At 29.1% G+C, this 57671-nt stretch carries 51 protein-coding genes and 1 pseudogene (2 of these 52 only partly in view); 40 read left to right on the forward strand and 12 right to left on the reverse strand.

Annotation, left to right across the window (positions count from 1 at the left end):
- Together EBB51_RS06900 and EBB51_RS06905 are read left to right on the forward strand one after the other, a co-directional pair.
- A protein-coding gene (locus EBB51_RS06900; RefSeq protein WP_123053785.1) for a sigma 54-interacting transcriptional regulator crosses the window boundary here: on the forward strand, positions 1 to 1270 show its 3' portion. The gene continues 503 nt to the left of window position 1, outside the view; the window shows 1270 of its 1773 coding nt (coding positions 504-1773); the start codon falls outside the window, past its left edge; it ends in the stop codon at positions 1268 to 1270.
- A 168-nt stretch (positions 1271 to 1438) separates the two neighbouring features.
- Positions 1439 to 2713: an L-serine ammonia-lyase, iron-sulfur-dependent, subunit alpha gene (locus EBB51_RS06905; RefSeq protein ID WP_123053786.1), complete on the forward strand. Its 1275-nt coding sequence runs from the start codon at positions 1439 to 1441 to the stop codon at positions 2711 to 2713.
- A 118-nt stretch (positions 2714 to 2831) separates the two neighbouring features.
- Here the strand turns inward: EBB51_RS06905 and EBB51_RS06910 are convergent, their stop codons facing one another.
- Positions 2832 to 3539 (reverse strand): TerC family protein, encoded by a 708-nt coding sequence (locus EBB51_RS06910; RefSeq protein WP_123053787.1) that lies wholly within the window; start codon positions 3537 to 3539, stop codon positions 2832 to 2834.
- 330 nt (positions 3540 to 3869) lie between these two features.
- Here EBB51_RS06910 and EBB51_RS06915 point away from each other — a divergent pair, with 330 nt between their 5' ends.
- The 11 genes from EBB51_RS06915 to EBB51_RS06965 all read left to right on the forward strand — a co-directional run bounded on the left by EBB51_RS06915 (position 3870) and on the right by EBB51_RS06965 (position 17774).
- On the forward strand, positions 3870 to 5762 hold the full coding sequence (locus EBB51_RS06915; protein ID WP_190285239.1) for an LTA synthase family protein: 1893 nt from the start codon (positions 3870 to 3872) through the stop codon (positions 5760 to 5762).
- A 34-nt stretch (positions 5763 to 5796) separates the two neighbouring features.
- Complete coding sequence (locus EBB51_RS06920; RefSeq protein WP_123053789.1) at positions 5797 to 6744, forward strand: AEC family transporter; 948 nt, start codon at positions 5797 to 5799, stop codon at positions 6742 to 6744.
- Between the two features lie 97 nt (positions 6745 to 6841).
- Positions 6842 to 7987, forward strand: a complete 1146-nt coding sequence (locus tag EBB51_RS06925; RefSeq protein WP_123053790.1) for an iron-containing alcohol dehydrogenase — start codon at positions 6842 to 6844, stop codon at positions 7985 to 7987.
- A gap of 93 nt (positions 7988 to 8080) precedes the next feature.
- Complete coding sequence (gene cysS, locus EBB51_RS06930) at positions 8081 to 9499, forward strand: cysteine--tRNA ligase (protein WP_123053791.1); 1419 nt, start codon at positions 8081 to 8083, stop codon at positions 9497 to 9499.
- A 264-nt stretch (positions 9500 to 9763) separates the two neighbouring features.
- A complete protein-coding gene (locus tag EBB51_RS06935) occupies positions 9764 to 11029 on the forward strand; it encodes an FAD-dependent oxidoreductase (RefSeq protein WP_123053792.1) in 1266 nt (421 codons plus the stop codon).
- 31 nt (positions 11030 to 11060) lie between these two features.
- Positions 11061 to 12299: an NAD-dependent dihydropyrimidine dehydrogenase subunit PreA gene (gene preA, locus EBB51_RS06940; RefSeq protein WP_123053793.1), complete on the forward strand. Its 1239-nt coding sequence runs from the start codon at positions 11061 to 11063 to the stop codon at positions 12297 to 12299.
- 25 nt (positions 12300 to 12324) lie between these two features.
- Positions 12325 to 12822 (forward strand): DUF1097 domain-containing protein, encoded by a 498-nt coding sequence (locus EBB51_RS06945; RefSeq protein WP_123053794.1) that lies wholly within the window; start codon positions 12325 to 12327, stop codon positions 12820 to 12822.
- Positions 12823 to 12886: 64 nt separating this feature from the next.
- Positions 12887 to 14272 carry a dihydropyrimidinase gene (gene hydA, locus EBB51_RS06950; RefSeq protein ID WP_123053795.1) on the forward strand — a complete coding sequence of 462 codons (1386 nt, stop codon included), beginning with the start codon at positions 12887 to 12889 and terminating at the stop codon, positions 14270 to 14272.
- A gap of 50 nt (positions 14273 to 14322) precedes the next feature.
- Positions 14323 to 15555 carry a Zn-dependent hydrolase gene (locus EBB51_RS06955; RefSeq protein ID WP_123053796.1) on the forward strand — a complete coding sequence of 411 codons (1233 nt, stop codon included), beginning with the start codon at positions 14323 to 14325 and terminating at the stop codon, positions 15553 to 15555.
- 87 nt (positions 15556 to 15642) lie between these two features.
- Positions 15643 to 16518, forward strand: coding sequence for a potassium channel family protein (locus tag EBB51_RS06960; RefSeq protein ID WP_123053797.1), 876 nt, complete (start codon positions 15643 to 15645; stop codon positions 16516 to 16518).
- 74 nt (positions 16519 to 16592) lie between these two features.
- Positions 16593 to 17774, forward strand: coding sequence for an alanine--tRNA ligase-related protein (locus tag EBB51_RS06965; RefSeq protein WP_123053798.1), 1182 nt, complete (start codon positions 16593 to 16595; stop codon positions 17772 to 17774).
- 46 nt (positions 17775 to 17820) lie between these two features.
- Here EBB51_RS06965 and EBB51_RS06970 read toward each other — a convergent pair whose 3' ends face one another.
- Entirely contained in the window at positions 17821 to 18579 is a 759-nt protein-coding gene (locus EBB51_RS06970; RefSeq protein WP_123055005.1) for a tRNA threonylcarbamoyladenosine dehydratase, read from the reverse strand.
- Between the two features lie 259 nt (positions 18580 to 18838).
- Between EBB51_RS06970 and EBB51_RS06975 the strand changes: the two genes are divergently transcribed.
- Positions 18839 to 19663, forward strand: coding sequence for a carbon-nitrogen hydrolase family protein (locus tag EBB51_RS06975; RefSeq protein ID WP_123053799.1), 825 nt, complete (start codon positions 18839 to 18841; stop codon positions 19661 to 19663).
- A 63-nt stretch (positions 19664 to 19726) separates the two neighbouring features.
- Here EBB51_RS06975 and yedF read toward each other — a convergent pair whose 3' ends face one another.
- Entirely contained in the window at positions 19727 to 20305 is a 579-nt protein-coding gene (yedF, locus tag EBB51_RS06980; RefSeq protein ID WP_123053800.1) for a sulfurtransferase-like selenium metabolism protein YedF, read from the reverse strand.
- A gap of 300 nt (positions 20306 to 20605) precedes the next feature.
- Here yedF and EBB51_RS06985 point away from each other — a divergent pair, with 300 nt between their 5' ends.
- From EBB51_RS06985 to EBB51_RS07040, 12 genes are all read left to right on the forward strand, one after another.
- Positions 20606 to 22006 carry a glycosyltransferase family 2 protein gene (locus EBB51_RS06985; RefSeq protein ID WP_123053801.1) on the forward strand — a complete coding sequence of 467 codons (1401 nt, stop codon included), beginning with the start codon at positions 20606 to 20608 and terminating at the stop codon, positions 22004 to 22006.
- 186 nt (positions 22007 to 22192) lie between these two features.
- Complete coding sequence (locus EBB51_RS06990; protein WP_123053802.1) at positions 22193 to 22903, forward strand: pseudouridine synthase; 711 nt, start codon at positions 22193 to 22195, stop codon at positions 22901 to 22903.
- 34 nt (positions 22904 to 22937) lie between these two features.
- Positions 22938 to 23510, forward strand: a complete 573-nt coding sequence (locus EBB51_RS06995; RefSeq protein ID WP_123053803.1) for a class I SAM-dependent methyltransferase — start codon at positions 22938 to 22940, stop codon at positions 23508 to 23510.
- Positions 23495 to 23659 carry a YpmA family protein gene (locus EBB51_RS07000; RefSeq protein WP_123053804.1) on the forward strand — a complete coding sequence of 55 codons (165 nt, stop codon included), beginning with the start codon at positions 23495 to 23497 and terminating at the stop codon, positions 23657 to 23659. Before EBB51_RS06995 ends, EBB51_RS07000 begins: the two co-directional genes overlap by 16 nt.
- A gap of 100 nt (positions 23660 to 23759) precedes the next feature.
- Positions 23760 to 24635, forward strand: coding sequence for a MurR/RpiR family transcriptional regulator (locus tag EBB51_RS07005; RefSeq protein WP_123053805.1), 876 nt, complete (start codon positions 23760 to 23762; stop codon positions 24633 to 24635).
- A 193-nt stretch (positions 24636 to 24828) separates the two neighbouring features.
- Complete coding sequence (gdhA, locus tag EBB51_RS07010; RefSeq protein ID WP_123053806.1) at positions 24829 to 26187, forward strand: NADP-specific glutamate dehydrogenase; 1359 nt, start codon at positions 24829 to 24831, stop codon at positions 26185 to 26187.
- A 199-nt stretch (positions 26188 to 26386) separates the two neighbouring features.
- Positions 26387 to 27613 (forward strand): NAD(P)/FAD-dependent oxidoreductase, encoded by a 1227-nt coding sequence (locus EBB51_RS07015; protein WP_123053807.1) that lies wholly within the window; start codon positions 26387 to 26389, stop codon positions 27611 to 27613.
- A 177-nt stretch (positions 27614 to 27790) separates the two neighbouring features.
- Positions 27791 to 28453, forward strand: a complete 663-nt coding sequence (gene cmk / locus EBB51_RS07020; protein ID WP_123053808.1) for a (d)CMP kinase — start codon at positions 27791 to 27793, stop codon at positions 28451 to 28453.
- Positions 28454 to 28465: 12 nt separating this feature from the next.
- Complete coding sequence (locus EBB51_RS07025; protein ID WP_123053809.1) at positions 28466 to 30382, forward strand: bifunctional 4-hydroxy-3-methylbut-2-enyl diphosphate reductase/30S ribosomal protein S1; 1917 nt, start codon at positions 28466 to 28468, stop codon at positions 30380 to 30382.
- Positions 30383 to 30615: 233 nt separating this feature from the next.
- Positions 30616 to 30996, forward strand: coding sequence for an adenosylmethionine decarboxylase (gene speD, locus EBB51_RS07030; protein WP_123053810.1), 381 nt, complete (start codon positions 30616 to 30618; stop codon positions 30994 to 30996).
- Between the two features lie 98 nt (positions 30997 to 31094).
- On the forward strand, positions 31095 to 32141 hold the full coding sequence (locus EBB51_RS07035) for a CotS family spore coat protein (RefSeq protein ID WP_123053811.1): 1047 nt from the start codon (positions 31095 to 31097) through the stop codon (positions 32139 to 32141).
- 77 nt (positions 32142 to 32218) lie between these two features.
- On the forward strand, positions 32219 to 33097 hold the full coding sequence (locus tag EBB51_RS07040; RefSeq protein WP_243103812.1) for a GNAT family N-acetyltransferase: 879 nt from the start codon (positions 32219 to 32221) through the stop codon (positions 33095 to 33097).
- 33 nt (positions 33098 to 33130) lie between these two features.
- On the opposite strand, the gene EBB51_RS07045 is transcribed toward EBB51_RS07040, so the two are convergent.
- From EBB51_RS07045 to EBB51_RS07050, 3 genes are all read right to left on the reverse strand, one after another.
- Positions 33131 to 34327, reverse strand: coding sequence for a pyridoxal phosphate-dependent aminotransferase (locus EBB51_RS07045; protein ID WP_123053812.1), 1197 nt, complete (start codon positions 34325 to 34327; stop codon positions 33131 to 33133).
- A 100-nt stretch (positions 34328 to 34427) separates the two neighbouring features.
- Positions 34428 to 34583 (reverse strand): hypothetical protein, encoded by a 156-nt coding sequence (locus EBB51_RS13660; protein WP_190285240.1) that lies wholly within the window; start codon positions 34581 to 34583, stop codon positions 34428 to 34430.
- A gap of 69 nt (positions 34584 to 34652) precedes the next feature.
- Positions 34653 to 35837, reverse strand: a complete 1185-nt coding sequence (locus tag EBB51_RS07050; protein WP_123053813.1) for a PLP-dependent aminotransferase family protein — start codon at positions 35835 to 35837, stop codon at positions 34653 to 34655.
- 309 nt (positions 35838 to 36146) lie between these two features.
- Between EBB51_RS07050 and miaB the strand changes: the two genes are divergently transcribed.
- The 6 genes from miaB to EBB51_RS07080 all read left to right on the forward strand — a co-directional run bounded on the left by miaB (position 36147) and on the right by EBB51_RS07080 (position 44729).
- Positions 36147 to 37475, forward strand: coding sequence for a tRNA (N6-isopentenyl adenosine(37)-C2)-methylthiotransferase MiaB (gene miaB, locus EBB51_RS07055; protein ID WP_123053814.1), 1329 nt, complete (start codon positions 36147 to 36149; stop codon positions 37473 to 37475).
- Positions 37476 to 37515: 40 nt separating this feature from the next.
- Positions 37516 to 40161, forward strand: coding sequence for a DNA mismatch repair protein MutS (mutS, locus tag EBB51_RS07060; protein ID WP_123053815.1), 2646 nt, complete (start codon positions 37516 to 37518; stop codon positions 40159 to 40161).
- A gap of 27 nt (positions 40162 to 40188) precedes the next feature.
- The gene (gene mutL / locus EBB51_RS07065; protein ID WP_123053816.1) at positions 40189 to 42072 is read left to right on the forward strand and encodes a DNA mismatch repair endonuclease MutL; all 1884 of its coding nucleotides are present in this window, start codon (positions 40189 to 40191) and stop codon (positions 42070 to 42072) included.
- A 14-nt stretch (positions 42073 to 42086) separates the two neighbouring features.
- Positions 42087 to 43025, forward strand: a complete 939-nt coding sequence (gene miaA, locus EBB51_RS07070; protein WP_123053817.1) for a tRNA (adenosine(37)-N6)-dimethylallyltransferase MiaA — start codon at positions 42087 to 42089, stop codon at positions 43023 to 43025.
- A 63-nt stretch (positions 43026 to 43088) separates the two neighbouring features.
- Positions 43089 to 43325, forward strand: coding sequence for an RNA chaperone Hfq (gene hfq / locus EBB51_RS07075; protein ID WP_123053818.1), 237 nt, complete (start codon positions 43089 to 43091; stop codon positions 43323 to 43325).
- Between the two features lie 120 nt (positions 43326 to 43445).
- Positions 43446 to 44729 (forward strand): methionine gamma-lyase family protein, encoded by a 1284-nt coding sequence (locus tag EBB51_RS07080; protein ID WP_123053819.1) that lies wholly within the window; start codon positions 43446 to 43448, stop codon positions 44727 to 44729.
- A gap of 7 nt (positions 44730 to 44736) precedes the next feature.
- Here EBB51_RS07080 and lexA read toward each other — a convergent pair whose 3' ends face one another.
- Positions 44737 to 45348: a transcriptional repressor LexA gene (gene lexA, locus EBB51_RS07085; protein ID WP_123053820.1), complete on the reverse strand. Its 612-nt coding sequence runs from the start codon at positions 45346 to 45348 to the stop codon at positions 44737 to 44739.
- A gap of 181 nt (positions 45349 to 45529) precedes the next feature.
- Positions 45530 to 47032, reverse strand: a pseudogene (locus EBB51_RS07090) (Tn3 family transposase); the annotation flags it as partial.
- A 113-nt stretch (positions 47033 to 47145) separates the two neighbouring features.
- On the opposite strand from EBB51_RS07090, the gene EBB51_RS07095 reads away from it, so the two are divergent.
- The 3 genes from EBB51_RS07095 (at position 47146) to EBB51_RS07105 (ending at position 49797) form a co-directional block, all read left to right on the forward strand.
- Positions 47146 to 48063, forward strand: a complete 918-nt coding sequence (locus EBB51_RS07095; protein WP_123053821.1) for a 2-dehydropantoate 2-reductase N-terminal domain-containing protein — start codon at positions 47146 to 47148, stop codon at positions 48061 to 48063.
- 13 nt (positions 48064 to 48076) lie between these two features.
- On the forward strand, positions 48077 to 48661 hold the full coding sequence (locus EBB51_RS07100; RefSeq protein ID WP_190285241.1) for a TetR/AcrR family transcriptional regulator: 585 nt from the start codon (positions 48077 to 48079) through the stop codon (positions 48659 to 48661).
- Between the two features lie 647 nt (positions 48662 to 49308).
- Entirely contained in the window at positions 49309 to 49797 is a 489-nt protein-coding gene (locus EBB51_RS07105; RefSeq protein WP_123053823.1) for a hypothetical protein, read from the forward strand.
- A 32-nt stretch (positions 49798 to 49829) separates the two neighbouring features.
- Here the strand turns inward: EBB51_RS07105 and EBB51_RS07110 are convergent, their stop codons facing one another.
- Both EBB51_RS07110 and EBB51_RS07115 read right to left on the reverse strand, forming a co-directional pair.
- Complete coding sequence (locus EBB51_RS07110; RefSeq protein ID WP_123053824.1) at positions 49830 to 50810, reverse strand: tyrosine recombinase XerC; 981 nt, start codon at positions 50808 to 50810, stop codon at positions 49830 to 49832.
- Between the two features lie 294 nt (positions 50811 to 51104).
- Positions 51105 to 51443 carry a divalent cation tolerance protein CutA gene (locus tag EBB51_RS07115; RefSeq protein ID WP_123053825.1) on the reverse strand — a complete coding sequence of 113 codons (339 nt, stop codon included), beginning with the start codon at positions 51441 to 51443 and terminating at the stop codon, positions 51105 to 51107.
- A 184-nt stretch (positions 51444 to 51627) separates the two neighbouring features.
- Between EBB51_RS07115 and EBB51_RS07120 the strand changes: the two genes are divergently transcribed.
- From EBB51_RS07120 to EBB51_RS07135, 4 genes are all read left to right on the forward strand, one after another.
- Positions 51628 to 52524, forward strand: a complete 897-nt coding sequence (locus EBB51_RS07120) for an acyl-CoA dehydratase activase-related protein (RefSeq protein ID WP_123053826.1) — start codon at positions 51628 to 51630, stop codon at positions 52522 to 52524.
- The gene (locus EBB51_RS07125; RefSeq protein ID WP_123053827.1) at positions 52521 to 53621 is read left to right on the forward strand and encodes a 2-hydroxyglutaryl-CoA dehydratase; all 1101 of its coding nucleotides are present in this window, start codon (positions 52521 to 52523) and stop codon (positions 53619 to 53621) included. The genes EBB51_RS07120 and EBB51_RS07125 overlap by 4 nt, the downstream gene beginning before the upstream one ends.
- Positions 53602 to 54561, forward strand: a complete 960-nt coding sequence (locus EBB51_RS07130; protein ID WP_123053828.1) for an acyl-CoA dehydratase activase — start codon at positions 53602 to 53604, stop codon at positions 54559 to 54561. Before EBB51_RS07125 ends, EBB51_RS07130 begins: the two co-directional genes overlap by 20 nt.
- A 101-nt stretch (positions 54562 to 54662) precedes the next feature.
- Positions 54663 to 55493 (forward strand): methyl-accepting chemotaxis protein, encoded by an 831-nt coding sequence (locus EBB51_RS07135; protein WP_123053829.1) that lies wholly within the window; start codon positions 54663 to 54665, stop codon positions 55491 to 55493.
- Between the two features lie 79 nt (positions 55494 to 55572).
- Here the strand turns inward: EBB51_RS07135 and EBB51_RS07140 are convergent, their stop codons facing one another.
- Complete coding sequence (locus EBB51_RS07140) at positions 55573 to 55986, reverse strand: thioesterase family protein (RefSeq protein ID WP_123053830.1); 414 nt, start codon at positions 55984 to 55986, stop codon at positions 55573 to 55575.
- A 199-nt stretch (positions 55987 to 56185) separates the two neighbouring features.
- Between EBB51_RS07140 and EBB51_RS07145 the strand changes: the two genes are divergently transcribed.
- On the forward strand, positions 56186 to 57028 hold the full coding sequence (locus EBB51_RS07145; protein WP_123053831.1) for a PHP domain-containing protein: 843 nt from the start codon (positions 56186 to 56188) through the stop codon (positions 57026 to 57028).
- 77 nt (positions 57029 to 57105) lie between these two features.
- Here the strand turns inward: EBB51_RS07145 and EBB51_RS07150 are convergent, their stop codons facing one another.
- Positions 57106 to 57671, reverse strand: the final stretch of a protein-coding gene (locus tag EBB51_RS07150) for an aminopeptidase (RefSeq protein ID WP_123053832.1). The gene runs 835 nt beyond the window's last position; only the last 566 of its 1401 coding nucleotides appear in the window; the start codon falls outside the window, past its right edge; it ends in the stop codon at positions 57106 to 57108.

The raw sequence follows: 57671 nt of genomic DNA on the forward strand, positions 1-57671 counted from the left end.
AATAGATAATAAAAATAAAATATTAAATCTAAATAAGTATATAAGAGAAAAGTTTAAATTAAAAAATGGTGAGATAATAGGTAAAAATATAAATTTAATTCTTCCAAGTAAGTTTATAAATAAGTTTAAAAGAAATGATTATCTATTAGAGGAAGAACAAATAACAATACAAAAGGGTAATATAAGATATGATTTTTTACTTTCAATAAAACCTATAAAAGTAAACAACAAAATTTCAGGTGGAGTTATAACTTTTAAAGACTTTAATAAATTGCAAAGATCTGTACTCAAAATAAATGAAAAACATTCTATTTTCACTTTTGAAGATATAATAGGAGATAGCCCAGTCTTTTCCAAGGTTAAAGAAGAGTCAAAGCAAATAGCAAAACAAGATGTACCAGTTTTGCTGTTGGGTGAAAGTGGTACTGGCAAAGAACTTTTTGCACGGGCAATTCATTTTGAAAGTTATAGAAAAAGTGAAGTTTTCATGCCTATAAATTGCGGTGCAATTCCAGAAAGCTTAGTTGAAAGTGAACTCTTTGGATATGAGAAAGGTGCTTTTACAGGAGCAAGCAGTAATGGAAAGATAGGTAAATTTGAGTTAGCTAAAGATGGAACTATTTTTTTAGATGAAATAGGAGATTTACCCCTTCATATGCAAGTAAAGCTCTTGAGAGTACTTGAAGAAAAAGAAATAATGAGAGTAGGAGGAGTTAATACAATAAAAGTAAATCCTAGAATAATAGCTGCTACAAATAAAAATTTGTATAAAATGGTTGAAAAAAATGAATTTAGGAGAGATTTATTTTATAGATTAAATGTTATTCCAATTAATATACCTGCCCTTAGAGAAAGAAAACAAGATATAATACAACTTTCAGGATATTTTTTAAATAGATATAACAGTGTATATGGTAAAAATATAAAGGGATTTGATGAAGAATCAAAAAAGGCACTACTTAAATATTCATGGCCTGGTAATGTACGGGAACTCCAGAATTTAATAGAATATGCTATTAATTTTGAAAAACATGATATAATTACTTTAAATACTATAGCTGGAAGAATAGAACCTAATAAGAGTAGGATAGATGAAGATAAGACATTTAAAGATATGGTTACGGAATTCGAAAAGCAAGTAATATATGATTATATGGAACGCTACGGATATGATACCGATTGCAAAAAATTGATAGCAAAAAAGTTAAATATAAGTACAGCAACTCTCTATAGAAAACTTGGAGAAAAAATTATCAAAGATGATAATTAAATTATCATCTTTGATAATTAATATGATTTATATAAAGTTATTATATAGTCTCTAATGAGTTTAATTTCTAGTATTAAAAGTATATAAGAATATAGTTATATGCTGGCATGAAACTTGCTTTAAATTTAATATAAAATATTTAATAGCAATTAGGGAGGTATATAATATATGAAAAATGATGAACTACTATTAGATATATTAAAGGATCAGGTGGTTCCTGCACTTGGATGTACAGAGCCTACTGCAGTTGCTTATGCAGTGGCTAAAGCAAAAGAATTGCTAGAAGAAGATGTAGAAAAAGTTGATATATATGTTGATAGAAATATAATGAAAAATGGAAAAGAAGTTGGAATTCCAGGTACAAATGAAAAGGGAATTAAAGTTGCAGCAGCGCTAGCGTTAGTTATTGGAAAATCAAAATATAAACTTGAAGTTTTAAAAGAAGTAACAAATGATAGTTTAAATGATGCTATTAAATTGATTCAGAAAAACATTATAAATCTTGGCTTGAAAAAAGACACAAATGGATTATATATTGAAGTTGCAGCAAGTAGTAAAAATAATACGTCAAGGGTTATAATAAGAAAAACGCATTTAAATATAGTTCTGCTTGAGAAAAATGGTATGCCTATTTCAAGCGAAAATTGTGAGACAGAAGTTGAAAATAAAGTTTCTATTAGAGATAGAATAAAGGAATTCAAAATATCAGACTTAAAAGAATTTGTAGACACAGTAAGTTTTGATAAGATAAAGTTTATAAATGAAGGCATTGTTATGAATAAGAGAATGGCACTAGATTGTTTTAAATACAATTTGGGAATTGGTATTGGAAATATGTTTAAAAGTGATGAAGGAGATATAGAAAACTATGCAAAAGCAATAACTTCAGCGGCTTCAGAAGCTAGAATGTCAGGACATGCACTGCCTGTTATGAGCAGTGCAGGAAGTGGAAACCATGGTCTTGTTGCGATACTTCCAATTGCAATAATAGGAGAAAAGATGAATATACAGCAAGAAAAGATAATTAGAAGTGTTACTTTAAGCCATCTTATAACAATCTATGTAAAAAGTTATACAGGAGCTTTATCTCCAGTATGTGGATGTGGTGTAGCAGCTGGTGTTGGTGCTTCAGCTGGAATCACATATCTACTTGATGGAAGCATGAAGCAAATAGAAGGAGACATTAAAAATATGATTGCCGGAATAAGTGGAATGATATGTGATGGTGCTAAAGTTGGTTGCTCTTATAAACTAGCAATATCTGTAGGCGCTGCAATTGATGCTGCTAAGATGGCTATAAAAAATATATTTATACCAGATCAAGATGGTATATTATCTGAAAGCGTTGAAAAGACAATACAAAATTTAGCACGAGTATCAAATGAAGGCATGTCAAGTACCGATGACGTAATATTAGATGTAATGATGGAATCATGCAATTAAGAGCTTATTTTAAATAAACTTAAAAGTTTTAAAAGTGCTTACGATTTTAGTTAAAAAAATCGTAAGCACTTATAGTTTTAATATAGTGATTTTACTAAAATGTGAGAAAAAAATAACCCTATCTTGATGAATAGGAGTTATTTTTTTTATTATGTCCTTTGAAACTATTTGTCATATACATACCATAAATTATTGTTATAAAAGCAGCTGCAAATGGTATTACAAGTTCTAGGATATCTGGCATAAAGGATGCTATAAGATTATCCTCTAATAACATCTTAAATGCAGTATGTGCAAGTACTGCTCCGCCTATATAAATTACAATCGGATATTTTTGCATTAGTTTTGCTACGTATTGACTTCCAAAGAATATAATTGGGATATTGAGTAAAAGTCCAAATATTATGAGTACTACATTTCCATTTGCAGCACCAGCTATAGCTAGTACATTATCAAGACTCATTGTTGCATCTGCTACTACTATACTTAGTATTGCACTCATAACATTATTAGATGAATTTACATGAGATTTATTTTCTTCATTACTACTTGGTTTTATAAAATCCCATGTTATCTTTATGAGAAGTAATCCACCAACTAACTTTATTGGAAGCCATTGAATCATAAGTATATATGATACAAAGCATGTAAAGATAATCCTCAGCAGAACTGCTGCAAATACACCTATAGCTGAAACTAGTTTTGCATGTTTTGGAGGTAAATTTTTAGTAGCTAATGCAATTACTCCTACATTATCTCCACTTAAAACTATATCTAGTAAAGTAATTTGTAGAACCCCTATAACTGAATTTATTAAAGAATCCATATTGTCATCACTCCAATTTAAAAAAATATAAGATATTAAAATAAGAGGTAAGTTAACTTGCTTAATATAATATACTTTACCACATAATAATTAAAATATCAATTACATTTTGTGGCAACAATATACATTTATATAATATATGAAGTTTTATTCGTATGTTATGATATCATAAAAAAATAAATTTATGTTATAATGAAACGATGTTTTAGAATGTATTCAAATTTAATCAGACAAATATGAGGTGAAAAGTGATACATTAAAAGAGAATATTACTATTTCCTGTCTTTGATTATTTAAAAATATGTGACATAATTACAAATGGAGGATTCAATGAATAAGCAGATGATTATAAGAATTTTGAAAAAGATAATGTTAGTTATTAAGATGAATTTTGATGTAATATTATTCTTTATTGTATTTTATATCAAGATAATGAATTTTGGTAATCAAATAAATCCAGTGTATTTTTACTATAAAGATATCTTTGTTCCAGTTGTTTCATCAATACTTATAATTATGAGCATAAGTTTTATATTTAGGGACAAAAGATATATTGTATTATATATTTTAGATGTAATATTTACAATATTTATAATTGGAGATTTGCTTTTTTATTATAAATATGATGGGCTGATAACTGATGTATCCATAAAGTATATATTTTCAAATGGTTTTAAATTTAAATATTTGTTGAATAGTCAAATGATTTATAAATGTATACCTTATATGATAGATTTATTGATTATACTTGTGATACTGCACTTATTTCTAGTACATAAAAATATATACAAGAGTTTTAAATATAACTTTTTTATGTTTTTGCTTTTCTTAGGCATTGGAATTATTTTAGATATGCCTCAAATAGAGAAAATATCAATAGATCAACCTCAGCTTATAAATACAATGAGCAATAAGGTATATATTGCTAGAAATCTTGGATGTATAAATTTTCACTTAATAGATACATTTAATTTTATAAATAACAATAAAGATAGTTTGAAAGGTATATCCGATGAAGAAAAAAAAGAAGTGTTTACTTTTTTAGACAATAAAAATAATCAAAGCAGTCAAATAAAAAAGTTAAATGGCTGTGGAAAAGATAAAAACTTGATTATAATACAAGTAGAATCACTACAGCAATTTGTAATCAATAAAAAAGTAAATGGACAAGACATTACTCCAAACTTAAATAAATGGATAAATCAAAGTATGTATTTTGATAATTTTTATTTTCAAACGTGTGTAGGAAATACTTCTGATGCCGAATTTATCATAAATAATTCTATGTATCCTTCAAATATGTCGCCAGTTTACTATACTTATAGTGCTAACAAATTGGATTCACTCCCAAGTAAAATGAAAGAAAAGGGTTACCATACTGCAGTTTTTCATGGACACATGGAAGACTTTTGGAACAGACCACTTATGTACAAAAGTGAGGGATTTGATAAGTATTATGGTGAAAAAAGCTTTAACATGGATGAAGAGATAGGTATGGGATTAAGTGATAAATCTTTTTTTAATCAAACTTTGGATAGGTTAAAAGATTTAAAGCAGCCTTATTATTCTTTTGTAATAACTTTAAGCAGTCACTATCCATTTAAAGATAAAAACAATGAATTTGGCAATTTTGATGTTGGAAACTATAAAGGTACATTTTTAGGAGATTATTTTAATGCAATTCACTATACGGATAAACAAATTGGAATGTTTTTAGATAAACTTCAAAAAGAAGGGATTATGCAAAATTCGATTATAGTGTTGTATGGCGATCACAATGCTATAGGTGACAATAATATAAATCAATTATATAGTTTCTTAGGAGAGAAAAATATAAATGAATTTGATAAATTTAATCTTGAAAAAGTACCTATGTTTATACATTTTCCAAATTCTGAATTTAAGGGCGTAAATCATAGGTATTGTGGTCAAATGGATATTTACCCGACACTGTCAAATATATTTGATTTAAAAGCTAAATTTGTATTTGGAAGAGACTTATTCAATACAAGTGAACAAAAAGTTATATTCAAGAATGGAGCTTTTATAAAAGATAATATTTTATATATTCCGTGGGTTAATAGTTATTATGATTTAAAAACAGGTAAAAAAGTAAATGAAACACAAAACTTAAAAAAAGATAAAAATGATGCTGCGAAAGAACTTAATTATTCTGATGATATTTTAGAACATAATTTACTAAAAAACTTAAATACTAAATAGCTGATTTAAAAAACTAGGGAAAAGGGGAATTAGAATGATTGTATTAAGTGCTTTAGAAAGTATCTTAAGTATAATAATAATGATTACTATAGGATGTATACTTACATATAAAAAGTGGTTTGATGAAAAGACAGCAGCAATTTTTGCAAAAGTTGTATGTGGATTATCACTACCTTGTCTTATGATATCTAATATTATAGGTAATTTTGACAGAAACAAATTAGTTCATTTGGGTAAGGGTGTTATAATTCCCTTTTCGTCTATGGCTGTAACATATTTAATAGCTATTGTCGTTTCAAAAGTTATTAGGGTTAAAAAAGGTAGAATAGGAACTTTTAGGTCAATGTTTTTTGTATCAAATTCAATATTTATAGGACTTCCAGTAAATATGGCATTGTTTGGAACTAAAAGCATACCATATGTGCTTATCTATTACATAGCCAATACTACATTCTTTTGGACTATAGGTAGTTATGGAATTTGTATGGATGGAGAAAATCATCAAGGCAAACATCCAGGTATGTTTTCTAAAGAAACCTTAAAAAGGATATTTTCTCCGCCGCTTCTAGGCTTTATAGCAGCTATAATACTTATAATCCTTAATATACATGTGCCTAAATTTATTTTAGATACATGTAATTATTTTGGAAACTTGACTACGCCGCTGTCAATGTTATTCATAGGAATAACATTGTATTCTTTTAGATCCGAAAAAGTAAAAGTAGATAAGGACATGGTAGCAGTACTTGTTGGAAGATTTTTAATTTCTCCACTTTTAATATTTATAGCAGCTTATTACTGGCCTATACCTATCTTAATGAAGAAGGTATTTGTTATACAAGCGGCTATGCCGGTTATGACTAATACAGCTATAGTTGCAAAAAGTTATAATGCTGATTACAAATATGCTACTGTTATGACTGTAGTTACAACTGTGCTAAGTGCTGTAGTTATACCATTATACATGATGATATTAGGGTAGAATATAAATAATTAGAATCAAAATTATGGATGATATACTGATGATTTTGGAATATAATTATTAATAAGAGGATATTTTGTAGGAGGGAGTAAATTAGATGAAAAAATTTGTATTTGGAAGAAGCTGCATAATAATGGGCGAAAATTGTATGCAGTGTTTAAAAGAAATAAATGTTGGTAGAGCATTTATTGTGACTGGTCATAAATCCATGATTGAAAGTGGGATAATTCAAAAAGCAGAAAAAATTTTAAGCAGCAAAGGTTATCCTGTGTATATACATTCTGGAATTACTAAAAGTTCAGGGATAAATATTATAATGGATATTTTAGATGCAATGAAAAAGTTTAAACCTGATACAGTTATAGCATTAGGGGGTGGATCTGTTATAGATGCTGCTAAAATTCTAACTATTATTTATGAAAATCAAAATATAAATTTTGAAAACATACTTTCTTTTAAGCTTCCTACAGAAAGAAAATATCTAAAGCTAATTGCGATACCATCCACTTCAGGAACCGGAAGTGAGGTTACAAGAAGCTGCCTTATGTGTTTAAAGGATAATGATGCCAAAATAAAACTCAAAACTCCTGCATTTATTCCAGATGTAGTAATATTAGATCCAATTATACCACTTAATATGCCATTTTCTATCGCGGCGCAAACAGGTATGATTGCAATATCTCATGTAATCGAATGTTATTTAGATGATAATTTGAATGATATATCTAAGTGTTTATGTAGACAAGCAATTATGGGATTATTTAAGTATTTACCATTATCTTGTCAAAGCAGTGATATAAAGTTTAGGGAAAAAGTACAAAATTATGTGTGTATTTCAGGACTTGCATTTAATAATGTTAGCAGCGAAATAATTGATGCAATATCTGCTTCTATCAGTGCAAAGTTTAATTTAAATTATGGACTTGTAAATGCTATAGTATTGCCTTACTTTTTAGAATATAGTACTAGAAATATAACAATAGTTTCAAGGTTAAAGGAGCTAGGTAAGTACATAGGAGTAGAAGATTTTATAAATTCAATAAAAAAACTGAATAGCAAATTAAGCATACCAAAAAGCTTAAAGGAAGTTGGAATTGATGAAAAGAAATTTGAAAATAACTTATTTATGCTTGTGCAAAACTTAGTAAGATATTTTACCAAAATAAATCACATAAAGATTTCAGAGGAGGATATAGTTAAAATATTAAAATATGTTTATTACGGACATGATATAGATTTTTAGGTTAAAACGGTTTGTTAATAAAAAAAGTATAAATTTTGGAAAATAGTTAACAATATTTATGTAATATTAATCATTGAAAGGAGGAATAAATAATTGGATTTCTATATCTATAATACACTATCGCGTAAAAAAGAAAAATTTATTCCTGTACATGAAAACAAAGTTGGTATGTATACTTGCGGACCAACAGTTTATGACTATGCCCATATAGGAAATTTGAGAACTTATATTTTTGAAGATGTGCTAAAAAAGTCTTTAAGATATGTTGGATATGATGTAAAACATGTTATGAATATAACTGATGTAGGTCATCTTCAGTCAGATGAAGACTATGGAGTTGACAAAATGCAGCTTGGTACTGAAAGAGAAAGTAAAACTGTTTGGGATATAGCAAATTATTATGAAAAAGCTTTCTTTAAAGACTGTAACAAATTAAACATAGAAAGACCAACCATAGTGTGCAGAGCTACTGATCATATAGATGATATGATAAATTTAATAAAAGTTCTAGAAAATAAAGGATATACTTATATTTCTAATGGCAATGTGTATTATTCAATTGATAAATTTAAAGATTATAATAAATTGGCTAATTTGACTATGGATGAATTAAAAGCTGGCAGTAGAATAAAAATAGACGAGTACAAAAAGAATCCATTAGATTTTGTGCTGTGGTTTACAAATTCCAAGTTTAGAAATCAAGTAATGCAGTGGGATTCACCATGGGGAATAGGTTTTCCAGGATGGCATATAGAGTGTTCTGCAATGTCAATAAAGTATTTAGGTGAAAAAATAGACATTCACTGCGGCGGTGTGGATCACATACCAGTTCATCATACAAATGAAATAGCACAATCAGAAGCTGCATTAGGACATAAATGGGTAAATTATTGGATGCATGGAGAATTTCTTGTATTAGATAATGGAAAAATGTCAAAATCTAAAAGGGACTTCTTAACATTAAATAAACTAGAGGAAAAGGGATTTGATCCGCTAGTTTATAGATATTTTTGTCTTCAATCAAGATATAGAAAACAATTATTGTTTAGTTTTGACGCATTAAAGGATGCGGAAAATGGATATAAAAAATTAAAGAATAAAGTATCAAATTTAATAAAAGAAGTTAAAGAAGAAGATAGGCTAGATTTAGAAAAAATAAATGATTACAGAAATAAGTTTGTAGAGAAACTCAGTGACGATTTGAACATACCAAATGTATTTACTGTTTTATGGAAAGTTATTAAAGACAATCAACTTACGAATAAGGAAAAGTGTACCTTGATAGAAGATTTTGATAAAGTATTGTCTATGAATTTAATGGATGTATATATAGAAGAAGGTTTAAATTCAAATGTGGATAGTAAATTTATAGATAAGTTTATACAGGAGAGAAATGCTGCAAGGCAAAACAGAGATTGGACTAAAGCAGATGAAATTAGAGATAAATTAAATTCCATGAATATTGAAATTTTAGATTCTAAAGAAGGAACCAAGTGGAAATTAAAGAAGTAAGAATTGAGGATTAAAGGGAAAGTTGAATTTTGAACTTTTCCTTTTTTTATTTCTTAAAAATTTGACTTTATAAGGATTAAATAATTTGACGCATAACACCAAATGTAGTATCATTAAAAGTGTGATTACCATATTACGGAATATCATGTCGATTGTGGGTTCTGATACACATCATGTAAAACATGTCATAATCTTTAATAGGATATTTAAGAGTTTAGGGTTTAGCAAGTGACTAATAAGATTTGAAAAGGGGGAAGATACTAAATGGAAAAAAGAAAATGTTTAGAAGAAACAATCAAACCGTTAACACCTCTTTTAGCTATGGAAGAGGCAGCAAGATGTCTTTTATGTCATGATGCACCTTGCAGTAAGGCTTGCCCAGCGGGAACCAATCCAGGGAAATTCATTCGTTCACTTCGTTTCAGAAATTTAAAAGGAGCAGTAGAAACTATAAGAACAAATAATGTACTTGCTGGAATTTGTGCAAGGGTATGTCCTTATAATAAATATTGTGAAGGAGCTTGCAGTAGGTGCGGCATAGATAAACCTATAAGAATAGGTGAGTTACAGAGATATCTAACTGACTATGAGAAAAACATAAACATGAAAGTACTAGATAAGGTAGAAACTACAAAGGAAAAAGTAGCAGTTATAGGTGCTGGCCCAAGTGGTATTTCGGCAGCAGCAGCACTTGCATTAAGAGGATATAAAGTAACTGTGTTTGAAGAAAAAGACATCTTAGGTGGATGGTTAAGTTATGGAATACCACCTGAAAGATTACCTCAACAAGTTGTAGAAGATGAAATAAACTACACAAAAGAGTTAGGGGTAGAATTTAAAATAAATTGTAAAGTTGGAAAAGATATTAAAATAGATGCTCTTAGATCAAAAGGATATAAAGCATTCTTAATTTCTATTGGAATTCAAAATGGAAAATCTGTAGATATTAAAGGCGCTGACTTAGAAGGTGTTGTAAATGGTGTAGATTTTCTTGGAAAGGCTAAAACTAATAAAGGTGATGTAAAAGTAGGTAATCATGTAATCGTTATTGGCGGCGGAGATGTTGCTATGGACTGTGCATCAACTGCTAAATTACTTGGATGCGAAGATGTAAAGATAGTTTACAGGAGAACTATAGAAAAAATGCCTGCAGATTCAAAGAAAAGAGGATACATCCAATCATTAAATATTCCCATATTCACAGGATTCAAGCCATCAGAAATAATAGGCAATGCAGGAAAGGCTGCAAGCTTTAAAGCAAAAGGTATGTTTGATGAGGCAGCTGCATTAGAACTTACAGCTGATATGGTTATATTTGCAGTAGGACAAGAACCAGAAGATGTAAGACTTATTGCTGATGTAAAAGTTGATGAAAAAGGAATAATAGCTGCAGAAGATTGCAGAACAAATCTAGCAGATGTATTTGCAGCAGGAGATATAGTTGAAGGAGATAAAACAGTTGTACAAGCTATTGCACTAGGTAAATTAGCTGGGGAATCAATAGATTCTTATTTAGCAGGTACAAGATAGTTTCATAAGGAATTAAGGAGGTGCAGATTAAATGAGAAAAAAAGATCTTTCAATAGAGTTTTGTGGGGTAAAATGTGAAAATCCGTTTTTCCTATCATCATCACCAGTTGGAAATAATTATGAAATGTGTGCAAAAGCATTAGAAACAGGTTGGGGTGGAATAGTTTTTAAAACAGCCGCTGTAGAAAAAATGATAGAAGTTTCACCGCGTTTTGATGCTAATAAAAAAGAAGGAACTCCTTTTATAGGATTTAAAAATATGGAGCAAGTTTCAGAACATTCACTTGAACAGAATCTTGCAGATATGAAAAAACTTAAAGAAAATTATCCAAGCAAGGTATTAGCAGCTTCAATAATGGGTTCAAATGAAGAAGAATGGACTAAACTTGCACAGCTTGTTACGGAAATAGGCGCAGATATTATTGAATGTAATTTTTCATGTCCGCAGATGACAAGTCATGCTATGGGATCAGATGTTGGTCAAAATCCTGAATTAGTTAAAAAATATTCAGCTGCAGTAAGAAGAGGAACTCATCTTCCTGTACTTGCAAAAATGACTCCTAATATAGGAAATATGGAAGCACCAGCAATAGCTTCAATAGAAGGTGGAGCTACAGGAATTTCTGCTATTAATACAATAAAGTGTATTACTGGAGTTGACCTGGATAAAAAAGTAGGTCTTCCAATAGTAAATGGTAAATCATCCATATCTGGATATTCAGGAAAGGCAGTTAAACCAATAGCTTTAAGATTTGTAAGTCAGCTTGCCAAAGAACCAAAACTTAAAAATGTTCCAATCAGTGGTATTGGAGGAATAGAAACTTGGCAGGATGCTCTTGAATTTATAATGTTAGGAGCAAAAAATGTTCAAGTTACTACAGCTATTATGCAGTATGGATATAGAATAGTTGAAGATATGATCAGTGGATTACAATATTATATGGAGGAAAAATGTGTAGACAAGCTTTCAGATTTAGTTGGTGCTGCTCTTGATAACATAGTACCAGCTGAAAATTTAGATAGAGATTATATAGTATATCCAAAATATAATACTGACAAATGCATTGGATGTGGGAGATGTTATATTTCATGCTGTGATGGAGCTCATCAAGCTGTAGTATGGGATGAAGAAAGTAGAAGACCTTCATTAAATAAAGATAATTGTGTAGGCTGTCATTTATGTGCACTAGTATGCCCAATAGAAGATTGCATAACGAAAGGAGAAATTAAATTTAAAGATTTTGGTGTAAAAAGAGAAATATCTCTTTAACAAAAAACTGTAAAGGGGAATTTTTATGAGCGCAATAATGTCAGGTGCTATTAGTATGGGGATAGTAGCATGGATATGGGCTAATTTATCTACAGCCATTGGAGTTTCAGTTTGGGCTGGGTTTATGGGTACTACAACTTATTATGCATCGGGAGAAAGATTTATAAAAGGTTGGGTAAAGGCTATGGCTGCAAATATGGTAGGAGTAGTATGGGCTATAATTTGTGTAGAATGTTCTAAGGTTTTTCATGTTCCTAATATTGTTGCTATTATGACAGGAATTATTTCATTTGGTATAGTTGCAGAAGCTAAATGGAAGCATTTATCATTTGTGCCAGGTGTATTTATCGGATGTTCCACAACTTTTGGAATGCTTGCTTTAAATGAAACTTATTTATCTACTATAGCAGCGCTTTTAATGGGTTCAGTTGTAGGGATACTCTCAGATGCTGGTGGAGCATTGTTAGTAAAATTAACTAATAAAAAAGAAAGTAAAGAAAATTTGGTGGGAAAACAGATGTAACAAAAAAATACTACTTATTTATTCATATAAGGTATTGTTAATGCTTTTTTAGGGAGGTATAATAATGAAGAAATTTGATATGATAGTAAAGGATGGGACTGTTGTAACAGCTTCCGATACTTATAAAGCGGATATTGGTATAAAGGATGGTAAAATTGTAGAACTGGCATCAGATTTAGGTGAAGATGGAACTGAGATTGTAGATGCAAAGAATAAATATGTATTTCCAGGTGGAATAGATCCTCATACTCATATGGACATGCCTTTTGGAGGTACTTTCTCAAGTGATAATTTCAAAACTGGAACTATAGCAGCAGCCTGCGGCGGAACTACTACTATTATAGATTTTGCCATTCAACCAAAAGGAAAATCATTAAAGGAAACTGCTAAAATATGGCGTGAAAAGTCAGATGGTAAAGCGGTTATAGATTATGGTATTCACATGAATATAACAGATATGACTGAAGATGTCATGAATGAAATACCAGAAATGATTAAAGAAGGATACTCCAGTATTAAGTTATATATGACTTATGAAGGTATGAGAGTAGATGATGGTACTTTACTTAGAACTTTAATGAAGGTTAATCAAAGCGGTGGTTTAACTTGTGTTCATGCAGAAAACTATTATGCCATAGATTATAATACAAAAAGACTTTTAGCAGAAGGAAAAACTGAACCAATATATCATGCATTATCACGTCCGGATTTAGTAGAAGGAGAAGCTTGTGGAAGAGCTATAAAGCTTGCTAGAATGGTTAATGCTCCTCTTTTTGTAGTTCATAACACTTGCGAGGCTTCTATTTCAGAAATAGAACGTGCAAGAACCCAAGGCTATCCAATAATGGGGGAAACTTGTCCTCAATATTTATTACTTTCAGAGGACAATTACAGAGAGCCGGGTTTTAATGGAGCTAAATATGTAATGTCACCACCTCTTAGAGACAAGAAAAATTGGCCTGTTGTATGGAAAGCTTTAAAAGATAATACTGTTCAATTAGTAGCAACAGATCACTGCCCTTTCTTTATGAAACAAAAAGAATTAGGAAAAGAATCATTTACTAAGATTCCAAATGGTGCACCTGGAGTAGAACTTAGAATGGCATTAATGTATACTTACGGAGTAGTACACAAAAAATTTGATTTAAATAGATTTGTACAAGTAACATCAACAAATGCTGCTAAGATATATGGTATGTACCCGCAAAAAGGAACTATTGCAGTAGGTAGTGATGCTGACTTAGTAGTATTTGATCCAAATGTTGAAACTACAGTTACACAATCTATGCTTCATGAAAATGTAGATTATACACCTTATGAAGGATTTAAATTAAAGGGATATCCAGTAACTACAATAAGTAGGGGAAATGTAGTTGCTAAGGACGGCAAATTTGTAGGAAAAGAAGGAGCAGGTAAGTTTATAATAAGAAAAGCTCCAATGATTATATAGCTTTAATAATCATATAATTATTAAAAATTAGGAAAGGGGTATGTTTTAAAATGAAAAATGATATGTTAACTTGTGATATAGATAGATTGAAAAATAAAATAGTTACATTTAGTAAATTTGGTGATGCAGGTCATGGAGGAGTAACAAGATTTTCTTTATCAGAAGCAGCTCACCAAGCAAGAGCAGAATTTTGTAAAAGAATGAAAGCAGCTGGTGCAGAAATAAAAACAGATGATATGGCAAATATTTATGCAACACTTAAAGGTTCAGAAGATATCCCGGGAGTAGTAATGGCATCACACGTAGATTCAGTTAGAAATGGTGGAAACTATGATGGTGTTTTAGGTGTACTTACAGCAATGGAAGTAATTGAAACTATAACTACAAATAAAATTCCACATCGCCGTCCTATTACAGCTATGATTTGGACAAATGAAGAAGGCTCTCTTTATCCACCTGCTATGATGTCTTCGGGAGTTCTTTGTGGAAAATTTGATAAAGCAGCTATGTTAGCTTCAAAGAGTCCTGAAGGAAAAACTTTTGGAGAAGCTTTAAAAAACAGCATGTATGTAGGAGATGAAGCTAATAGATTAAATCCTAAAGATTATATGGCTATGATTGAATTACACATTGAACAAGGTCCTGTACTTGAAGCTGAAAAAAAAGATATAGGCGTTGTAGAAGGTGTTGTTGGAATGGTTAACTACAGAATCAAAACTTATGGACAATCTGACCATGCAGGTACTACTCCAATGAAATATAGAAGAGATGCTCTTTTAGCAGCAGCTGATGCTTTAAAATATTTACACCAGGAACTTGATAAACTTGACAGTAATCTTGTTTATACTACAGGTGAAATAGTTTGCCATCCATGTGTTCATACTGTAATTCCTGATTATGTTGATTTCTCATTGGATGCAAGGCATAAAGATTCTGAAGTAATAAAACAAGTTGTTAAGGTTATTGAAAACATTCCTAAGGAATTTGACAAGTGTAGAGTTGAATATGAACTACAGTGGGCACGTAATACTGTTGCTTACGATAAAAAATTAGTTGGCTTTGTTAAGAAGAATGCAGATGCTTATGGATATTCAAATATGTATATTTATAGTGGTGCAGGTCATGATGCTCAGTATGCAGCTGAAATGTTACCTACAACTATGATATTTGTCCCAAGTAAAGATGGACATAGCCACTGCGAACTTGAATTCACACCTGTAGAAAATTGCTGGAAGGGTGCTAATGTATTATTACAAACAGTACTCGATGTTGATAGGAAATAACAATTTGATGATGAATAATATAGTTATAATTTAAATATATATTTAATAAAATTCATATATAAACTCTATTGCCTAGGAGAATTATATATGAATTTTATGTTTAAGAAGAATAATAAAAATCTCCTTAAGTTTTGGGGAGCAATGTATTTGATTGTAATTATTATTTTTGGGATAATATACTGGAAAATTGCAAATAAATCTTCTGGTCAGTTTTTTATTTTTCAAAGCGATATAAACATGAATATTAAAATAAATGTTTTTGAAAAAGAGATGAGGTTAAATACTCATAGTAATCAATTAAATGATACTATAAGGGATCTAATTGTTTCTGAGGAATATAAAAGACCAGTCATGAAATTAGGAGAAGAAAGGAACAAAAGAATAAATATATTTGTATTTGATAAGGTATTAGGTGAATTATGGGCAAACTATTATTATGAAGTATTTATTCAAAAAGGAATAACTCATATGAAAATAGATGAAGCCTCAGAAGAAATGATAAATAATACAAAAGTTTATAAAGTTAAAGTTTCTTTTTACTCATTAAATAAAGAAACTAATTTTGATAAATATAAACTATATAAATATAGTTATTTAAATTACTTTAAAAAGATTTGTACTGCTAATATATTTATTAAGGATTATCCATTAATAGAAGGGATTTTTGATCCTAATTTTACATTTTATCCTTTGAACTTTTACTTTAATTATATTATTGAAAACTCGATATCATTTTTGGATGATAGTCCTATTGTACTTAAAAAAATAACAAATGGAACATTTAAGTATCCACTTTGGAATTTCCTTTATTTCAGTACAGTAACTATAACTACACTTGGGTATGGGGATATATTACCAAATTGTACACTAGTGCGCACCCTTGTAATGATTGAAGCTATAATTGGAGTTGTTATTATTGGAATGGTTGTTTCATATCTTTTTAAAATAATTGATAATGGATAGCTTTTCTTGTAAAATATATATTAAAAAGTTAAAATATAAATAATTGCTAAAATAGTTGAAGGGAGCGGATTTAGTTGACAGAAAAATTGTATTATAAAGATCAATATTTAAAGGAGTGCGAAGCTCAAGTAATTGATGTTATAGATAATGATAAAGAAGTACTTGTAGTGTTAGATAAGACAATATTTTATCCAGAAGGAGGAGGACAGCCATCTGATGTAGGTGAAATTGATGGAATTAAAGTACATCATGTTTTTGAAAAAGGTGATGTGATATATCATCATATGAATGAAGCACCAAAGAATAAAAAAGTTGTTTGTAAAATAGATTTTGATGTGAGATTTGATCATATGCAGCAGCATGCAGGAGAACATTTACTTTCTGGAGCTATACTCAAGTTATTTGGTGGAAATAATAAAGGTTTTCACATGGGGGATGAATATGTAACTTTAGATGTTGACATAGATCATATGACAGATGATATGGTAAAGACGGTAGAAGATGAAGTTAATTCATACATATATAAAGATAGAGAATTTCATACATGTATAGTTTCAAGGGAAAAAGCAGAAAAGTTTCCAATTAGGAAAAAATTAAAAGATGGTGAAAGCAGTATAAGGATAGTAGAAGTAAAAGACATGGATTGCTGTCCCTGCTGTGGTACCCATGTAGCTAGAACAGGGGAGATAGGACTCATAAAAATAACTAAAACTGAGAGATATAAGGGTATGACTAGAATATACTTAAAATGCGGTAACAGGGCATTAAAAGATGTTCAAGTAAAACAAGATATAATAAGTAATTTAAGTAAATACCTTTCAACAGATGAATATGGTTTGATAGATAGAGTGCAGAAACAATCTAATGAAATAGATGAACTAAAAAAACAAGTAAATAAGTTAAATAAAATATTTGCAGATCAAGAAGCTGAAAAAATAATAAATAGATCATATTCAAAGGTTATATTGCAAAATTACGAGTACATGACTTTTGATCAAGTTCAGTTAATTGGAAGTTCTTTAAGTAAGAACGATTGTATATTTATACTAAGTTCTGTATGTGATAAAAAGATAATATTTGAAAACAATACAGATCTTGATATAAAATGTGGAAGACTATTTAAAGAGCATATTAGAGACTTTAATGGAAAAGGCGGCGGAAAAGATAAAAGGGCACAGGGGACATTTGATTCTGAAGAAGATTTAATTAAGTTCTGTGATTTTTTGTATTCCAAAGTAAATGAATCCATAGACTAAAATATCTTTAACAATTAAAGTAATTAAGATATAATAAAAGCTCATATTAATCATGAGCTTTTATTATATCTTTAATAACTTCTCCTCCAATTATCATGCCCGCTGCAGGTGGAACAAAGGAAATACTCCCAGGTATTTGTCGTTTAGCAAGGCACTTCTTGCTGCCTCCAGAACATACACAACCTTCCTTGCATGTTATAACATCATGCTTAGGTGTCAATGGTATTTCTTCAGAGTATAGAACTTTTAAACTTTCAATATTTCTTTTTCTAAGTTCATGTCTCATTACTTTTGCCAAAGGACATATTTTTGTGCTGTAGATATCTGATATTTTAAATTTAGTTGGATCAAGTTTATTTCCAGTACCCATACAACTTATTATATCTATATTATGTTCCTTACACCAAACTATTAAAGCTATTTTAGATGAAACAGTATCTATTGCATCTATAACATAGCTAGTATCAATTGGAATAATTTCATCTATGTTGTCTTCTTTTACAAAAGTTTGATATGTTTCTACTTTACAATTAGGATTTATTTTTAAAGCTCTTTCCTTTAAAACATCAACTTTAGGTCTGCCTATTGTGTCATGATTTGCATGTATTTGTCTATTTAGATTTGTTAGACATATAGTATCATCGTCTACAAGAATTAGATTACCTATCCCACCTCTTATTAAAGCTTCAAATGAAAAACTGCCGACTCCACCTAATCCGAAAATTACTACGGTACTATTCTTTAATTTTTCTAAGGCTGGTTCACCAATTAGTAATTCTGTTCTAGAAAATTGATTTTGTTTTATTTGCATATAATATATATCTCCTTTATTAGAAATTTGGTGTATATTATATATTGTAGTATATAATACTATAATTAAATGTCAATATTATAAATTTCAATGAAATAAATTGCGATAGATTGATATTATGAGGATTTGCCGTTAATATATGTTTTTAAGCCGATTTAATTGATATAATTGATATAATTTGCTAATTGAATAACTTCAGTCAGTAAACTATAATGTAAGGTGAATAAAATTGTAATGTAAGGATGAATTAACAATGAAAGTAAGAGTAGGATTGTGCCAGATGATGGTCATTAAAACTTCTAAAAAAGACAATATAATTAAAGCAAAAATTATGATGGAACAAGCTATTTCTAAAGGTGCTGAAATTGTGGTACTTCCTGAAATGTTCAATTGCCCTTATAATAATAAGCATTTTAGAGAGTATTCAGAACAATTTCCAAATGGAGAAACTATAAGAATGCTTTCAAATGTTGCAAAAGAAAAAAAAGTATACGTAATAGGTGGTTCAATTCCAGAATTAGATAATGACAATGTATATAATACTTGCTTTGTATTTGATGACAGCGGTAAAATGATAGGAAGACATAGAAAAGCACATTTATTTGATATAGATATAAAAAATAAAATTAAATTTAAAGAATCAGAAGTATTAACGGCAGGAAATGAAATTACAACTATAGATACAAAGTGGGGGAAAATAGGAGCAGCCATATGTTATGATATCAGGTTTCCTGAGTTAATACGGGCAATGGCATTAAATGGAGCAAAAATGGTATTTATACCAGCATCATTTAATATGACTACAGGTCCAGCACACTGGGAAACATTGTTTAAATCTAGAGCCTTAGATAATCAAATTTATGTTATTGGAGTTTCTCCAGCTAGAAATACATCATATTCATATGTATCGTATGGTAATTCATTAATAGCTAATCCATGGGGTGAAATTACCAACAGATTAGATGAAAAAGAAGATATATTAATAGGAGATATAGACTTAGATTATATAGATGAGGTGAGAGAATCGCTGCCAATATTAAAACATATGAGACCTAATCTATATGACAAATTCAAATAAAATAAGCCTGCTATAGTAAAATAAATTTGTATTTCAATAGCAGGCTTACTTAAAGCTTATATATTAAAGTTTTATTGTATTAGATGCTGAATTCATTTTTTCGACTATTGTATACATGTTAGTGATTTCTCCGATAACTAATTTTTCTTTTAAATTGTAAAAGTCAAGACAGGTTCCACAGCTCGATATTTTAACGCCTTTGTCCTTAAGTGCAGAAAGACTTTCAAGACATTCAGAACCTTGAGAAGTAAGTTTTACTCCACTATTTAGAAAAATTAAATTAGTAGGTAATTCGTCACTTTCACTTAATGCATACAGATAACTTTTCATTAAAGTTACACCAAGTTTATCATCGCCTGTACCAAGTTTGTTACTGCTTATAATTATTACTAAATTTTTATTAAATTTAATAGTTTCACAGGAACAATCTTCTTTAATTATTTTTATATAATATAAATTATTATTTTGACTTATGGTGTATTTAAATCCACTATTTTCTGCAAACTTAGATACGTTATTTTTAGATATATCATTATCTACTATTATAGTAGCTTCACCATTTTCTATCGAATCAAAATATTTTTTGGTGTTAATAACGGGTTGAGGACATTTTAATCCTTTGCAATCAATTGTTTTTTCCATGTTTATAAGACCACCTTTCAAAAATAATAATACATAGTAATATATTTTAATATATTTTGGATAAATTAATATTAAACACATTAATTCTAAAATAAATTATAACATAGTATATATTTAAATTAAGTTATAATTGAGCTTATTCAATATTTCTATTGTTAGGTTAATATCTATAAGCAATACTTATAAAAACAGTAATCAGAAAATTTCGATAAACACATACTAACGAAAAAGTTGTGATAATATGATATACGATGTTTTATATGTAACTATGAAAGAATATTAAAGAAAGGATTTTTTATAATGAAGGAATTTATTTTTAATTCTACAGCTATTTTTCAAATAACGGTTTTCATAATGACAATGTATTATTTAATACTTTCTTTATTTGGATTGTATAAAAAAGAAGATAAGGGTGTAGAAAAGTGTGCACCAAAGAATACATTTGCTATGTTAATAGCAGCTCATGATGAAGAGATGGTTATATCTAATATCATAGAAAGTCTTAGAGATATAGACTATCCAAAAGAGTTGTATGATATTTTTGTTGTTGCAGATAATTGTACTGATAATACAGCAAAAATTGCAAGAGCGTGTGGAGCAGCTGTATATGAAAGGCATGTACCTGATAAAAGAGGAAAAGGTTATGCTCTAGAATGGATGTTTGATAGAATTTTTAAAATGGATAGGAAATATGATGCTATAGCAATTTTTGATGCTGATAACTTAGTATCAAAGAATTTTCTGAAGGAAATGAATTATAAACTTGTTAAAGGATATAAGGTTGTTCAAGGTTACATAGACAGTAAAAATCCAGAGGATTCATGGATAACTGAATCTTATTCCATATCATTTTGGACGGCGAATAGATTGTTTCAGCTTGCAAGATCAAATTTAGGATTATCAAATCAAATAGGTGGTACAGGCTTTTGTATGGATGTGGAAATACTTAAAGATTTAGGATGGGGAGCAACTTGTCTTACGGAAGATTTGGAGTTTACATGTAAACTGGTTCTTAATGGACATAAAGTTGGATGGGCACACAATGCAATAGTTTATGATGAGAAGCCAATTACTTTAAAACAGTCATGGAATCAGAGAAAAAGGTGGATGAAAGGCTTTGCAGATGTGTCTTCTAGATTTTTCTTTAAACTTATAAAAAAGTTTATAAAAGATAGAAGTTTTACTGCCTTAGATTGTGCACTGTATACATTTCAGCCTTTTATAACATTACTTATAGGTTTATCAGCTATTTTAACTTTACTGCAAAATAATGCTGAACATGGTTTAAATATATTTGTTATAAATTCCTTGTTTGCGCCTGTTGTGTGGAAAACATTTAGCATACTTCAATTTTTATTTACTCCTCTTATAATGTTACTTGAGAAAAAATTATCTAAAGTTATGTTTGGAGTTTTTGCCATATATTCTTTAAATATAGTTGTATTTTCAAATATATTTAGTACAACTCCAACATTTAGTCAAATAGTTATAGCCAATATAATTTACTTAGGTATTTTTATATCGGTTCTAGGAATTATGAAGAGTAAGCATCCATTGAAGATATTTATATGGTATTTGTTATATGGGGTTTACACTTTAACTTGGATACCAATTACTATTCAAGGCATAATAGGTAAGAATAATAAGGATTGGAATCACACTAAGCATGTAAGACAAATAAGTATACAAGAAGTTGAATAATATACTAAAAAAGAGATTATTTTTTAATAATCTCTTTTTTATAGAATGGTTTATTTTTATTTAATTTTAATTATTATGTAATTATATCAAAATAATTAATTTGAAATGATTTTATTAACATTATAAATATTATGTTAATAACAAAAAATGTAAACAAAAAACAAAAAAACTATAAGGAGAAATTATATGGAAGAAAGACTTCAAAAATATATGGCATCTTGTGGAGTAGCTTCAAGAAGAAAATGCGAAGATATTATACTTCAAGGTAGAGTTTCAGTAAACGATAAGGTAGTAAAGGAACTTGGAATAAAAGTTCATCCAGATAAAGATAAGGTTAAACTTGATGGAAAACCTATTAAAGTAGAAAACTCAAAAGTTTACATTGCATTGAATAAGCCTAGAGGATATCTTTCTACTGTTAGAGATGAAAGAGGGAGGAAAACGATTATGGACTTATTAAATGTAAGTGAGAGAATATATCCTATAGGAAGACTAGATTATGATACTTCTGGCTTAATCTTGCTTACAAATGATGGGGACGTATATAATAAAGTAATTCATCCAAGGGAAGAAAAAAATAAAATATACACAGCTCTTATAGAGGGGAATCCTGATAAATCTAATATAAAGCAATTTGAAAGTGGAATAAATATAGATGGATATATAACATCTAAAGCAGAATTCAAGGTTATAAAAAGTTATAAAAACTGTTCTGAAGTTAAAATAATTATACACGAAGGTAAAAATAGACAAATAAGGAAGATGTGCAGCAAGATAGGTCACCCTGTGATAAACTTAAAAAGAATACAGATAGGACAAATAAAATTAGGTGATCTATTGGAAGGACACTGGCGTTTCTTATCAAAAGAAGAAATTGATTATTTAAAAACAAAGTAAATAATATATTATTTGATAGTAGAGGTATAATAAAATGTATAAATATGTTACAAATGTGAGTGCTATATCACATTATATTATTAAAAACTTTTGTAGAAAATTTAATACTGCAGTAGATGCTACCTTGGGTAATGGTCATGATTGTGATTTTTTAAGTGAGAACTTCAATCATGTATATGCCTTTGACATACAAAGCTGTGCTGTAGATTCATATAAATCAAAGTGCAGGAATAATGTAACAGTAATTAATGATTCTCATGAAAACTTTAAAAATTATATACATAATGAAGTTGATTGTATTATTTACAATTTAGGATTTCTTCCGGGAGGAGATAAAAGTATAGTTACTAGAGAAAATTCAACTATAAAAAGTTTGAAAGTTGCACTTGATATTTTAAAGTGCGGTGGAATAATTTGCATATGTGCTTATCCAGGTCATTCTGAAGGTTTAAAGGAGGCAAAAGCAGTTACTAACTTTGTAAAAGATATCCCTAAAAATAATTATGGAGTTTTAATTCATTCTTTTGCTAATAGAGAAAATAATCCTCCATTTTTAATATCTATTGAAAAAAATTATGACGAGGTGAAAAAATGCAAGAAAAATTAGAATTAATAGCATCAAGAGAATTTAATCATTATGAAGATATGTATAAAATCATAGATTTTCTTAATAAGAACCTAGGTGAATATGGGTTTATATTTGGGATTTCGGAAAATAATAATAAATATATTGTAAATATCTATAAAGAAAAATAAATACTTAATAATGAATAATATATTGAAAACCTGTTCAATAGATGTTAAAATGAAATAAATATTGCAGAAAAATTGAGAGTAAAGAAGGGACGGGATAATCATGGAAGATAATAATAGACAGGATTTAATGAGAACTATTCAAATTAAGTTTCCTCGTTTAAGTAAAGGGCAAAAACTTATAGCAGAGTATATTTTGAAACACTATGATAAAGCAGCATTTATGACAGCTGCAAAATTGGGAATTAGTGTTGGAGTTAGTGAATCAACAGTTGTTAGATTTGCAAATGAATTAGGATTTACTGGTTATCCTAAATTACAAAAAGCTCTCCAGGAGCTTATAAAAAATAAGCTCACTACTGTTCAAAGAATAGAATTATCAAATGATTTTATAACTGAGGAAAGTGCTTTAAAAGGAGTGCTTAAATCAGATATGGAAAATATAAGGGCTACACTTGAGAAAATTAATCATAAAACTTTTGAAGATGTTGTAAATAGCATATTTTCTGCTAAAAAAATATATATAATAGGACTTAGAAGCTCAACTGCACTTGCAGAGTTTTTAGGATTTTACTTAAATTTGATTTTGGACAATGTAAAAGTTGTAGCATATGGTATAAGCGATATTTTTGAACAAATGATAAATTTAAATAAAGATGATTTAGTAATTGGTATAGGTTTTCCACGTTATGCAGCGAGAACTGTGGAATCACTTAACTTTGCCCAAAATAGAGGAGCTAAGGTTGTAGCTGTAACTGACAGCTTGCTTTCTCCACTTGCAGCAAGAGCTGATTATACATTGATAGCTCAAAGTAATATGGCATCATTTGTTGATTCATTAGTTGCACCTTTAAGTGTAATAAATGCTCTAATAATTGCAGTTGGATTAAGAGAAAAAGAGAAAATTTCAAAAACATTTTCTGACCTTGAAGAAATTTGGGAAGATTATCAAGTATACTCCTTTAAAGAAAGTAATTAAAATAAAAAGGTAAATATGTCATTTTATATTACATTATGATGAAATATTTTTTGAACTTAGAAAATTTTCAAAAAAAGCAGGATAAATGAAATATTTATAGAATACGTTAATTATAAGATTAATTTATATGCAGCACATACATCATAATAATAAAAAGTGATGTATGAAATGCCATAAGGGAGGGTATTATAAAATGATAAATGAAAATGTTAAAAACTACATTAATAATGTAATTGAGAATGTAAAGAAAAAGAATCCTAATGAGCCAGAGTTTTTACAGACAGTTGAAGAGGTTTTAAGTTCATTAGGTCCAGTACTTGAAAAACATCCTGAATATATTGAAGAAAATCTTCTAGAAAGATTTTGTGAGCCTGAGAGACAAATAATCTTCAGAGTACCATGGGTTGATGATAAGGGTAAAGTTCAAGTCAACAGAGGTTTCAGAGTACAATTTAATGGTGCTATAGGACCTTATAAGGGAGGATTAAGATTCCATCCATCAGTTTATATTGGAATAATTAAATTCTTGGGATTTGAACAAATATTGAAAAACTCATTAACTGGTCTTCCAATTGGTGGAGGAAAAGGTGGATCTGATTTTGACCCAAGAGGAAAATCAGATGGTGAAATAATGAGATTTTGTCAAAGCTTCATGAATGAGTTATATAGACATATAGGACCAGATGTCGATGTACCAGCAGGTGATATTGGTGTTGGTGGAAGAGAAATAGGATATTTGTTTGGACAATATAGAAAAATAAAGGGAGTATTTGAAAATGGAGTCCTTACAGGAAAAGGCCGCTCCTATGGTGGAAGTTTAGTAAGACCAGAAGCTACAGGATTTGGTGCAACTTATTTTTGTGAAGAAATGCTTAAACATGAAGGAACAGATTTAAAGGGTAAAACTATTTCTATATCTGGATTTGGTAATGTTGCATGGGGAATATGTAAAAAAGTTAGTCAGTTAGGCGGTAAAGTTATAACTCTTTCAGGTCCAGATGGATATATCTACGATCCAGATGGAGTAATAGGTGAAAAAGTTGATTACATGCTTGAAATGCGTGCATCAGGAAGAGATAAGGTACAAGATTACGCTGATAAATTTGGAGTTAAATTCTTCAAAGGAGAAAAACCATGGGGAGTTAAAGCTGATATCGTAATGCCAGCTGCTACTCAAAATGATATAAAAATAGAAGATGCTAAAAAGATAGTTAATGCAGGAATTAAATTAGTATGTGAAGTTGCTAATATGCCTTGCACAAACGAAGCTGTTAAGTACTTACAGGATAGTGGAGTAATTGTAGGACCTTCTAAGGCTGCAAATGCAGGTGGTGTTTCTACTTCAGCTCTTGAAATGTCACAAAATAGTGAAAGATTGTCATGGACAGCTGAAGAAGTTGATGCTAAACTTCATCAGATAATGATTAACATATATAATAATTGTAAAGATGCTGCAGAAAATTATGGATTTGGATACAATTTAGTAGCTGGAGCTAACATAGCTGGATTTGTAAAAGTTGCAGATGCTATGCATGCACAAGGTATAATTTAGACATATTTAATTTAAAATTAAAAAGGGGTGGATTTGGGAACGTAATCCCAAACCACCTTTTTTGGGTATATAGCTGTGTTACAAATAATCTAAATTAACCAAAAGTTATATGATTTATCTCCTCTATATTGAATTTATTAGTTTATTATATTAATATGTTAAGGATAATAAAAATTTAATCCTTATTGGTGGTGAATAAATGTTAACAGCTGTAGTAATTGGAGGCGGACCTGCAGGAATGATGGCTGCAATACAAGCTTCTAAAAAATACAAAACGATATTAATTGAGAAAAACGAAAAATTAGGTAAAAAGCTATATATAACAGGTAAAGGAAGATGCAATTTAACTAATGCTAAAGATATAAGTGAATTTTTTGAATGTATACCAGGTAATCCAAACTTTTTATATAGCGCTCTATATACTTTTACTAATGAAAATACAATGGAGTTTTTTGAAAAATTAGGGGTTAAACTTAAAGTTGAAAGAGGAGATAGAGTATTTCCTGCTTCAGATAAATCCTCTGATATAATATCAGCATTAATAAGAAAGCTTAAAGAAAATAATGTTGACGTAAGACTCAATATGCGTGTAAGTAAATTCATTCACGATAAAAGTAAAATAACTGCTGTAGAGCTTGAAGATGGAAATATTATAAAAGGAAACTTTTTTATATTGTGTACTGGAGGAATGTCTTATCCCCAAACTGGATCAAATGGAGATGGTTATAAACTTGCTAAAGATATAGGGCATAAAATAACTAATATAACTCCATCGCTAATACCTATTGAAATAAATGAAGAATGGATAAAGGATCTTCAAGGGCTGTCACTGAAAAATGTAGAACTTAAAATTGTAGATAATAAAAATAAGGTCTTGTATAAAAACTTTGGAGAAATGCTTTTTACACACTTTGGTATTTCTGGTCCTATAGTATTAACTGGAAGTAGAATAGCAGCTAAACATAAAAACTTAAAAGCTGTTATAGATCTAAAACCAGCTATGTCCCTGGAAGAACTCGACAAGAGATTACAAAAGGATTTTAAAAAATATATAAATAAAGATTTTAAAAATTCACTTGATGAACTTTTACCTAAAAAGCTCATAGATACTATAATAAATATATCTAAAATAGATCCTAACAAAAAAGTTAATTTAATAACAAAACAGGAGAGAATGAACTTAGGATATATATTAAAACATTTAACGTTAAGCATAAAAGGATGCAGACCTATATCGGAGGCTATAGTAACCAGTGGAGGAATAAATGTTAAGGAAATAGATGCATCTACAATGAAATCTAAAATAGTTAACAATCTGTATTTTGCAGGTGAAGTAGTAGATGTTGATGCTTGTACAGGTGGATTTAATATACAAATAGCGTTATCTACTGGATATTTAGCAGGAAGCAGTATAGCTAATTTGTAAAGTATTACAAAAATGTGTACACATATAGGATATACCCAAAATAATGTGCCAATTTATTTAAGTAATAGTCTCGGAAAATAAAGGATTTCATGTTTTTTTATAGAATATATATTTTTATAGAATGTATAATTGTATATTTAAAATTTAGTATTTAACTTTTGGAAAGGCGGAATAACCTTGCATATATCTATAGCAATTGATGGACCTGCTGGAGCAGGAAAAAGTACTATTGCAAATATTATAGCTAATAAATTTAATTTGGTTTATATTAATACTGGATCTATGTATAGAGCAGTTACTTTAATTGCAATAAGAAACAAAATATCATATACAGATGTAAGTGCTGTATGTAAACTTGCAAAGTCCCTTAAAATACAATTTAAAGGCGAAAATATAATAGTTAATAATGAGGATTTAAGTACATCTATTAGAAATATAGAAGTAACTAATGCTGTATCTAATTATGCATCTATTCCTGAGCTTAGAAAAATACTTGTAAAATTACAGCAGAATATGTCTCGAGAATATAATGTTGTTATGGATGGAAGAGATATTGGAACTGTAGTTTTAAAAGATGCTGATCTTAAGTTTTTTTTGACTGCTGATGTGAAGGAAAGAGCTAAGAGAAGATTTGATGAATTTAAAGAAAAGGGAATTAATGTGGAATATGATAAAATATTGAGTGATATAATAAGGAGAGATTACATAGACTCTAATAGACAATCAAATCCTCTTAAAAAGGCTCAAGATGCAATAGAAATAAATTCTTCAAAACTAAGTATAAATGAAGTAGTGGATGTTATGTCAGGATACATAAACAATTATATGATGATTAGTTGAAGGTGAATTTAGATGAATGTAGAAGTTATACTTGCAAATAAAGCTGGTTTTTGCTTTGGTGTAAAAAGAGCAGTAGATGAAGTTATAAATGTTCAAAAAAAATTTAACAAGAAAATATATACGTTAGGTCCATTAATACATAATAATGATGTTGTAAAGTATTTGGAAAGTAAAAATATATACTCTATAAGTTTAGAAGACACCAATAATTTAAGTGAAACAGATGTCATTGTAATAAGATCACATGGAGTTTCTAAAGAAGTTATGGATTTATTAAAATCAAAATTTGTTAATATAATAGATGCTACATGTCCTTATGTTTCAAGTATACATAAAAAAGTTTTCAAATATTATAACAAAGGATATTCAATATTAATAGTAGGAGATAAAATGCATCCCGAAGTTGTTGGCATTAATGGATGGTGTGATAACAAAGCTATTATATCTAAGGATGGAGGTAATTTAAATAAATTACCAAGTAAACTATGTATTGTTTCTCAAACTACTGAAAAGCAAAGTAATTGGGAGAAAGTTTTAAATATAGTTTCTAAGAACTGTAAAGAGTTTATAGCTTTTAACACCATATGTAGTTCCACAGAACTTAGACAAAAATCTGCAAGTGAATTATCTAAAAAGGCTGATTTAATGATTGTAATCGGGGGACGAAATAGTTCTAATACTACTAAATTATATGAAATATGTAAAAGCAATTGTACTAATACTATTCATGTCGAAAATTCAGGAGAAATACCTGATAATATAATTAATTTAAAAACAAAAGTTGTAGGTGTTACAGCAGGAGCTTCAACACCAGATTGGATAATAAAGGAGGCAATTTTAAAAATGAGTGAAGATAATAACTTAGAAGTTAATGAACAATTAGCTTATATGGAAAAGAATGATAACCAAATAATAGTAGGAGAAATAATAGAAGGGACTGTTATTTCTGTAAATGAGAAAGAAGCTTTTCTTAATATAGGATATAAAGTAGATGGTGTTTTGCCTAAAACTGAAGTAACAAAATCACAAGATGAAGATTTAAGAAATTTAATAAAGGTGGATGAAAAGTTAGAAGTAAAGATCATAAGAAGAAAAGATGAAAATGGAAATGTTGTTTTATCAAAGATTGAAATTGAAAGAGAAAAGGCATATAAGAAAGTTAAAGAAGCTTTTGAAAATGAATCAACCTTAAAGGTTTTAGTTAAAGAGTCTGTAAATGGCGGATTGGTTGCAAGTTATAATGGAATAAGGGTGTTTATTCCAGCTTCTCATGTTGAACTTTTTCATGTAGATGATCTTTCACAATATACCAATAAAGAATTAGATGTTAAAATTATAGAATTTGAAGAAAAGAGAAAGAGTACAAGAATAGTAGCTTCTAGAAGAAAAATATTAAAGGAAGAAAGGGCTAAGAAAGAGGAAGTTACTTGGGAAAAGTTACAAAAAGATACTATTGTAGAAGGTGAAGTTAAGAGGTTAACAAACTTTGGAGCATTTATAGATATTCAGGGGATAGATGGACTTTTACATGTATCAGAAATATGTTGGGGTAGAGTTGAAAAACCTGAGGATGTACTTAAAATAGGTCAGAAAATAAGGGTTTACATACTAGATATAGACAAGGAAAAGAAAAAGCTGTCACTTTCTATTAAAAAACTTATGGATAATCCTTGGAATAATGTAGATATAAAGTATCCAGTGGGAAGCATAGTACTAGGAAAGGTTGTGCGTTTTGCAAACTTTGGAGCATTTGTAGAATTAGAACCTGGTGTTGATGCATTAGTTCATATTTCACAAATAAGCCATAAGAGAATAAACAAACCTGATGATGTACTTAAGATAGGTCAAGAGATAAAAGCTAAAATATTAGATGTAAATAAGGTAGATAAAAAAATAGGCTTAAGTATAAAAGAGGTTGACGAAATATAAATTTATTATTTTAATTAGATATCTTTACTAAAATGCGTGTAATATATAACTATATACCACGCATTTTTTATATATAATATAATACATAGTTAGTATAGAAATTAAGAGATATATCTAAGTAAATAGAGTTTTTTGCATGTATATTTAAAATAATGACTATATATATTGACTTTTTTATAATTTTTGATAAAATTTAATTGTTATATTTATATATGAGGAGGTAGACATGGACAATGAATGAATTAGGAAGACATATTTTATCAGAAATTTACGGCTGTAATTCAGAAATCTTGAATAACAAGGAACTTATAGAAAAGATAATGGTTGATTCAGCTTTAAAGGCTGGTGCAGAAGTAAGAGAAGTTGTTTTTCACAAATTTAGTCCTCAAGGGGTCAGTGGAGTTGTTATAATATCTGAATCTCATTTAACAATTCATACATGGCCAGAGCTTGGATATGCTGCTGTTGATGTATTTACTTGCGGTGATAGAATAAATCCATGGAATGCCTGTAATTACATGACAGAAAAGTTAGATGCTAAAAATATGACAGCTACGGAAGTGAAAAGAGGTATATTTGAACAACCAGTATCAGTCAAAGCATTAGATATATAAAAGATCATCGCCAAGATGGTCTTTTATTATTTGCTATACTGTAATAATTTTTATCTCCAATAATATACTTTATTAAAGAACTAATTGGAGGTAATCATATGGAAGAACATAAAAGTGATTATGATATATGTGAAAAAGAAAAAGAAATGATAGATACTGTACTTGAAAGATATAATTTTGATGTTCTAAGTGTTAAAAAAGTTAGAAGTGTATATAAGCTTAAAACATCAGATGAAAATATATGTTTGAAAAAGATTAAACATGGTAAAAATAAACCTTATAATGGAAGTTTACTTGTGGAACAGCTTTTAAATAATGGCTTCTCAAATACAGCAAAGTATTATAAAACCGAAGATGGGCATAACTATGTAAGATTTAAAAATTTATTGTTTTATGCTACAGAATGGATAGATGGTGAAGAATGTGACTTAAACAATATAGATGAAGCCGTTGAATGTGTAAAGCTGCTCGCTAAGTATCATTTAGCTGCAAGTAAAATAGATGTAAGTAAACTCAAAATAAGAAATAATATAAAAAACTGGGACAGAGTATTTACTAAAAACATGCATGATTTTGAAAAATTTGAAAGAATAATAAAAAATAAAAAATTAAAAACAAAATTTGATTTATTATATAAAAATTATATAGAGAGTATGTATTATAAAGGTATGGTGTCAGTACATTTTTTAAACACTTCAGAGTATTATAAGCTGTCAAAACAATCAAATCGAAGAAAAACTATATGTCATGATAGCTTCTATTATCAAAATATAATTAAAAAAGGGAATAAGTATTATATAATAGATTTAGATAGTATAATTATTGACTTACATGTAAATGATCTAGGCAAATTAATAAGACGATTAATGTTTAAGAAAGGCTATGAGTGGGATTTTAATAAAACATTGAAACTAATTGATGCATATAATTCTATAAATAGGTTAACTAAAAGCGAACTTGAAGTAATGCTGGCTTTAATTGTTTTTCCACATAAGTTTTGGAAGTTAGGTCAAAAAAGGTATATAAAACACAAGACCTGGAGTGAACAAAAGTATTTGCACAAGCTTGAGAGGTTAATAAAGTATGATGAAATTCAAAATAAGTTCTTGGAAGACTATTTAAAATATCTCGATAAATATGAGTAAATTTGACTTGCAAAAAATTAAGAATTATACTTAAATTGTTATTATGATTATATCTGAGATGATTAAGAGGATAATTAATGATGTATCAAATTATGAGTTTAAATAAAAAAAATTTAAATGAATTTAGAAGATTAAATGAAAATAAAAGTAATTTCAATTGTTTAAATAAAAATTTCTTTGAAATATATGATAAGTGCAGTTTTGCACAAAAAGTGCTTTTGAGAAGAAAAGTAAGGCTGCTAAAGCAAGATTTAAATTATATAGGATACATATGGTATAATGTGAATTGCAGTTATAGAAATACCTACATAATAAATGCTTTAAATATTGAAAATTTTGAAACAGGATTAATTGCTCCATATAAGTATCTAATAGATAAACTTAGGAGAAATTCTACCTTTTATTATATATGTGAAAATAATGACTATAACTATAAAGTCTTAAAAAAGATTGGATTTGAAAAAAAAGAAGGTACTTTAATATTAAATTTGAATTTAAATCAAAGTATACCATTAATTATTAAAGATGATATAAATTTTGAGGTTTTAAAAATCGGTAGAGATGAGAAAAAAAGGTGCCATATTCAAAATAAAATATTTAAAAATAATGAGAGAATACCACTTAATTTAAATGATATTTATTTTGATGAGATGCAAAGTTATTATTTAAACAATGGTGCTATATTTATAAAAAAAGGTGAGACATATATTGGATATGGACAAATAATATTAGAAGATAATACTCCAACTATAGTTAACTTTGGAATTTTAGAAGAGTTTAGAGGAAATGATTACAGCAAATGTCTTCTGACTTATTTGCTAAAAATTATAATGTGCAATGGTTTTGATAGAGCTAAGATAAAAGTTAAAACTTTTAACTATATAGCTTTAAATTTATATAAACAGATGGGATTTAAAGTTGAAAATAAGAGATACAAATGGCAAATAAAAACATAACCCCATGTGTATAGGGGTTATGTTTTATTTTGCTTATTCGTGATTTTTTTTGTATTCTTCTAATGCTATCTTTAATATATCCACAGCATCCTTTAATGAATCACAATTTAAGCAATAAGATATTCTTACTTCATCCTTACCAATACCAGGAGTAGCATAAAATCCTTCAGCAGGAGCTACCATAACAGTTTTGCCATCATGGCTAAAATCAGTTAAAAGGTATTTAGCAAAATCCTCAGCATTTTTAACAGGAAGTTTAGCAACTACGTAAAATGCACCTGAAGGTTTTTTACAAATTACATCAGGTATCTTACTCAAACCTTCCATAAGAATATCTCTTCTATGTTGGTATTCTTTTCTAGTTTCAACAAAGTAACTTTCTGGAGTATCCTTTAATGCTGCAGCACCTACCTGTTCTACAGTAGGAACACAAAGCCTTGATTGGCAAAGTTTCATTATGTTGTGCATTAGTTCATGGTTCTTTGAAGCAACTAAACCTATTCTAGCACCACAAGCACTATAACGTTTAGATATACTGTCTACAACTATTACTCTATCAGCAATATCCTTCAATGTTAAAGTTGATGTATATTTTAAGTTATCATATACAAATTCCCTGTAAACTTCATCTGCAATTAAGAATAAATCATGTTCTTTTGCTATATCACCAAGCATCCTTAATTCTTCAGGAGTGTATACAACACCTGTTGGATTTCCAGGGTTTGAAATCATTATAGCTTTTGTTTTGTCTGTAATTTTACTAACTATATCTTCTTTTTTAGGAAGATGGAATCCTTCTTCTGCTTTTGTCAAGAATGGAACTACTTTTGCATCAGCTACATTTGAAAATCCAGTATAATTTGTATAGAAAGGTTCTGGAATTATAATTTCATCTCCTGGATCACAAAGTGCTTGAAATGTTAACATTATAGCTTCGCTTCCGCCATTAGTTACTACTAGTTCTTCTTTAGTAAATTCTGTTCCCCATTTTTTATAATATTCTATAAAGCTTTCTTGAAGTTCTTCCATACCTTGAGATTCAGTATACTTTAAAACATCTTCTCTAAAAGAAGAAATAGCATCGAAAAAAGGTTTAGGAGTCAAGACATCTGGCTGACCTATGTTTAGATGATATACCTTTATACCCTTTTTCTTAGCTTCATTAGCATAAGGTGCTAACTTACGAATAGGTGAAAATTTCATGTTTAATATTCTGTTTGATAATTTCATTTAAAAATACCCCCCAAAAACATAATAATTTATTTAATATAATAGATAAAATATAATGTAACATTTTAATCTATAAATATTATTCTTTAATTATTGCAACTTATTTTAAAGTAGTTTCAATTGGTACGTGTATAGATTTTAGTTCAAACATACCTTCGCAAGGAAGACCAGTAAAATAGCTTCTGTCACATATACAATTTGATCTTAGATATTTTTTATTTTCATTATTTTGATCTGGATTTTTTATATCGTACATATTACATTCCTCCTTTTAGGCATAGTTTAACCTAAAAGGAGTTTTTTAGTATAGTTTATTATTCATATATTAATAATATTTGGAAAGTACTTTTCCTAATCTCTTAATTCCTTCAATGATTTTGTCTTCACTCATACAAGAATAATTTAATCTAAAGTAATTAGGATGACCGCCATTAGGGAAGAAAGAACCTCCAGGAACATATGCTACATTTTCCTTTAGTGCTTCTTTTAATATTTCAGCAGCATCTAACCCTTCTTTTAGTTCAACCCATGTAAATAATCCACCGTATGGGCAAGTGTGCTTTGTGCCTTTTGGAAAATATTTATCCATACTTTCAAGCATTAAAGTTCTGCGTTTTCCATACGTTTTTATGATATTCTTAATATGATCTTCTAAATTATACTTTTGCATGAATAAAGCAGCTATTCTTTGATCTAATGTACTGCATTGAAGATCTGCGCCTTGCTTTACTATTATATATTTTTGTAATATAGAATTTTCTGCACATACCCAACCAAGTCTTAAACCAGGAGAAAAAATCTTAGAAAAAGTTCCAAGGTAAATTACCCAACCTTCTTTATCAAAACTTTTAATAGATGGGTGTCTAGTTCCTTCAAATATAAGATCACCATAAGGGTTATCTTCTATTACTGGAACTTTGTATTTGGCAGCGAGTTCTGCAATAGCTTTTCTTCTATCATCCGGCAAAGTTTTTCCAGTTGGATTTTGAAAATCTGGAACGGTATATATAAGTTTTACATTAGGATCTGATTTTAATATATTTTCTAATTCATCAATTACCATACCGTTTTCATCCATTGGTACTTCTGCAAATTTTGGTCTATATGCTCTAAATGCATTGATGGCACCTAGATAACTAGGACTTTCACATACTATGGTATCTCCTTCATTTACAAAAATTTTAGCAGAGAACTCTAGTGCTTGTTGAGAACCAGTAGTAATTGCAATATCATCACAAGTTACATTCACTTTAGCAGCAGACATCCTTTGTTTTGCGATTAGTTCTCTTAATGGTTTAAAACCTTCTGTAGAACTATATTGTAGAGCAGCTTCACCATCTTTTTTAAGTACCTCTTGTGTTACATCACTTACTTCCTTAACAGGAAATAACTCAGGAGCAGGTAATCCACCAGCAAATGAAATAATTTCGGGCATTTCAGTAAACTTTAAAAGCTCTCTAATTTCTGAGGCTTTTAAACCTTCTGCTCTTTCTGAAAATTGCACCTTCATAAAAATCCCTCCTAAATATTATATAATGAATGTACAATATAGATATTCTATAAAAGGTTTAAATATCCTCTTTATTTGGAGAAATTTGTAATGATTAAAGTATTTCTTTTAATTTAATGATACCGTTTTTTATGCCCTTTTTCAATATAAATTTTCTATAAATATGTTTAACCAAGAATATTTGGTACTATTTTATATTTGAAAAGAGTTTTTAATACAAGGTACATTAAATTAGATATTGCAATGGAAATATAGTATAATGTAACATGTTAATAAAACTTAAGTTTAGCTATGAGGTGAATAATATTTATGGATAAAAATAAAAAAAAGTTTTTTATAGAAACCTGGGGCTGTCAGATGAACGAAGAGGACTCTGAAAAGTTATCAGGAATGCTTAGAAAAATTGGATATGATAGAACAGATATTAGGGAAGATTCTGATTTAATAATTTTTAATACATGCTGTGTAAGAGAAAACGCTGAACTCAAAGTATACGGTAATTTAGGAGCTTTAAAATCTCTTAAAAAGAGAAAGCCAGAACTTGTTATAGCTGTGTGTGGATGCATGATGCAGCAAAAGGAGATGGCTCAAAAAGTTGTAAAGAAATTCCCTTTTGTTGATATAGTTTTTGGTACACATAATACATATAAATTTCCTGAATACTTAAATACAGTTAAGCAAAATGGAACATCTGTAATTGCAATACAAGATAAAGAAGATGGCATAATTGAAGGTATTCCGATAGATAGAGAAAGTAAAATTAAAGCATTTGTTACTATAATGTACGGATGTAACAATTTTTGTACTTACTGCGTAGTTCCATATGTGCGAGGCAGGGAGAGAAGTAGAAAACCTGAGGATATAGAAAGAGAAATAGTTGAATTAGTATCAAAAGGTTATAAAGAAGTTACTTTGTTAGGACAAAATGTTAATTCTTATGGTAAGGGATTAAATCCGGAGATAAATTTTGCTGAGCTTTTAAGGAGAATCAATAAAATTGAAGGACTTGAGAGAATTAGATTTATGACTTCTCATCCTAAGGATTTAACAAGAGATGTAATAGATGCTGTTGCTCAATGTGATAAGGTATGTGAACACATACATTTACCTGTACAATCCGGTTCTACAAAAATATTAAATAAAATGAATAGAAAATATACCTGTGAACAGTATTTAAAATTAGTTAGTGATATAAAACAAACTATACCTAATGCAGCAATAACTACAGATATAATAGTAGGATTTCCTGGGGAAACTGAAGAAGATTTTGAATGTACATTAGATCTTGCAAAACAAGTTGAATATGACTCAGCATTTACATTTTTATATTCAAAACGAGAAAATACACCTGCTAAGGAAATGGAAGGGCATATACCTGAAGACATAAAACATGAAAGATTTGAAAGGCTAGTTAAGGTAATAAATGAGTCATGTAGTAAAAAGAATGCTGAATACGAAGGAAGAGTAGAAGAAATTTTAGTTGAAGGTTTTAGTAAAAATGATATTAACAAACTCACTGGAAGGACTAGAACTGGAAAATTGGTGAATTTCACAGGAAATAAGGAACATATTGGTGAATTGGTCAGCGTAAAGATAACTAAAGCCAAGTCATTTTCATTAGAAGGAGAAGAAGTATAAAACACTCATTACATCGATTTAAAGAATGGAGGTTTTACTAGTGGGATTAACTCCTATGATGCAGCAATATTTAGAAGTAAAAGAAAGTTGTAAAGATTGCATTCTTTTTTTTAGATTAGGAGATTTTTATGAAATGTTCTTTGAAGATGCTGAAATAGCATCACGTGAATTGGAATTAGTTCTTACAGGAAGGGATTGTGGTTTAGAAAAAAGAGCTCCTATGTGTGGAATCCCATTTCATGCTGCTAATTCTTATATAGGCAGACTAATCAGCAAAGGATATAAGATAGCAATATGTGAACAACTAGAAGATCCTAGTCTTGCTAAGGGAATTGTAAAAAGGGGTATTATAAAAATAATTACACCAGGTACATACACTGATTCTTCATTTCTAGAAGAAAACAAGAATAACTATATACTATCACTATATATAGATACTCGTGAAAATGTATTTTCGCTGTGTTGTTCTGATATATCAACTGGAGAATTTAATTGTACTGACTCTAATTTTAACATGTCAAATATTTTAGATGAAATAGCTAAATATTCTCCAACAGAAATGCTTATACAAGAAAGTTTAAGTGATGACATATATAAATCTATAAAAGAAAGATTTAGTATTTCATTTACAAAACTTAAAGAAGACTTTTTTGTAGATGATGCACGCGTAAATTTAGAAGGACAATTTGATGACTTTGATGCCGATAATTTTAATGCTGTTTTATTAAAATCTTGTAATGGTCTTTTAAAATATATAAAACATACTCAAAAAACATCATTGTCTAATATAAATAAGTTACAATATTACACTATAGTCGACTACATGACTATAGATATGAATTCCAGACGAAATTTAGAGTTAACTGAAACACTGAGAGATAAAACTAAAAAAGGTTCTTTTTTATGGGTGCTTGATAAAACAAGTACAGCAATGGGAAGCAGACAGTTAAAAAAGTGGATAGAACAACCGCTAATTAATAGAAAAAATATAGAACATAGATTAGATGCAGTAGAAGAAATAGTTAATAACATATCTTATCATGAAGACTTAAAAGAATCACTTAGGGAAATATATGATATAGAGAGGTTAGCTGGAAAAATATCATCTAAAAGTGTTACTGCCAAGGAGTTAATTTGGCTAAAAGCTTCCTTAGAAAAGGTACCAGCTGTAAAGAAGATAATTTCTAATTTCAATTCATATCTTCTTAAAAATATGTATGATAATCTTGATGAATTAAGTGACATATATGAATTACTTGATAACTCTATAATGGATACTCCATCTATATCATTAAAAGAAGGCAATCTTATAAAAGAAGGTTTTAATCAAGAAATAGATGAACTTAGAAAGGCAAAGGCTCATGGAAAAGAGTGGATTGCAAATTTAGAAAGTAATGAGAAAAATGCTACTGGTATAAAATCATTAAAAATAGGATATAACAAAGTTTTCGGATATTATATAGAAATAACTAAATCGAATTTAAATTTAGTACCTGAAGGAAGATATATAAGAAAACAAACTTTAGCAAATGCAGAAAGGTATATAACTCCAGAATTAAAGGAAATGGAAGACAAAATACTTGGAGCTGAAGAAAAGTTAATAAATTTAGAATATGATGTATTTGTAAATATAAGAGAAACTGTAGAAAAGCAAGTCAGCAGAATGCAAAATACTGCAAGGATAATATCTGAAATAGATTGCTTAAATTCACTAGCTTATGCAGCACTTGAAAATGACTATTGCAAACCTGAAATAAACAATAAAGATGAAATACATATTGTAGATGGAAGACATCCAGTAGTTGAAAAGTCAATGGATACTGGAACTTTTGTATCAAATGATACTAATTTAAATACAGAAGATGATCAACTTTTATTGATTACAGGACCTAATATGGCAGGTAAGTCTACATATATGAGGCAAGTAGCTTTAATTGTGATTATGTCTCAAATAGGCAGTTTTGTACCAGCTAAAAAAGCAGATATATGTATTTGCGATAAGATATTTACAAGAATAGGTGCATCTGATGATCTAGCTGCTGGGAAAAGTACTTTTATGGTTGAAATGTGGGAAGTATCAAACATATTAAAAAATGCAACCCATAAGAGTTTAGTACTCTTAGACGAAGTTGGAAGAGGCACAAGTACTTATGATGGCCTTAGTATTGCGTGGTCAATTATAGAGTATATATGTAATAATCCAAAACTTAGATGTAAAACTTTGTTTGCAACTCATTATCATGAACTCACAAAGCTGGAGAAGATTATAAAAGGTGTTAAAAACTATTCTGTATCTGTAAAAGAAGAAGGTAGTGATATAACTTTTTTACGTAAGATTATAAGGGGTGGAGCAGACCAATCTTATGGAATAGAAGTTGCAAAATTAGCTGGATTACCAAGTGAGGTCATAAAAAGAGCAAGAGAAGTATTAAGTTATATAGAAGACTCTAAGGAAGACAGCGTAAATGTAGAAAAGATTACAAATGGAGCAGTACAGGAAGCTGCTTTAGTTAAAGAAGAAAAGGTAGAGGATGCTAAAAAGGCTCAAGAAAAACAAGTAGATTTTTTTGATATACAAAAAGAAAATCTAATTAAAGACATCTTGAATGTAGATATATTAAATATGACACCTATGGAAGGGTTTAATAAATTATATGATATAATAAAAAAAGCTAAAGAACTTTAAAATGTTTAATTATCTGAAGGTGATAATTTGAAGAGAATAAATGTATTAAATGAAGATACTTTTAATAAAATAGCAGCTGGTGAAGTTATTGAAAAACCATTTTCAGTAGTGAAGGAATTAGTGGAAAATGGTATAGATGCTAAGGCTAAAAATATATCTGTTGAAATAGAAGATGGAGGAAAACATCTTATAAGGGTTACAGATGACGGAAATGGAATTCATCCAGATGATATACAAAAGGCTTTTATGCCTCATGCTACCAGTAAAATAAATAATTTAGATGATATATATAAGGTAAATACAATGGGATTTAGAGGAGAAGCACTGGCAAGTATAGCTTCTATATCACATACTGTTTTAAAAAGCAGGACTTCGGATTTTGATTTTGGAAAAGAAATTGTAATAGATGGCGGTACGGTAAATGGAATAAATGAAGCAGCCGCTAATGTGGGCACATCTGTTGAAGTTAGAGACATATTTTTTAATGTACCTGCAAGACAAAAGTTTTTAAAATCCTCCAGTAGGGAAACTTCATATATATCGGACATAGTAAATAGATTGGCACTATGTAATCCAGATATAAGCTTTAAACTCATAAATAATGGTAAAAAGGCAGTTAATACTTATGGTACATCAAATTTAATAGATGCTGTGAGATCAATATATGGTAAAAAGGTATGTGATAATATAATAAGCTTTGAAAAACACTTTGATATTGTTTCAATTTATGGTTATATAGGTAATTCTGAAATAAGCAGAGGAAGTAGAAACAATCAAAGTATATTTGTAAACAAGAGGTACATAAAAAACAAGTTAATAACTGCAGCTGTAGAAAATGCTTTTAAATCTTTTATTACAATAAATAAGCATCCATTTTTTATCTTATTTTTAGATGTATTTCCAGAGTATATTGATGTAAATGTGCATCCAACTAAATCAGAAATCAAATTTAGGGATGATAGGTATGTATTTAAAATAGTATTTGATACAGTACATGAAGCACTTCGTGAAAGTCTCAAAAATTCATTTAATATAGAATCTGACACTACTGCAGAAAGTGATGGTATATTAAATAAAATCATTGATAAACCTAAAGAAAAGAAAAATGAGGAACGCAGTGTTGTTCAAATACCAATAGATTTGCAATCTGATAAAAAAGGTTATTATATAAATAAAGAAATTGGTAATAATGATAATTATAGTCTTATACACGACAACCATGATGCACCAAATGTAAATGAAACTAATTATAAAAGCAATTTGGATGTCAATTATGAATCAAATCACAATGATACTATAAAGAAAGATACAGATGATAGTTTAGTACCTAAATTTCCTAAACTAAATATAATAGGACAATTTCACAGCACGTATATATTGTGTGAATATGATGATACGCTTTATGTTATAGATCAGCATGCTGCACATGAAAAGATACTATTTGAAAAATATAAAAAGGATATAAAGAAAAACAAGATAGTTTCTCAACTATTGATTTCACCGGCAATTTTGGAATTATCGGCAGATGACTTTTCTTATTATATTGATAACAAGGATTTATTTAAAAATGCTGGTTTTCATATAGAGTTATTTGGAGAAAATACATTAAGCATAAGAGAAGTACCTATGATACTCGGTAAACCAGATTTTAAGCGTTTGTTTATTGATATACTGGATAACTTAAAAAATATGGGTTCTGGTGAAACTTGGGAAGTTAAATATGATTTAATAGCCAGGTTAGCTTGTAAAGCAGCTATCAAAGCAAATGATAGTTTAAGCTCTTTAGAAATGAATCATATTGTTGATGAATTGAGATTCTTAGATGATCCTTTTACGTGTCCGCATGGAAGACCTACTATAATAAAGGTTACGTTAAATCAATTCGAAAAGAAGTTTAAAAGGATACAGTAATAGGAGTGATTAGTATGAAGAATTTATTTATTTTAGCAGGTCCTACTGCTGTTGGCAAAACCGACATATCGATAAACTTAGCAAAAAAGTTAAATGGAGAAGTTGTATCTGCAGATTCAATGCAAATATATAAATATATGGATATAGGTTCTGCAAAGGTTACAAAATCCGAAATGCAAGGAGTACCGCACCATCTTATAGATATTGTAGATCCAAATATGAATTTTGACGTTTCTCAATACAAAAAACTTGCTCAAGAAACAATAGACGAAATAACGTCTAGAGGGAAATTGCCGATGCTCGTGGGAGGTACTGGACTTTACATAAATTCTCTCGTGTGTAATTACAGTTTTACAGAAGCATCTACAGATTTGGAGTATAGGAAGTATCTTCAGAATCTTGCACTTAAAAATGGAAAAGAATATGTACATGAATTATTAAAAGAAGTTGACATTGAATCTTATAACAAGCTTTACCCAAATGATTTAAAAAGAGTTATAAGAGCTCTAGAAGTTTATAAGCTGACAGGCAAAACTATAAGTGATTTTAATAAGGATAATGATATATACGATATACCTTATAAAATTTATTACTTTGTACTTACTATGAACAGAGCTAAATTATATGATAGAATAAATAAAAGGGTAGATATAATGATAGAAAAAGGTCTGATAGACGAAGTCAAAAGTTTAAAAAGAATGGGATATACTTCAGAAATGCAGTCAATGAAAGGCATAGGGTATAAAGAAATACTGTACTATCTCGATGGAAAAATAAGTTTAGATGAAGCTATCTATATGATAAAAAAGGGAAGTAGAAATTATGCTAAGAGACAATTAACATGGTTTAGAAAAGATAAAAGAGTTATATGGATAGATAAAGATGAATTTAATGCAGATAATCAAATTGCAGAATACATATGTAAAAAAGTTCAAGAATTAAAGAATTTATAAAATTAAGAGGAATTCATTAGATTATATAGAATATATAAAATAAAGATTATGGAGGGGAAGTATATGAGTAAAACGGTCAATAACTTACAGGATATATTTTTAAATGGAGCTAGGAAAAATAAAACTCAGGTTACTATTTATTTGACAAATGGTTTCCAAATAAAAGGTAATGTAAAAGGATTTGATAGTTTTACTGTAATTTTGGATTGTGATGGAAGGCAGATGATGGTGTATAAACACGCAATATCTACTATCAATCCATCAAGACCAGTTTTGTTTAATAATAATCCTTCTGAGTAATAGTTTTTAATATTAAAACGTAGATAAAATGGGATAGGCAATATTTTGCTTATTCCCTTTTTTGTGATATAATAATAGCTTGAATTACAAATAAAGCATATTGGAGGTTTTAATACAAAAATGATAGATTTAGAAAAACAAAAGTTAAAAAGTATATATCATATAAATGATAGGGTATTTGAACTTTATGATCAAGCTATTAAAGATGTAAGAGAACAATTTGAAATATATGATGATATAAAAGGATATAATCAATTAAAAGTATTACATGCATTTCAAAGTGAAAGAATAAGTGAATCCCATTTCACAAATTCATCAGGATATGGATATGGAGATATAGGAAGAGATTCACTAGATAAAGTATACGCTAAAGTATTCAATTCTGAAAGTGCACTTGTAAGACCACATTTCGTAAATGGTACACATGCCTTGGCTACTGCACTATTTGGCAATCTGAGACCCAACGATACTATGATATCAGTATGTGGAACTCCTTATGATACATTACATAATGTTATAGGAATAAGTGGTAATAAAAATATAGGTTCCTTGAAAGAATATGGAGTAAAATATAAACAAGTAGATTTAACATCGGAAGGAAAACCTGATTTTGATAAGATAAAGTCTGAAATTGAAAATGATGAAAGTATAAAATTGGTACATATCCAAAGATCTACTGGTTATGGATGGAGAAAATCATTTCTAGTATCAGAAATAAAAGAAATTATAGATTTTGTAAAAGGTATTAATCCTAAATTAATATGTTTTGTAGATAATTGTTATGGAGAATTTATAGATACAATAGAACCAACAGAAGTTGGAGCTGACTTAATAGCAGGATCACTTATTAAAAATATAGGCGGAGGTATAGCTCCAACAGGCGGTTATATAGCAGGTAAGGAAGAATATGTAACTCAAGCATCGTATAGACTTACGGCTCCAGGAATAGGCGGGGAATGCGGCTCTACTTTTGGTGTTATGAGGCTTTTATATGAAGGACTCTTTTTGGCACCGCATATAGCTATAGAAGCATTAAAAGGAGCCATATTTTGTTCAAGAATAATGGAACTTGCTGATTTTGAAGTACTTCCTAGGTACACTGACAAGAGGAGCGATATAATACAAGCAATAAAGTTTAACGATAAAGAAAAACTTATAAACTTTTGCAAGGGTATTCAATCTGGCTCTCCTATAGATTCGTTTGTGCAATGTGAACCATGGGATATGCCTGGATATGAAGATCAGGTAATTATGGCAGCAGGATCCTTTGTTCAAGGTTCTTCAATAGAACTCTCAGCTGATGCACCTATTAGAGAGCCATATATAGGTTACTTGCAGGGAGGACTTACTTTTGAACATGCTAAAATTGGTATACTTATTGCACTTTCGAGTATTCTAAAGTAAGAAAAACTTATAGATAGCGTCTGTAGAGACCAACTAATTTGCCAATAATCTTGCAATCTTGTACGATTATTGGTTTCATTGTTTTGTTTTCGGGTTGAAGCCTTATATGATCTTTTTCTTTAAAAAATCTCTTTAAAGTAGCTTCATTTTCTATTAAAGCTGCAACAATGTCACCATTTTCAGCTGAATTAGTTTTTTCTATTATACAAAAATCTCCACTAAATATCCCTGCATCGATCATGCTTTCACCAGATACTTTTAATATAAATAATTGATTGCTGCTTTTAACATAGTCTGCTGGTAATGGAAAAGTATCTTCTATGTTTTCTACAGCTAATATAGGAACACCTGCAGTAATTGTTCCTATAATAGGTATATTTATCATTTCTTTTCTGCTCATTGAATTTTCTACAACTTCTATAGTTCTTGGTTTTGTAGCATCTCTTTTTATAAGTCCTTTTTTCTCCAAACGTTCAAGATGACCATGGACTGTAGAGGTAGAACTTAATCCAACTGCTGCACCAATTTCTCTTACAGATGGTGGGTAGCCTTTTTGCCGTATATGACTTTTTATAAATTCATATATTTCTATTTGCTTATTACTTTTAATCCTTGCCATAAAGAACACCTCACTAACTTACTATATTTTGAATTATATCACATAATAATATAAATATCAAACTTATGTTCTGTTAGTGATTAAGCCTTTACTATATTGGGTACCGCCAACATTTCCGACAAAACCCACGCTAAGACGAAAAATGGGTGAAAATTCAACTTTTCACCCACTCTAAGACATATCATGGATTAGTTATATTTAATGGTCTTAGCTCATTAAATTCAGGAATATTTTTAGAATCAAAATTATATTCTCCAAGTAAATTAATGTGTTCCCAGCTTAATGGAGATATATGTTTAAGTAAGCTTTCATCAATTGTCTGATTTTGCTTTATGTAGTCTATTGCTTTTTGTAAGTATGTAGTATTCCAAATACTTATTGCATTTATTAAAATATTTAAAGCACTTGCTCTTTGAAGTTGATCCTGCAATTCACGTTCTCTAAATTCTCCACGTTTTCCAAAGAATACAGCTCTTGCAAGAGCATTCATAGCTTCACCTTTATTAAGTCCTCTTTGTATACGTCTTCTAAGGGATTCATTAGTTATATAATCTAAAAGAAATATAGTTTTTTCTATTCTTCCCATCTCTCTAAGAGCTGTGGCTAAAGCATTTTGCCTAGCATAAGAACCTAATTTTCCCATTATAAGTGAAGCAGTAGCTTTCCCTTCCCTTATTGAATGTGCTAATCTTAAAACATCATCAAAGTTTTCTTCAATAATTTTAATATTTATATGACTATTTACAATACTTTCTATTTTAGGAAAATTGCTAGCTTTTCCAACGCAATATAATTTAAGTTCTGATATATCTCTAATTCTAGGGGCAAACCTAAATCCTAATAAGTGACTTAATCCAAAAACCTGATCAGTGTAACCTGCTGTATCCGTATAATGCTCTTGAATATTTAAATCTGTTTCATGATAAAGAAGTCCATCAATTACATGAACTGCATCTCTAGCATTAGTATTTATTACTTTTGTATAGAATGTTGAAAATTGATCACTTACAAATCTGTACATTGTTGTACCTTTACCAGTCCCATAATGAGGATTAGCATTAGCATATAAGGATGAAACACCAACCTGTACACGCATACCATCACTTGATGAAGTACTACCATCACCCCAAAATGCTGACAAAAATAATTTATGATGGTAATTAACTAATGTAGCTTGTGCTTTTTTCATGGCATCATCATATAACCTCCATTGAGCTGAATTTGCCATTTGTTTATAAGATATGCCTGGCGTTGAGTCTGACATCTTTGACAATCCTATGTTAGTTCCTATAGCCATTAGAGCTGCCATAAGAATTGTTTTTTCTTCACCTTTAGCAGAATTCCCAGTTGAAGCATGAATAAAACTCCTATCAAAGCCTGTCCATTTTGATACTTCTAAAAGTAGATCAGGAAGCTTAATTCTAGGTATCATCTTATAAAGTTTTTGACTTAATTGCATTGCTTCAGGCGGAGTATCTTTTTTTAATCTATCTATATGTATTTTTGAATTTTCAATAACTACATCTTCCAATTTATCTATGTTTTTTGAGAACCATTTTAATTTGTCATTTAATGATTCTAATCTTTCTGTAATATATTTTTTGACATTAAGATCTACAGCAAGTTTTGTGCCTGCTTGTTTAGCTATGTTCCATTCATCATAAGATAATAAATATTCTTCGTAGACTAGTTCTACTGATTTTCATAATCTCTTATTGACTATTTGTCAATAAGAGATTATAATCAAGCTTGTCAAGACTAACCAACATAATAAATGAAAAATGGAGGTACGCAATTATGAGAATACTTGTTTATGGTGCAGGAGTGTTAGGATGTAATTTAGCACATTTACTCTATAAATCCAAAAAGAATGTAACGCTTCTTGCAAGAGGAAGTTGGTATGAGGAAATTAAACAGAATGGGCTAACAATCAGACATAAATTTAAGATTAAAAATACAAATGATAAAATATGTGTGATTAATTCTTTGACGGATCAGGATTTCTATGATGTAATCTTTGTTGCTTTGAAATATACACAACTTGGAAGTATCATTCCGATTTTAAATAAGAATTCGAGTAGAAATATTGTTTTTATTGGGAACAATACAAATGCAAAAGAGTATTTAGATCTATTGAAAGAGAAAAACGTATTTTTTGGATTCTTTAGTGCAGCTGGGCAAAGAACCAATAAATATGTTGATTCTTTTTATTTAAATGAAATGACGATTGGAAGAATAGATAATTCTCATGAAAGTGATGAATGGATAAAGAGCATTTTTCAGGGAACAAAAATGAGACTTACCATTGAAAATAAAATGGATGATTGGCTAAAAAGTCATGCAGCATTGATTCTTCCGTTTGTATATGCAGCATATTATACAGGGTATAATTATAGAAAAATCAAGAGAAATAAGATGGTTTTGTATAAAATTATAGATTCTGTAAGAGAGTATTATGATGTGTTAAAAGAACTTGGGTATGAGGTGTTGCCGAAGAGTGATTACGAATTTGTTACCTCGAAAAAAATCAAGTGTTATATGTTTTTAAAATTGTGTTGCTATACGTCACTTGGAGATCTGTGCGTATGCGATCATGCAAAAAATGGTAAGAATGAGATGATAAAATTAAATGATGAGTTCCGAGAATTGTTAGCAAATGCAATGGTGAGAACACCCAATGCAGATGTTCTTGAAAAATACATACCATCTAAATAATAAGGAGGAATCTATGACGAAACGAATCAATGATACAAAACAAAGAGAAAAGCAAATAGTACAGGCTGCTCAAAAAATATTTCTAAAAAAAGGATACTTTAGAACAACGATTGACGATATTGCCGCAGAAGTAGGGGTAGTAAGGGGAACAGTTCTTCACTACTATAATAGTAAGGAAAAGTTAATGGAAGCAGTGCTAAATCATAAGGGTGATTCCTTTATACCATACGTTACAAAGATTATTGAAAATCAGGATGTTTCTGTAACGGAACGTTTGCACAAAATTATAGAACTGTGCTCAGAGCAGTTTTCAAATGTCAAACCTCAATTGATAAGATACCAGAGAGATTATGAAAAATTTCGTTTTCTTCTTGATCAGATTAGGATTCAAACGTTTTATCAACTGTGTGAGCCCTTTCAAAAGCTGTTAGATGATGGTTGTAAAGAAGGTGTCTTTTGTATCCATGATACTAGAGCCAGAGCAAATAGTATTGTGTTTGCAATATTTGGAGTAACCGGTGCTGACATCTCAACTGAAGCACTCCTTGCAGAACTACAAATTATAATTAATAAATTTACTCAATCACATATAAATTAAGCACTCTTGATGAAAAAATATCTAAAATAAATACTAAAAATAAAGATGTGTCCAAATTGTTTTTAACTATTTGGACATCAGTGGCTCAAGCTTAGGCAAATAAAAGGTTAGTTGAAAAATTAATTGACGATTATTTTATATCAGGAAAAATAACTCAACTATAATTGAGTTATTAAAAATCAAAGTAAGAAAATTATTATATTGGGTTAAGAACCGACATTTTCAGCAAAATTCATGTTAAATCATAAAACTAAGAGTTTTTACTCACATTAAGGCAGTATTATCCATGAATATACCATAAAATATAAAATTTCAGTGTTTTAGTACTTTATCTGTGGTAATGGTTTTATAATATAAAAGACACTTATAAAGCTGCCGCTTATAAGACTTATAAGCAAGTCCATTGAACTTAATTCTTTAACGTGGGATTTGTCGGAAATGTTGGCTGCACCCCTATATAGTATAATATAAAAATGCAGTAAATATTTGTATTACATTATATTGAAAAACATACAAAATAAATATTTTATGTAAATATTAAATAAATTGTGCAAAACTACTGTTAAATTTGATTATTTTTATATATAATAATAGATAGTAAGAATCAACTTATAAAATAATTTAATTTGGAGGGGGAGTGTATAATAATGAGTAAAAATGGATATTGCATATTTGATTACAATAAGCTATGTAATAATTGTGGTGAATGTGATAGATGCGATATAGATCCAAGTAAGAAATGTAACAACTGTGGAAAATGTCTAGAAGAAGGGGGATATGATATGAAAGCTATAAAGATTGATGAAGTTGTCATGGGTGATGAAAAATTAGATACAGATGAAAGTTCAAAAAATTCAGTAAAAATGGTAAATACAGCAATAAAAAGTACAAACACTGGACTCAACTGTCAAGATAAAAAAACATGTACAGATAAAGAAATTGAAAATGATAATACTAAAGACGAAGAAATACATACAGATGTAGATTCTTCAAATAACTGGAAACCAAACATAGAATATATAGATGATGTAGAAGGCTTAAATGATTTACTTAAAGACATAAAGAAACTCGACGAAGTTGCTTTTGAAGAATTTCCTGGGCTTATAAGATTTAAAAATGAAAGATATAAAAATTAATAGGGGACAGCAGCTGATATTTTTATCAGCTGCTATTCTTTACTTAGAGGATTTGATTTTACAGCTTCTCTTAATTCTTCATCGTCAACGTGAGTATATATTTGAGTAGTTGATACATTTTCGTGGCCCAGTATTTCTTGTAAACTTCTTATATCTACATTTCCGTATTTATACATAAGAGTTGCCGCTGTATGTCTTAATTTATGAGGAGTATATTTTTGCGTATCTAAGTTAGCTTTTGCTAAGTATTTTTTTAACATCAATTCTACGGAACGTTTGTTGATTCTTTTATAATTTTTGCTTATGAAAAGGGCATCTTTATCTATTATTTTATCTATCTTCTTATTTCTAATATTTAAATATGAAGAAATTGCTTTTAAACAAGCATCATTTAAATAAACAGTTCTTTCTTTATTCCCCTTTCCTATTACTTCTAATATATCGCCTTTGATTTTAGAAATGTTTATTCCGCATAACTCTGAAAGTCTTAAACCGCAATTTAAAAATATAGTGATTATACAATAATCTCTTTCTTTATACTTTCCATCAATTGCGTTTAGAAGATTCCTGCTTTCATCTAAGGTTAAATAAATTGGATTTCTTTTTTCTATTTTTGGAGATTCAAGTTCTAAAGCAGGATTATCGGATATAACTTTAGCCTTGCCATATAAATATTTAAAAAAAGACTTAATAGAAGCTACTTTTCTTGCCCTTGCATAACTCCCATTGTTTCTATAATTTTCAGCAAATGATATAAAAGCAAAGAGATCATTTAATTTTATTTTCTTTAAAAAAACATCATCTATGTCATTTATTTTTATTTTTTCAAAATCACAGTTATTTGGCACCATACCTCTATACAATTTCATGAATCTAAAAAACATAGTCAAATCTGACTTATATGCTGATGTGGTGTTTTTAGACTTACCCTTTATAGTTCCTAAATAATTTAGAAAGTCATTTAAATACTCAGGAAGATCAGGATTATATATATTATTTAACCTATAATTCATAATATTAGTCTCCTATTCTCAATACAACTTCGCTAAATGTATATTTAGCGAAGTTGTATATAATAAAATAAAGCAAATTTGCAGTACATACAAGTAATATATACTGTAAATTTTGATTTAGTATGCATAGCTTGTACAAATCATTAAATCATTTGAATATAATTTGATTACATTGAAAAATATGTCAAATCAAGTATAATCTTTTTATAAAAAATAAAATTGCTGCATTTATAGAAATCTACATTTACATTGGTTTTAAAATTTTATTTTTAAAATTACAGAGATCGTGTTATTTTAAAATTGAGGATTAATTATTGGGATTATATTTATAACTGGTTGTTCATATGGATGGTTTTTCTTAATTTCAATTAAAACTTTTTCAATTAAACCTTTATGGCAGCAAAACTCTAATTTACATTCTTTTGATTTACATATTTGACCAACAGTTCCCTTGAAAGGATTAGCACCTTCTAGAGGTCTCCAGTATCCTGTAGTTTCTGAAACAGAAATACAATTATCATAATTTTCATCAATAGTTAAAGCACCTATATCATTAAGGTGACTTCGCAAGCTATCCACATATTGTTTTGGAATATATGTTTCTACCTTTACATTATCAAAATTAAAATCCATTAAATGCTCACCTTCTATCATTGAATTTTAAATTATTGATATTAATTTTATCTATCAAAATTATACCCTACTGCTTTAAATATGTCTATGACATTTAGTTGTGTGAAATTTCTTAATAATTGAATAAAACTAGCATTTTTGGTTAAAAATATACAAAAGAATAAGATATAGGAGATTTTTATAAATGATAGTTGGAATTCCTAAAGGATTGTTGTATTGTAGATATTCACCTTTTATAAATACTTTTTTTAAAAAGCTTAATGTAAAAGTTGTAACTTCCCCTGATACTAATAAAAAAATATTAGATATGGGAGCAAAATTTTGTATTGGTGAAGCATGCTTACCCATTAAAATTTTTCATGGGCACATTGCATATTTAAGAGATAAATGTGACATTATTTTAATACCACGTATTATGAAAATAAAAAAAGAAGAATTTATTTGCCCTGAATTCTGTGGACTGCCTGAAATGGTAATAAATGATGTACCTAATATGCCTAAAACCATAACCTACCCTATTTATGCTTTTTCAAAAAAAAGTTTAAATAAGTGGATTTTAAATACTGGATTTTTATTTACTAAAAACTACTTTAAAATTCAAAGGGCTTATGAAGCTGCAATATTAGAACAAAAAAGACATATATTTGGCGTAAATGATAATGATTGCAATTTGAAAATTGCTCTAGTTGGGCACCCGTATAATTTATATGATAACTTTAGTAATATGGATATAGTAAATAAATTAAAACGTCTTGGTATAGGAATAGTAACTGAAGAAAAATTAGATAGGAGTATAATAAACCTTCAAGTTAAGGATCTTTTAAAAAAGCCATTTTGGACATTTGCTAAAAATTCTTATGGTTTTTCTACATATATGGCCAAAAATAAAATGGTTGATGGCATAATATATGTATCTTCTTTTGCATGCGGCATTGATTCAGTAGTAGTGGAACTAATTAAAAATAAATTAGGCAACTTCCCTATTATGGTATTAAAAATAGATGAACATACGGGTGAAGCTGGATTTAATACTAGACTGGAAGCATTTGCAGATATGATAGAAAGGAGAAAATATAGATGAAAATAACTTTTCCCCACTTTGGATATACCTATCTTGCTGTAAAAGCAATTTTTGATGGTTTGGGCATAGATTATGTAATTCCTCCTATAAATAATAAAACTGCTATTGAAATAGGAACTAGATATTCTCCAGAAGAAATATGCCTGCCATTTAAAATTATGATTGGCAATTATATTCAAAGTATAGAACAAGGTGCTGATACAATACTCATTATTGGAAGCTGCGGTCCATGTAGGTTTGGAGAATACTGCGAACTACAGATGAATATATTAAAAAAACTAGGATATGGCTTAAACATTATTGTGCTAGATAAGCCATCTGCAATAGGAATAAAAGAATTGTTGAATAGATTATATAAAATTTCTTCTAGCAGCTCAGTTGATACTAGAGAAAAGTTAAGGACTTTGTATACTGCAAATAAGATCATAAATTTATTAGATAAAATAGAGAGAAATGTCCATTTATTTGCAGGATATGAGATGAAAAGAGGCTGGTATAAGAATATTTTTAAGGAATGCATCAAAAAAGCTTATGACTGTAATGATCCTTATAGTATGTTAAAATTACTTGAACATTATGACCTTATGATAAGAAAGGCACCTTTAAATAAAAAGAAGAAACCACTTAAAATAGCAATTGTAGGAGAAATATATACTATAATAGAACCATTTGCAAATCTTTATATAGAAGATAAACTTATGGATTATGAAGTTTGCTCTTATAGAAGGTTGAGTCCTAGTTGGTGGATTAAGAATACTATACTAAGTATATTCAACCTCAATTCTATTGATATAAGGAAAGCATCGAAAGAATATCTTCCCCTATCAATAGGTGGTTATGCAAGAGAATGTGTAGGAGAATCGCTAATTGCAAAGAAAGATGGATTTGATGGTGCTATTCAAATATTGCCTATGGGATGTATGCCAGAAATCGTTTCAAAGTCAATATTACCATCAGTGTCTAGAAATAATGACTTTCCAATAATGACACTAATAGTAGATGAAATGACTGGAGAAGCAGGTTACTTAACTAGAATAGAAGCATTTTTAGATTTACTTGAGAGGAGAAGAGAAAATAATGTATCACATGGGAGTTGATGTTGGTTCTGTTAGTACCGACGTAGTAATTACAAATGAGGATATGAATATAGTTGATTCACTATATTTAAAGACAAAAGGAAGACCAATAGATGCAATACAATATGGATTTAAAATATTAAAGGATAAGTATAAAAATAATGAAATAGCATCAGTTGGAACAACAGGAAGTGGAAGACAAATAGCTTCATTTTTAATAGGATCTGATATAACAAAGAATGAAATAACATCACATGCAATAGCTGCTTTAAGTGTTGATAAGGATGTAAGAACCATAATTGAAATTGGAGGTCAAGACTCTAAAATAATCTTGCTAAATGATGGTATAGTAACTGACTTTGCAATGAATACTGTATGTGCTGCCGGAACAGGTTCTTTTTTAGATAGGCAAGCTGAACGATTGTGTATACCAATAGAAGAGTTTGGAAATTATGCTCTAAGGTCTAAAGAGCCTGTTAGAATAGCAGGAAGATGTGCTGTATTTGCAGAATCAGATATGATACATAAGCAGCAATTAGGATATAGTGAAGAAGCTATAATAAAAGGCCTTTGTGATGCGCTAGTTAGAAATTATTTAAATAATTTAGCAAGGGGCAAAAATATAAAATCAAAGGTATTTTTTCAAGGAGGAGTTGCAGCAAATGTAGGTATGAAATCTGCATTTGAAAAAACACTTAACCAAGAGATAACGGTTCCAAATAATTTTAAAGTTATGGGTGCTTTGGGTGCAGCAATTTTATCAAAAGAATATATAGAAAAAACATGCAATAAGACTAAATTTAAAGGGTTTGACATTGCAGACACAAATATTGATTCTAAAAATTTCGAATGTACTGGCTGCCCCAATAGATGTGAAGTAGTAAAACTTTTAGCCAAAGAAAGTATTATAGGATTTTTGGGAGATAGATGTGGGAAATGGAGTAATCGTAAGGCTGTTTAGACAAATATCGATTTAAATATTTTTATTCATTTGTGTTATTATAGTATTATGTACAGTATTTTATTACAAATTATAACGTTATAATACAGGGGGATAACAATATGGATGATGAGACAATAAAAAACAAATTACAAAAGGCTTTTAATGAACTTATTCCTTACATGCAAAATTTTTTCGAAGATGAAATTGCTTTTACAATGTCAACCACGGATCATTTTATAAAAGTTGTAAATAGTAAAAACATAAATATGAACGCCAAAGCTGGTGATAAATTAAGACCTGGAGGAGCTGCATATGAATGTATTAAGGCTAAAAAAGTTACATCTTTAATAGTACCCAAAGAGGTATTTGGAGTTAAAATCAAGGCAATTGGGATTCCTGTAAAAGATCAAAATAATAATACAGTTGGAAGCATAGTTTTGGTAAAGTCTTTAAAACGAACTAATGAAATTAAAGTATTATCACAAAACTTATTGGATTCAGTTGGTAGTATATCACAAGTTTTAAAGGCAATAAACTCTGCAATTCAAGACACAGTTACTAATAATAGCAAAATCTTGGCAGAAGTAAAAGATGCACAAGATAATGCTAAAAATTCAGATGAAGTAATTAACTTTGTAAAAGGAGTAGCTTCTCAAACAAATCTTCTTGGGTTAAATGCAGCAATAGAAGCATCTAGAGCTGGTGAACACGGTAGGGGATTTTCTGTTGTAGCTAGTGAAATACGAAAATTGTCCAGCTCAAGTAGTAAATCAATTAATGAAATTAATGAAATATTAGTTAAAATAAATAATTCTATAAATAACATAGCAGAGAGTATATCTAGTACAACGGATACTTTTGGAAATCAACTTGAGCAGTTAAAAGGAATGGACGGATCAATACAAAATTTAGATTCAATGGTCCTTGAACTTGAAAAGTTAGCTAAATAAATCTAAGAAATGAGTTTAAATAAAAACTTAAACTCATTTCTTATTAAATTTTATATTACTTAACCCCTACCCTATTTTCTTACTTTAGCAATTGAAGTTTTTCCCACAACTCATTATAATTTTTCTTTAAATTAATTATTTTAAAGTTTTGGTTTACAAAAGCTTGAACAGTCTTACCTTTAGCTAGTAACTTATTATCTTTTTCTCTAATTACATTGTATGCAAAAATAACTTTTACTGGTGTTAATTCATCTACATTAGTTTCTATTCTTATTTTATCATCATACTTTGCGCCTTCATAATATTTACAATGTGTTTCTACTAGAGGCATCATTATGTTTTCTTCTTCAAGTTCTGAATAATTAATGCCTATTTTTTTTATAAATTCGCTTCTTGCCATTTCAAACCAAATATAATAATTTGAATGATGCACTATTCCCATTTTATCAGTTTCGGCATACCTAACTACTAAACTTATTTTATCTATATACAAAAAAATCACCCCCCTACTCTATTCTTCGAATTAATTAGTATATATAGATTTTAAAAATACAATTACATTTTACTACTTATTATGTAAAACTTAAAATTATTTGAAATTAGCAAATTATATGCAGAAATCTTTGCAAAAAATATATTAAAGAGTTTATAATGTTATAGTAAATATCTTAACTAGATAAGTAGGTGATTTTTTGTATAAAAAGGGAGACTTCCATATACACTCTAATTCTTCAGATGGGAAATTTACTCCTGGAGAAATTATAAAGATGGCTAAGTCAGAATGTGTAGATATATTATCTATAACTGACCATGATACTGTAGATGGTCTAGAAGAAGCTTTAAAGTTCGGAGAAATAGAAAAAGTAAAGGTAATCCCAGGAATAGAATTATCCACCTTATACAAAGAAGAAAAAGTTCATATTCTTGGGTATTTTAAAAGTACAGAACAGATAAGTTCAAGTTTTAAAAGTTATTTAAAAGAAATGAGTGACTATAGACTTTATAGAGCTAAAAAGATTGTGGAAAATCTTGAATCAATTTTTAATATAAAACTTGATTTTGATAAGATATTAAATGAGGCACATGGAGTTATTGCAAGACCACATATTGCAGCAGAAATCATAAATGAAGGATATAATTATAGCTGGAGTTATATATTTAAGTATTTAATAGGAGAAAATAGTCCAGCGTATGTTCCAAATAAGAAATTGAACTTAGAAGATGGAATAAAGTATCTTAAATCAAACAATGCACTCATAGTTTTAGCACATCCTGTACTAATAGAAAACTTAAACTTGGAAGAACTTTATCAGATGCAATTTGATGGAATAGAAGCAATATATCCTGCTAATACCAAAGGTCAAGTAAAAATGTTCAAAGAGGCAGCTTTAAAATATGATAAAATAATTACTGCAGGTTCAGATTTCCATGGTATAGTAAAAAAAGACTCAAATCATGCACAAAAAATAGGAAAAGTATTCTTAAACTCTAAAGATATAGATATATTTTTAAAAAAACTAGACAGTAAAATATAATACTGTCTAGTTTTCGAATCTAGCTTATCATATTATTTTTTTAAAATCAAAATAATTTGATGGAAAGACATCTAAACTTAAGCTTCTAATAAAAATGCATAGTATCCATTAAATGCTTCATATATATCTGCTTTACTTGCTATTTCCCAAGGTGCATGCATATTTAAAAGAGCAACTCCGCAATCTATAACCTGCATATTATATTCTGCTAGTATATAAGCTATAGTTCCTCCACCGCCTTGATCAACCTTACCAAGTTCGGAAGCTTGCCACGATACATTATGTTTATCCATTATACTTCTTATTTCTGCAATGTATTCTGGATTTGCATCATTTGAACCTGATTTACCTCTAGCTCCAGTATACTTATTGAATACTATTCCTTTTCCAAAGTAAGCACAATTATTTTTCTCCATAACTGAAGGATAATTTGGATCAAAAGCTGCACTTACATCTGATGATAGCATTTTTGAACTTGCAAGGGCTCTTTTTAATTTTAATTCACTATAATCTCCACATAAATTAATTATTTCTGCAACAGCATATTCAAAAGATTTTGAATGCATACCAGTTGCACCTACACTACCTATTTCTTCTTTATCAACAAATAGTGCTGCACAAGTTTTTTTAGGATTATTTATTT

Source organism: Clostridium sp. JN-1, from assembly GCF_003718715.1.
Lineage (GTDB): Bacteria > Bacillota > Clostridia > Clostridiales > Clostridiaceae > Clostridium_AV.

What these genes read in the sequence shown, in the direction of transcription:
- EBB51_RS06905 (WP_123053786.1), top strand. Translation starts at nt 1,439, where the DNA reads ATGAAAAATGATGAACTACTATTAGATATATTAAAGGATCAGGTGGTT.
- EBB51_RS06910 (WP_123053787.1), bottom strand. Translation starts at nt 3,539, where the DNA reads ATGGATTCTTTAATAAATTCAGTTATAGGGGTTCTACAAATTACTTTA.
- EBB51_RS06915 (WP_190285239.1), top strand. Translation starts at nt 3,870, where the DNA reads ATGAATAAGCAGATGATTATAAGAATTTTGAAAAAGATAATGTTAGTT.
- EBB51_RS06920 (WP_123053789.1), top strand. Translation starts at nt 5,797, where the DNA reads ATGATTGTATTAAGTGCTTTAGAAAGTATCTTAAGTATAATAATAATG.
- EBB51_RS06925 (WP_123053790.1), top strand. Translation starts at nt 6,842, where the DNA reads ATGAAAAAATTTGTATTTGGAAGAAGCTGCATAATAATGGGCGAAAAT.
- EBB51_RS06935 (WP_123053792.1), top strand. Translation starts at nt 9,764, where the DNA reads ATGGAAAAAAGAAAATGTTTAGAAGAAACAATCAAACCGTTAACACCT.
- preA (WP_123053793.1), top strand. Translation starts at nt 11,061, where the DNA reads ATGAGAAAAAAAGATCTTTCAATAGAGTTTTGTGGGGTAAAATGTGAA.
- EBB51_RS06945 (WP_123053794.1), top strand. Translation starts at nt 12,325, where the DNA reads ATGAGCGCAATAATGTCAGGTGCTATTAGTATGGGGATAGTAGCATGG.
- hydA (WP_123053795.1), top strand. Translation starts at nt 12,887, where the DNA reads ATGAAGAAATTTGATATGATAGTAAAGGATGGGACTGTTGTAACAGCT.
- EBB51_RS06955 (WP_123053796.1), top strand. Translation starts at nt 14,323, where the DNA reads ATGAAAAATGATATGTTAACTTGTGATATAGATAGATTGAAAAATAAA.
- EBB51_RS06960 (WP_123053797.1), top strand. Translation starts at nt 15,643, where the DNA reads ATGAATTTTATGTTTAAGAAGAATAATAAAAATCTCCTTAAGTTTTGG.
- EBB51_RS06975 (WP_123053799.1), top strand. Translation starts at nt 18,839, where the DNA reads ATGAAAGTAAGAGTAGGATTGTGCCAGATGATGGTCATTAAAACTTCT.
- yedF (WP_123053800.1), bottom strand. Translation starts at nt 20,305, where the DNA reads ATGGAAAAAACAATTGATTGCAAAGGATTAAAATGTCCTCAACCCGTT.
- EBB51_RS06985 (WP_123053801.1), top strand. Translation starts at nt 20,606, where the DNA reads ATGAAGGAATTTATTTTTAATTCTACAGCTATTTTTCAAATAACGGTT.
- EBB51_RS06990 (WP_123053802.1), top strand. Translation starts at nt 22,193, where the DNA reads ATGGAAGAAAGACTTCAAAAATATATGGCATCTTGTGGAGTAGCTTCA.
- EBB51_RS06995 (WP_123053803.1), top strand. Translation starts at nt 22,938, where the DNA reads ATGTATAAATATGTTACAAATGTGAGTGCTATATCACATTATATTATT.
- EBB51_RS07000 (WP_123053804.1), top strand. Translation starts at nt 23,495, where the DNA reads ATGCAAGAAAAATTAGAATTAATAGCATCAAGAGAATTTAATCATTAT.
- EBB51_RS07005 (WP_123053805.1), top strand. Translation starts at nt 23,760, where the DNA reads ATGGAAGATAATAATAGACAGGATTTAATGAGAACTATTCAAATTAAG.
- gdhA (WP_123053806.1), top strand. Translation starts at nt 24,829, where the DNA reads ATGATAAATGAAAATGTTAAAAACTACATTAATAATGTAATTGAGAAT.
- EBB51_RS07015 (WP_123053807.1), top strand. Translation starts at nt 26,387, where the DNA reads ATGTTAACAGCTGTAGTAATTGGAGGCGGACCTGCAGGAATGATGGCT.
- EBB51_RS07025 (WP_123053809.1), top strand. Translation starts at nt 28,466, where the DNA reads ATGAATGTAGAAGTTATACTTGCAAATAAAGCTGGTTTTTGCTTTGGT.
- speD (WP_123053810.1), top strand. Translation starts at nt 30,616, where the DNA reads ATGAATGAATTAGGAAGACATATTTTATCAGAAATTTACGGCTGTAAT.
- EBB51_RS07035 (WP_123053811.1), top strand. Translation starts at nt 31,095, where the DNA reads ATGGAAGAACATAAAAGTGATTATGATATATGTGAAAAAGAAAAAGAA.
- EBB51_RS07040 (WP_243103812.1), top strand. Translation starts at nt 32,219, where the DNA reads ATGATGTATCAAATTATGAGTTTAAATAAAAAAAATTTAAATGAATTT.
- EBB51_RS07045 (WP_123053812.1), bottom strand. Translation starts at nt 34,327, where the DNA reads ATGAAATTATCAAACAGAATATTAAACATGAAATTTTCACCTATTCGT.
- EBB51_RS13660 (WP_190285240.1), bottom strand. Translation starts at nt 34,583, where the DNA reads ATGTACGATATAAAAAATCCAGATCAAAATAATGAAAATAAAAAATAT.
- EBB51_RS07050 (WP_123053813.1), bottom strand. Translation starts at nt 35,837, where the DNA reads ATGAAGGTGCAATTTTCAGAAAGAGCAGAAGGTTTAAAAGCCTCAGAA.
- miaB (WP_123053814.1), top strand. Translation starts at nt 36,147, where the DNA reads ATGGATAAAAATAAAAAAAAGTTTTTTATAGAAACCTGGGGCTGTCAG.
- miaA (WP_123053817.1), top strand. Translation starts at nt 42,087, where the DNA reads ATGAAGAATTTATTTATTTTAGCAGGTCCTACTGCTGTTGGCAAAACC.
- hfq (WP_123053818.1), top strand. Translation starts at nt 43,089, where the DNA reads ATGAGTAAAACGGTCAATAACTTACAGGATATATTTTTAAATGGAGCT.
- EBB51_RS07080 (WP_123053819.1), top strand. Translation starts at nt 43,446, where the DNA reads ATGATAGATTTAGAAAAACAAAAGTTAAAAAGTATATATCATATAAAT.
- lexA (WP_123053820.1), bottom strand. Translation starts at nt 45,348, where the DNA reads ATGGCAAGGATTAAAAGTAATAAGCAAATAGAAATATATGAATTTATA.
- EBB51_RS07095 (WP_123053821.1), top strand. Translation starts at nt 47,146, where the DNA reads ATGAGAATACTTGTTTATGGTGCAGGAGTGTTAGGATGTAATTTAGCA.
- EBB51_RS07100 (WP_190285241.1), top strand. Translation starts at nt 48,077, where the DNA reads ATGACGAAACGAATCAATGATACAAAACAAAGAGAAAAGCAAATAGTA.
- EBB51_RS07105 (WP_123053823.1), top strand. Translation starts at nt 49,309, where the DNA reads ATGAGTAAAAATGGATATTGCATATTTGATTACAATAAGCTATGTAAT.
- EBB51_RS07110 (WP_123053824.1), bottom strand. Translation starts at nt 50,810, where the DNA reads ATGAATTATAGGTTAAATAATATATATAATCCTGATCTTCCTGAGTAT.
- EBB51_RS07115 (WP_123053825.1), bottom strand. Translation starts at nt 51,443, where the DNA reads ATGGATTTTAATTTTGATAATGTAAAGGTAGAAACATATATTCCAAAA.
- EBB51_RS07120 (WP_123053826.1), top strand. Translation starts at nt 51,628, where the DNA reads ATGATAGTTGGAATTCCTAAAGGATTGTTGTATTGTAGATATTCACCT.
- EBB51_RS07125 (WP_123053827.1), top strand. Translation starts at nt 52,521, where the DNA reads ATGAAAATAACTTTTCCCCACTTTGGATATACCTATCTTGCTGTAAAA.
- EBB51_RS07130 (WP_123053828.1), top strand. Translation starts at nt 53,602, where the DNA reads ATGTATCACATGGGAGTTGATGTTGGTTCTGTTAGTACCGACGTAGTA.
- EBB51_RS07135 (WP_123053829.1), top strand. Translation starts at nt 54,663, where the DNA reads ATGGATGATGAGACAATAAAAAACAAATTACAAAAGGCTTTTAATGAA.